The sequence below is a fragment of the Bacteroides salyersiae genome, assembly GCF_031172035.1.
In the GTDB taxonomy this organism is placed as follows: domain Bacteria; phylum Bacteroidota; class Bacteroidia; order Bacteroidales; family Bacteroidaceae; genus Bacteroides; species Bacteroides salyersiae.
This window is the reverse complement of sequence record NZ_CP133452.1, coordinates 2,768,230-2,825,900: the sequence shown is the minus strand read 5'-3', so window position 1 is coordinate 2,825,900 and position 57,671 is coordinate 2,768,230. Positions and strand designations below refer to the sequence as shown.

Here is a 57,671-nt window from a genome sequence, read left to right as displayed (position 1 = left end):
CCAAACTGACCGAAGATTATCCTCCGCTCAAAAAGTTTGTATCACTCAATCCATACGGTTCTCAAACGATTGATTTTTTTAATCCACAGGCAGTAAAGGCACTGAATAAAGCATTGCTGATCAGTTATTATGGCATTCGATATTGGGATATTCCGAAAAATTATCTGTGTCCGCCCATCCCGGGAAGGGCCGACTACATTCATTATATTGCCGAGTTGATCGGTACGGAAAATACGGCAACCGGAATATCCGGACGGAAATGTCTGGATATCGGCGTAGGAGCCAATTGCATTTACCCGATCATCGGGTGTACGGAGTACGGCTGGACTTTCGTGGGTTCGGACATCGACCCTGTTTCGATAGCAAATGCCAGAAAAATAGTAACCTGTAATCCGGTACTGGTGCATCGGATTGAACTGCGGCTTCAGAAAGACAGACGGAATATCTTTGAAGGAGTTATATTGCCCGACGATTTTTTCGATGTCACAATATGCAATCCTCCTTTTCACAGTTCAAAAGAGGAGGCGGAAGAGGGTACGTTACGCAAACTCAGCAGCCTGAAAGGAAAGAAGGTGTCGAAAGCTCAATTGAATTTCGGAGGGAATGCCAACGAATTATGGTGTGAAGGTGGAGAACTCCGGTTTTTGCTGAATATGATCACCGAAAGCCGGAAGTTCCGAAAAAACTGCAAATGGTTCACCAGCCTGGTATCTAAAGAGAAAAATCTGGATAAGCTATATGCCAAACTCAAATCAACCGGTGTTGCCGAATATCGAACGATACAAATGCAACAAGGCACAAAAAACAGCCGGATATTGGCTTGGCGGTTTTAGCCAACAAGCCTTTCTTTTTCAGAGCCGGATATCAATGACGACGCAACAGATGCAGAAATAAATGATTAATGTGCCCCACAACCGACTTCCCGACAACAATAAAAGTCACGGCAACCAGTATCATCAGTATTCCTAAGACAAGGCGGGGGGTAAGTCGTTCACCGAAAATCATCACACCGAAAAAGAGAGCGGTGACGGGTTCCAATGCTCCCAAAATGGCAGTAGGGGTAGAACCGATGCTATGTATCGAGATGGCCGTACAAATAAGTGAAATAACAGTAGGCAGAAAAGCCATTGCCAGTATATTGACCCATGCCGGAAAAGAAGGAACTGCCTGTAGATCGGTCATAAAATTCAGACGGACTACATAAATGGACAGCCCGAAAAGCAAGGCATAAAAAGTCAGTTTGGCTGTCGACATGGTTTTGAGTGTGGAATGGTTGACGCCGACAATATAGATGGCATAGGATAATGACGAAAGAATGACCAATAACATTCCTATCAGACTGAGCGTTTCTCCGCTATCCCCCTTATACAACATGCCGATACCCGAAAGTGCCATAAGAATACAAAATACGGTCAGCAATGATATCTTCTCATGAAAAAACAAAAACATAATGACCGCTACCATCACCGGATATACAAAAAGAATGGTAGATGCAATGCCCGCGTCCATATGCTTATAACTCATGAATAAAAGTAGTGAAGAGGCGGAAAAAAGCAATCCTCCTGCCAGTAGCGGAAGTACTTCGTTCTTTTTCAGAGCAAACGACTGCCCTTGTATTTTCATCAGAATACCTAAAATAAGCACAGCAAATGCATACCGGTAAAACAATACGGAATCCACACTCAACCCTTCTTTATACAAAGGAAGGGTAAACAACGGATTCATGCCATACGTGGCAGCAGCTACGGCTCCACATACAAATCCTTTCGCTTTATTGCTTATATTCATAACAAGGCTCTTAATTTCGGGGTGCAAATATACATCTTTTTAAAACAGGATGGTTATATTTGTACCTCCTAAAAAAATGAAAATTGAGCAAGAACCGTATAACCCGTGAAAAAAAGACAGTAGAACTGATGATCCGCCTCTACTGCCGTAAAAAAGAGAAAAACCAAACTCTCTGCCCGTCATGTGAAGAGCTGTTACATTATGCCCACGCACGACTGGACCGTTGCCCCTTCGGCGAAAAGAAAAGCTCCTGCAAGCAATGTACCGTACACTGTTACAAACCGGTCCTACGCAAGCAAATGCAAAAAGTGATGCGCTTTTCCGGCCCCCGTATGCTGATCTATGCCCCGTGGGCGGCAATAAGACATCTGTTCGGCCTATAAAAGATATTAGCATACTTACATTATTACTTTATAATAATTATCTTTGCGTAATTATCAAACAATAAAACCATGGTATATGCAAGAAGTGCTTCAGCCCTCTATTCTATGACACCCCAAAATAAAATTTGTACCATTGAAATGGTTAAAGAAGCCGTACATCAAATTATCGACTCATTCAAATATACATATTCCGAGAAACTTATTAATAATTATCCATATGAGCCTGAAACATAAAGATTACAAAGAAGCCAACATCCGTTTTCTGGAAGAAAATCTGGAAAAGGAGGGGGTTATGGAATTACCCTGTGGCATACAGTACAAGATTCTGCTAAAAGGTACCGGACCGGTACCCACTGCCAAAAACACGGTAAAGGTACACTACCGGGGGACATTAATAGATGGCAAAGTATTCGATGATTCATTTGCACGCAAACGCCCGGAAATTTTTAAAGTGAAAGAGGTTATCGAAGGATGGCAGGAAGCACTGAAAGCCATGCCGGTAGGTTCACGCTGGATCGTTTATATTCCTTACGAATTGGGATACGGCACACGGGCTTGCGGAAATATCCCCGCCTACTCCACACTTATTTTTGAAATCGAACTGCAAGGTATAAAATAAAGTAAATCAACTACTCACCCTTTTTTCGGAAGATTTAATTATCTTTGTCTCTGCCAATTAAAATACGAATCATATAAAAACAAATAATGAAGCGAGCAATCATCATAGGGGCTACTTCCGGAATAGGCAAAGAAGTTGCCAAAGGATTATTGTTGCAGGGATGGAAAATAGGAGTTGCCGGCAGGCGAAAAACCGCGTTAGACGCATTCCGTACGATTGCTCCTGACAATATAGAAGTGGAAACACTGGATGTGACACAGGAGGATGCTACGGAAAGACTACACAGCCTCATCAAGAAATTGGGTGGAATGGATCTGTTTCTCTTAAGTTCCGGTGTGGGACATCAGAATATGGAATTAAATGCAGATATCGAACTGAACACTGCACGTACCAATGTCGACGGATTCATACGAATGGTCACTGCCGCTTTTCAGTATTTCCGGCAACAAGGGAACGGACATCTGGCCGTTATCAGTTCCATTGCCGGTACCAAGGGCTTGGGTGTTGCTCCGGCATATTCGGCTACCAAACGGTTTCAGAACACCTATATCGATGCCCTCGAACAACTATCGAACATGCAAAAGTCAAACATCCGCTTCACGGATATCCGCCCGGGATTTGTATCAACCGAACTATTGAATGATGGAAAAAACTACCCGCTACTAATGAATGTAAATAAAGTAGGAATACACATTGTACGAGCCCTCAATCACAAACAACGGGTGGTAACTATCGATTGGAGATATGCTGTCATCGTCTTTTTCTGGCGAATGATTCCACGTTGGTTATGGAAACGGCTACCTGTAAAAACAAACTGACTTAGCAAGATCGGATAACGCTCTTTTATAAGTAACCGCCATATTTGCCGGCAGTGCAAAAAAAAGCTTATCACAAAAAATAATAACTAAAAAACAAATGATGGAACAGAAATTTTGCCAAAGTTGCGGAATGCCATTGAGCGATGCGACTGTATTAGGGACAGAAACGAATGGTAGCAAAAATGAAGAGTATTGTTGTTATTGCTATGCCGACGGGCACTTTACAGTGGACTGCACGATGGATGAAATGATCGATCACTGTGCACAATTCGTGGATGAGTTCAATAAAGATTCCGAAATGAAAATGACAAAAGAAGAGGCTGTTGCCAACATGAAGCAGTTCTTCCCTCTATTGAAACGTTGGAAAAAAGCCTGAGTATTCCCGATAAGACAAGGTATATCCGGTATTCATACATAGCCGGATGCACATTTTGTGTCGTACACTAAAGTCGTACACTAAATATGTATCCGGCATATTATATCATATGAAGAAAAGGTAATGCTCCTTTTTCTTATTTCTCTGCTCCTTCCAATACTTCCGGATGGCGTTTCAACCATGCTATGGCATATGTACAGGTAGCTTTCGGCTTTAATCCGTTAGCCATTGCATAGTCATATGCCGCTTTTACCAGAGCGGCGGCTATCCCCTGCCCTTCAATGGGGCGTGGAACAATGGTGTGAATAATATCGAGACTTCCGTTAAGTAAACGATATTGAACAAAGGCCGTGCGGCCATCTACTTCCGTTTCAAACAGCTTCTGTTCGGGCTGATGTCTAATTTCATAATCCATAATCTATCAGTTTTTTTTAAATGTATCTTGTCTGATCTATCCACAACAACCGGTTCGTATCATATCCCCGGCGTAATGCGGCGGTCAGTAATAATCTTTTCACATCTTCAGGCAATTGGGGAGTCCGGCTCAATATCCACAAATACTTATCGGAGCTACTGCCTATCAGTGCATAATTGTATCCCTCCCGATCCAATTCGAGTATATAATAATCGGAATAAAACCAAAGGAAGAAAGAGACTTTCAGACGTCCCGGCCTGGCGGTATCGGGAATCTTTGCACGGCCCACAGCTCGCCGGAATTTACTCCTGCCATGTGTATCCCGTTTATATCCGGCATTCAATACACTGATACTACCGTCAGGAGAAAGCTTGTAAGTAGCCGTAACCCCGGACATTCCCCGTTCGAAACGATGATCGTAACGGGCTATCTCATACCAACGTCCCATATACCGGGACACATCAAGACGATCGATCGTACTACGGTCTACTCCTCTGAAAAGCTGTCCGACTGTATTATCGGTAAAATGAAATCCTGCTTCCTCCAATCGCCTCGGGCGTACATATTGTCCGGTAGTAAGGAAAGCGGCACCTTCGCCATACATGATCCGGAAGATAAACCGGGGGACAATAATCGTGCCCCAGGCATGATAGGCTTTTGCCAGTGCACGGGTAAAAGCAGCCTGCGTAATTTGCTGTGGAGCAACAAGATTGAAAACGCCTTGCAACGTATCATCTTCTATAAAAAGAGCCATCGCACGGCAAAGATCATCTATACTGATCCACGGAAAAGGTTGTGTGCCGGGACCGATGGCGGCGGCAAACTTCATGTTCAAGGGCCGGAGCATCTGTTCCATTGCTCCGCCGTCCGGAGAAAGTACAAGTCCGAAACGTGCTATGACCAAACGGGTCTGTGGCGGACAACGGCGGGCCTCCTTCTCCCAGGCATAGCAAAGATCGGGCAGAAAGCCTTCTCCGCGTGTATTGGTATATTCATCAAAAGTTCCCGCAGAAGGATAATATCCCACGGCAGAAGCCGATAGCATCAATCGGGGTTTCTGACGGCCTGCTCCCAGAGCGCGAACAATACGCTGCGTTACCCGTATACGGCTATCATATAACTCATGTTTATATTCCGGCGTCCATCGCTTATTGACAGGAGCACCGGCCAGGTTGATAATGACATCACAATGCGACAATGCCTGTACCAGGTATCCAAGCATCCCTTCCCGGAACATAGGTCTCCCTAACGGAACGACCCGATGTCCCTGTTCAGTGAAAAATGCGGTGAGATGTCTGCCTATAAAGCCACTGGCTCCGGTAATTGCTATATTCATGTGACGTAAACTGTTGTTAATGTATAGTACAAAACGTATTAAAAGCACGAAAAGTTCTTTGAAGCTGCTAAAATGAGTTTATCTTTGCAGAGGAATGACTAACCCGTAACCCATAGCCATATGATTGAAGCGCCCGAAGCCTGCTGCCTGTCAGAACAACTGAACAGAACGGTCAGAGGAAAGAGAATTACCAACGTATTCGCACAGTATACCCCCCATAAATTCGCCTGGTTTTATGGTAATCCGAAAGAATACCCCGAACGGTTGACCGGAAAAACCATCGATAAGATAAATCCCTGCGGCGGTATGATTGAAATCGAAGCCGGTGATATGATGCTTATCCTTACCGATGGTATCAACCTGCGTTACTTTACTCCCGGTGAAAAATTACCGGCCAGGCATCAATTGCTTATCGGATTTGAGGATGAGAGTTGCCTTGTTGCTTCCGTACGGATGTATGGAGGTTTATGGTGTTTTCCGAAAGAAGGATTCAATGCGCCCATAGCGGCTTATTACGAGACAGCCAAGAATAAGCCGCAAGTAATGACGGATGAGTTCTGTGAGTCGTATTTCAGAAAATTAATTTATGCGGATGATGCACAAAAGAAAACAACAAAAGCTTTTCTGGCAACCGAACAGACCATCCCGGGATTGGGTAACGGAGTACTACAGGATATCCTGTACAATGCCCGCATCCATCCGAAAACGCGAATCCATTCCTTGTCTGCCGGACAAAAGGAGGAACTCTATCACCAGATAAAATCCACTCTTCAAGAGATGTATAACTTGGGAGGGCGCAGCACAGAGACCGATCTCTTTGGCAAAAGCGGAGGATATATACCGCATCTCTCTAAAAATACAGCCGGCACAATCTGTCCTCGTTGCGAAGATATGATAAAGAAAGAAAACTATCTGGGTGGCAGCATTTATTATTGTAGCGGTTGCCAACCGATTCAATAATACGCACACCGCATTGAACAATGATTTTATAGAATGAAAGAAAAACGTATTACTCTAATTTTAAGTATTGCTCTGGCAGTCTGCGCCGGAGCCACCATCCCGACCCTTATCAGCAGTATTCCACCTGTCGAACCGTATTCGGTAAAATCTGAAGTGCCCTATTGTGTCACCCCGCCAAGTGTTCCCGAGCAGGCTACTTTTGACGGCGAAACCATTGACTTGCGCCGGTATGACCGCCGTGAACGGATGGACCGGGAAATGATGTCCTTCACCTATATGCACTCTACTACCATGTTGATGTTGAAACGTGCCAACCGGTATTTTCCTATCGTGGAACCGATACTGAAAGCCAATGGCATCCCTGATGACTTCAAGTATCTGATGGTTATCGAGAGTAGCCTTAATCCGATTGCCCGCTCTCCGGCCGGAGCTGCCGGACTATGGCAATTCATGCCGGCTACCGGACGTGAATTCGGTCTGGAAGTGAACGACAATATAGATGAACGCTACAACGTGGAAAAAGCAACTGTTGCCGCCTGCAAATATTTCAAACAGGCTTACGAAAAGTATGGTAACTGGATGGCTGTATCTGCCGCATACAACGCAGGACAAGGACGTATCACCGCACAACTGGATAAACAATTGGCCGACCATGCCATGGATCTTTGGCTGGTAGAAGAAACATCACGCTACATGTTCCGTCTGTTGGCTGCCAAAGAGATATTCAACAATCCGCAACGTTTCGGTTTCCTGTTGAAACGCGAGCACCTCTATCCCCCTATTCCCTATAAAAAAGTGACGATCACCACCGCCATCGAGAATCTGGATGAGTATGCCAAACAAAACGGCATCACTTATGCACAATTGCGTGACGCTAATCCATGGCTGCGCGAACACTCATTAAAAAACAAAACACGCCGTACATACGTTTTACACATACCTACCCGGAAAGGAATGAACTATAACCCCAAGAAAACGATTCCACATAACCCGAAGTGGGTAATTGATTAATAATGGGGCAATGAATAATGTGCCAATTTGCCAATGAAAAGAATGATAGCACAGCACATTGGCATATTGGCCAATTGGTATATTATCACATTGTCTCATTGGCACATTGGCTAATTATTTTATTATTATGAATTTAAGAGAGCACCTCAAACATTTTCTACATAACAAAGAGTTAAAACATAAACTCTACATTATTATTTTCGAATCGGATACTCCGGCAGGAAAGTTGTTCGATGTGGCTCTTATCATCTGTATCACATTAAGTATTCTGCTTGCCATTCTGGAGAGCCTGCAGGGGCTTCCGTCCTACCTGACGTTGCCATTCATCATACTTGAATACTTGTTTACAGCTTTCTTTACCTTTGAATATGTAACCCGTATTTATTGCTCTCCACAACCGAAGAAGTATATTTTCAGTTTTTTCGGTATCATTGATTTACTGGCCACACTGCCGTTGTATCTGGCTTTCTTTTTACCGGGAGCAAGATATCTGCTGGTGATCCGGGCGTTCCGTATCATCCGGGTTTTCCGTATATTCAAACTTTTCACTTTCTGGATGGAAGGTGAACGGTTGCTTACTTCACTAAAGGAAAGCAGCAAGAAAATAGCCGTCTTTTTCCTGTTTGTAGTGATACTCGTTGTTTCTATCGGTACCTTAATGTATATGATTGAAGGTACACAGCCCGGCACACAATTCAGCAACATACCCAACAGCATTTATTGGGCTATTGTCACCATGACAACAGTAGGTTATGGCGATATTACACCCGCAACGGCTTTAGGGAAATTCCTCTCTGCCTGTGTAATGCTAATGGGTTATACCATTATAGCAGTGCCCACAGGCATCGTATCCGTATCGATGATGAAAGAATATAAAAAGCTGAAAGATATGCAATGCCCTAATTGCCATAAAGCGGGACATGATGAGAACGCAGCGTACTGTAAATATTGTGGTTTTCCGTTACATAAAGATAGCTTACCCAAAGATAAAAAGTAAATGTTTCTTTATACTTTGTGTGTAACGTTATCGTATTTTTCAAAGATACCAATGGGTCCGTTTTTTATAACCGATAAACGAGCGGGCTGCTTTTCTGCGTTGCACTATTTTACGTTCTGCATACTCCACCAACCCAAAAAGAGAGCACCCCACCGCGTAACATAAAATATCTTTCCAATCAAAAGTAGCCCCCAGAACAATCCGCGCAAATCCGTTATTTGACAATTCTAACCTATCGGCCAACTGAAAATACTGAAGCAGCTCAATGAAACAAGCAAATACAAAGACATAAACGGGTAACCGCCGCAAAGAACGAAGTATGAAAATCCTGATAAAACAACAGATAAGTATCACTACCAATACATCTCCTATATAAGGACGGATAAATGCATCATGAATGTATACGCCGATAATAATTTCGATTATCAATATCACAAAAAAGCAGGAAGCATAGATTATTCTTTTTTTCATAAATAAATCAAGTTAGTTAATGACCATACGCTTTAAAGCACGTTTCAATGTAGCCGGAACAATGATGGAATGAAACGGACGAATAAAGAAAAAGTACGTCCGCCCCCAATTATTATGAAACTGCACTAAAGTGGAAACGGTGACCTCTTTTACATTCGCCTCCATAGGACGCACGATTGCAGAAACATAGAACTGCAAATGTTTATCATCCGCCGTAAATACCGCTTCCTCCCTTGTCATATCCGGATGAGCAATTGCGAAATCTGATATTATCTTATGATATTCTGCCACTTCAGGGCCTTTCCCGCCTTTCAGTCCGAATGGTTCCACAAGACAATTACGAAGTTTCATCAAAGCCTCCACCCATTGCGGATAATTTGTAAACATAGTAATGAGTACATCGGCCGGACGGATATCTCTTTCAGCCGTTATCCTACAACAAAAGGTATCGACAAAGTCAACAGGGTCTATACGAGACAGAACAGATGTACTTATCATATTCCCGGCTTTCCGGATTTGTAGTGATTCATTCATAATAAAACTCGATACTTTTATGGAAAAAGAATGGGAGATGAACGTTCTCTGGCGAAGATACGGAATTTAGGCATACATCGGTTATCAAATACTCCAAAATCTACTCTAAACAGTTCCTTTACAATAAAAAGATGCCCGAACTATAAAATATCCCTAAATGGTAGAAAGAATTGAATAACCTCACTTCTGCTTTTCGGTAAGGTATTTCCAGTACCTCACAGGCATGTCTTGCTTATGTTTTCTCGGATTGAGCCTTTCCTTGATTGTAATGGATTTAAAATAGGTCTTCCAAAGCTGTTGAAACAATTTTTCATCTTTATCCATCAAACTTTCATCAAGCATTCCGGTTATCAGATGCGAGGCGTTGCTGTCATCATCAAAAGTAACTTCTTCTACGGTTTTCAAGTCATAATAAAAACCATAACGGCGTTTCATATCATAAATCAACCATTTCTGATCGGCAAAGCGGTCTTTAAAATGTTCGATAGTCAAAGGTAATGCGTTATGCTGCGGTTCAAAGGCTGCAAAGAAAGTACCATCCGCCGCTTTCTGAAAACGGACAAACTGAAACATCCGCAACCGTTCCCAATCCACGCGTTTCCATATTTTAGAGAGTTCCAATACATCCGGATCACCGAAATTCGTTTCAATGGAACGGGGAGCATCGATGGCCTTACGAATATAACGAAACAGTAACATACCGACTTCCGGAAGCTCGGAAAGCCAACACCAAGTAATGGCTGAAAGAGCGGAGGCCGAAAGTTTCTTCTGTAATCCGCGCCATACCCGTCCGGCCTTTTCTTCATCAGTGGTTACCGTAAAGAATTCATCGTAAAATAAAGGTAAAGCCTCCCCCTCCGATAATAGCATATCGGGAAAAGATTTGCGAAAGTAAGCATCAAAAACAGCCGTCAGCAAGCCTTCAAAGGTTTTATCATAAACAAATAGGACCATGGGATTGACGATTAGACGATTTACAATTAGACGATTGAAATTACTTATGAATCTCTATATGACCTCAATCGTAAATCGTCAATCGTCTAATCGTAAATATCTTCATTCTTTAAAATTTAATATTAGTTGGTTTTCATCTATTTTCTTTTTAGGCTTCGGAAGTAGCAAGCTGCGTACAGCCTGTGGAGTCATTTCGTTGACAGTTTTCATCGGGAGCTCGCTGCACGTGATGAAATACTGTGCTTTCTTCATTACTACTCCTATTTTTTTGAGTTGATAATACCCGAGCTTGGAATATCGGCGGGAAGCAATGATTAACTTTGCCGACTTTACACCGATGCCCGGCACACGAAGAATCAACTCATAATCCGCCCGGTTGATGTCGATCGGAAACTTTTCGGGATGCCGCAATGCCCACGACAATTTAGGATCTATCTCCAGATCGAGATCGGGATATGCATCATCTACAATCTCATCTACTTTAAACTGATAAAAACGCATCAACCAATCTGCCTGATAAAGACGGTTCTCGCGAACCAGAGGCGGTTGCTTCAAAGCCGGCAAACGGGTGTCATAGGTATTGACAGAAACATATCCGGAATAATAAACACGCTTCATCGTGGGGCGCTGGTACAGGGCAGAAGAAAGAAAAAGAATATCCTTATCCGTTTCGGCCGTGGCACCTACAATCATTTGCGTACTCTGTCCTGCCGGTGCAAACCGAGGTGCATGGCGGAATTTCTTCCTCTCTTCACTACTTTCCAATACCCCCTGCTGGATATACAGCATAGGAGCAAACACACTCTTATGATCTTTTTCGGGAGCTAACAGTTTTAGATTTTCTTCTTTGGGTATTTCGACATTTACACTCAGACGGTCGGCATATCGCCCGGCCTCATTCACCAGTTCACGACTGGCCCCGGGGATACTCTTCAAATGGATATACCCGTTGAACCGATGGACTTCACGCAAGTCCTTGGCAACCCTTACCAGACGCTCCATCGTATAATCGGGATTCCGAACGACTCCCGAACTCAGAAACAATCCCTCGATGTAATTCCGACGATAAAACTCAATCGTCAGATCCACCAATTCGGATACGGAAAGAGTGGCACGCGGCAAGTCATTACTACGCCGGTTGATACAATAGGCGCAATCATAAATGCAATAATTGGTAAGCATGATCTTCAGAAGCGAAATACACCGCCCGTCTTCCGCAAAACTATGGCAAATACCCCATCCGCCTACGGTGTTACCCAACGTCCCCGGCTTGTTGGCACGAACTGTACCACTGGAAGCACAAGATACATCGTATTTGGCAGATTCAGCCAGTATTTTAAGTTTCTCAAGTACGTTCGCATTCATAATCCATATAGTTTTTGCATTTTTTTTATCTCACTTCTCATCACATCACGCAAACTTTGAGGTTCCAATACTTCAATCGTTGCTCCCTTCGAGAACAGTTCTTGAATAAAATCATAAGTATGTGAGATATAAAGTTCAAAATCGGTATATTCCTCCGTCGTTGTTATCTCTTTCTGGCTGGAATGTAAAGGAAGATTACGCAGATAAGGCACCTGCCCGGCAGCAACCCTTAACACGGTACGCTGCGGCGGCAATGTTTCATCCTGAATAATACCGAAACAATCGCGGAAATAATCTTGCGGCGTAAATTTACGGGGAAAGCGGAAATTCTCTTCCCCGACAGACAAACTTTTGATACGATCTAATGAATAAGAGCGGAAAGCATCATAAGACCGGTTGATCCCTATCAGATACCAGCGATGACGGAACAGTTTGAGAAAATAAGGTTCCAAAACGACCTCTTTAGAATGTTCCCACGTATATGCCTGATATTCCAGACGAAGCACATGTCCGGTTCGCATGGCATCTATCACCACATCCATATGCTGTAACCCCAAAGGAGCCTCTTCAAACACGATCCGGTTCTTCATATCCATATTTTCCTGCAGGATACTGTTCAATGAGAAACTGTTGAGCAGCCACATTTTCAGCTTATTTCCCAACATTCCCTCCGCATCGGCTATATAATAGGTATTCGTACGCTTGTCACATTCTATATTAATGTCGAACATCTCTTCGATAGCCTGCCGGTGATTATGAAAAGTGCGCAAGGGAATATCGGTACGCATAGCGTCTCCCGTCCGCCAACGGCGATTGATCTCACTGAATGTGATACGCCCACTACGATAGATAGTATCTACCAACCAGATGAGTCTGTTGAATTGTTGCTTTGCCATACATCTTTTCTTTATTATGCTGCAAAGTAGCACATAGTTTGTGCCAAAAATAAGCATAATAAAAAGAATAAAGCAGTAACCAAACGTTTTTTAATGAATTCCCTTCAGAAACTGTTTTGATTTTTATTCAGAACTAAAAGCCTGTTTAAATTTTCCTCTTAAAAGTTTTTATCAGTTTATTTTGAGTTTATTCTCGGTCTGTCTTCCTTTTAGGAGCCGGTCTATATGACTAAAGACAAAGTTGCAAACGGGCAAAAAAGAAGGTTGAAGAAGCCCGAAACAAACAAAAAGAGAAATCCTATAAAAATCCAAACCGTTTCTCAGTCTGGCAGCGTGAAATAAATAAAAAAATTCCGTCGGCATTGTCAAAAAGAACAGTTATATTTGTTATATATCATATGAAAGAGATAAAAATAACCGTTATATTCATATTGCTCTTAACGAGCTATTTGCAAGTGATGAATGCACAAAATGTGCAGAGTAATAATCTTAAAAAACAGGAGAACCAAAAAATGAAAGATCAAAGTGAAATATACTTCGCCGGGGGATGCTTTTGGGGGACAGAGCATTTTCTGAAACAGATCGGAGGTGTTGAGAGCACCTTAGTGGGTTATGCCAACGGAAATATCGCAAATCCTACTTATGAACAAGTATGCAGTGGAAATACCAATTTTGCCGAAACGGTGAAAGTTACCTACGATCCCCGTAAGGTAAGACTTCCCCTGTTGATAGACCTCTATTTCAAAACCATAGACCCGACCAGCGTCAACCGTCAGGGAAATGACCACGGATCACAATACAGGACCGGTATTTACTATACAGACCCGGCGGATCTTCCGGTCATACAATCAGCGGTAAAGACCTTGGCCGAGAAGTATTCCAAACCTCTCGCCGTAGAAATCAAACCCCTCGCCAATTTCTATAAAGCGGAAGATTACCATCAGGATTATCTGGATAAACATCCGGGAGGATATTGTCACATCGACCCATCCCTGTTCGATCTGGCCAAAAAAGCAAACAGCCCTAAAACAACAGCTAACCCCATTTACAAAAAACAGGATGAAGCCACACTACGTTCTACCCTTACCAGCGAGCAATATGCCGTAACGCAAAAGAACGCCACCGAACCGGCTTTCCGTAATGAATACTGGAACGAAAAACGCCCGGGCATTTATGTAGACATCACAACCGGAGAACCTTTGTTCGCTTCTACCGATAAATTCGACTCGGGATGCGGCTGGCCCAGCTTCACCAAACCGATAGAGAAATCGCTGATCGAAGAAAACATAGACACTTCTCACGGTATGAGACGTGTGGAAGTCCGCAGTAAAACGGGAGACGCTCATTTAGGACATGTATTCATGGACGGTCCTGCGGACAAAGGCGGATTACGTTACTGCATCAACAGTGCTTCTCTCCGCTTCATCCCCAAAGAAAAAATGCAAGAAGAGGGATACGGTGAGTATTTGAAGCTATTGCCTTAAAGCAAGCCTTATTAAAAAAGAAAAAGCCAGTCCTCACATGGACCGGCTTTTGCATTTCTTCGTATACAGCTAATTATTTTTTAGACTCTTCCAAAGATACTTTACGGAATTCTTTCATTGCTTTTTCAATTTCCAATGAAGCTTTACGAGCACGGGTTCCTGCTGCTTTGTTACCGTTCTCGATTTGTGCATTTGCATCTTTGTTAAAGTCAGCTACAAGAGCTGCGATTTTTTCTACTAATTCTTTCATGATCCTTTTTATTTTCTTCGTTAATAATGATTGGCAAAAATACATTCTTTCCCGAAATAAACGCATAAAAACAATCTTTTTTTTGAATTAATCTGCTAAAATAACGCTAAAAAAGGCGGTTTATGCTTTTTTCTTTACCTTTGCAATCATGAAACCACTTACAGATACCGAATACATACATACTTTAATAGCTGAAGGCGAACATCAGCAACAGGATTTTAAATTTGAAATTTCGGATGCCCGCAAGATAGCCCGCACCTTGTCGGCCTTTTCCAATACCGATGGGGGCCGTTTGCTCATCGGCGTAAAAGACAATGGAAAAATAGCCGGTGTACGCTCGGAAGAAGAGAAATACATGATAGAAGCGGCCGCCCAACTCTATTGCCTGCCGGAGGTGCATTATACCATGCAAACATTTCATGTTGAAGGACGCAATGTATTAATCGTTCAAATAGATAAAAGTGATAAAAAGCCGGTGTATGCCAAAGATGAAACCGGGAAACCACTGGCTTATATCCGTATTAAGGATGAGAACATCCTGGCGACTCCCATACACCTCCGCGTGTGGCAACAGAGTGGCAGCCCGGCAGGAGAATTGATACAATATACCGAACGGGAGCAATTACTTCTCGACTTGCTTGAAAAGAATTGTTCGCTTTCATTGAACCGGTATTGCCGCCAAGCTAAAATTTCACGTCGAGCTGCCGAACATTTGCTGGCCAAGTTTATCCGGTTCGATATCGTGGAGCCGGTATTCGAAAATCATAAGTTCTATTTCAGGCTGAAATGAAGCCTCTCCCCAACCCTCTCCTCCGGAGAGGGGGCTGAGTTAGTCTTGTGACAATTTTACAGTAAGCTGTGTACCAAGTATACTATTGATTGGCTGAGTTAGTCTAAATAAGAGTATCTATCTGCCCCCTCTCCTCCGGAGAGGGCTGGGGAGAGGCCTCTTTTTTATCAGAAATGAATATAACATAAATTGCAGAATACGAATAGTTGGTGTAAATCAACTTATTTAGTACTTTTGCAACCGGAATACGAAATTCATAATTTATAATCTTAAAATTGTAATTCATACATATATGGGCATATTTGCTGACTTATTCAAGAAAAAAGCCGATGCCAACGGAAAGGCGGTAGGTAATGTAGAAGATTTCGTGTCACTGACACGCGTATATTTCCAATCGGTAATTGCCGTAAATCTCGGTATCACCAATATCCGCTTCCTGCCGGATGTAGCGCAATTCAAACGTCTGTTTAAGATACCTACCCAGGGCGGCAAACTGGGATTGGGCGAAAAAAGCGCTGCCCGCAAAATGTTGATGGAAGATTATGGTATCAATGAGTCATTCTTCAAAGAGATAGATGCTTCCATTAAGAAAAACTGCCGTACACAGAACGATATACAGGCATACCTGTTTATGTATCAGGGATTTTCCAACGATTTGATGATGCTGATGGGTAACCTCATGCAATGGAAATTCCGTATGCCGTCGATATTCAAAAAGACACTGCGCGGAATGACAGCAAAGACTGTGCACGATGTATGTACAAAAACCGTATGGAAAGCAGACGATGTACACAAAACCGCAATGGCCGTACGTCAATATAAAGAAAGGCTCGGCTATTCCGAAGAATGGATGACAGAATACGTTTATAACATCGTTTTGCTGGCCAAGAAAGAGCCTAAGCATAAAAATGAAGATACAAAAGCATAAATGTAACCCAGAGTGTTAGAAAATAAAAAATAACTGTAAAATAACGTGGTGACATAAAAGCGGAGGAGAAATTCCTCCGCTTTTTTTATTATATTTATAAGCAAATAACATGCCAATTTAACAATTGTAAAAAATAATAGCTTATGAAACAAAAGAAAATGCTAACTCTCACCCTTTCTCAACTTAAACAACTATACCAACAAGAGCTACCGGAACTTTACCAACTGGCTAATGAAACCACTAACGAAACGGACTTCAAAAACAACCTCGATAAATTCCTGTCTCTCCATCCACAAGCAGAAAGCAATACGGGTAAGCAAATTCGACTCCTTATCAATTACGACGGAAGAAGTATCCACGAACTTTCAACAGAACAAGACATGTCGGTGCAAACCTTTTCATTACTCCACCGATTCCTTACCGGAAATCTGGAAAACACCGACATGGCCACAGATTTATTCATCGACCTGTTCTACCTGTTCAAAAGACTTGAAATGACGGAAATCCCCCTCCCCTCTCCGCAACGGATAAAGAGCCGTACCGAACGCTGGCCTACGGGACTGAACGAGGAAGTGATGGAGATCCGTGCCCAAAACAAGGAACGGATACTGCACATACTGATCCAGAAGATTGAAAACAGAAAATCCGGTTCCACCCGTTTCCGGTTTGACGAAGGACTCAGTTATGACGAAAAATATCAGCTCGTCAGCCAATGGTGGAATGATTTTCGTTTTCACCTGTCGATGGCAGTAAAAAGCCCCACTGAACTGAATCGCTTTTTGGGGAATTCTCTTTCCAGCGAAACGATGTATTTGCTGTCGCGCGCACGCAAAAAGGGTATGCCTTTCTTCGCTACCCCCTACTACCTTTCACTGCTCGACATCACCGGTGACGGATATAATGACGATGCCATCCGCAGCTATATCCTCTATTCTCCCCGCTTGGTAGAGACATATGGCAACATTCGCGCCTGGGAACGGGAAGATATCGTAGAACCCGGAAAGCCGAATGCTGCCGGCTGGCTATTGCCGGACGGGCACAACATCCACCGCCGTTACCCGGAAGTGGCTATTTTGATACCAGACACGATGGGACGTGCCTGCGGCGGACTTTGTGCCTCCTGCCAACGTATGTACGACTTTCAAAGCGAACGTCTCAACTTCGAATTCGAAGCGTTGCGTCCCAAAGAGAGTTGGGACAAAAAATTACGCCGCCTGATGGGGTACTTTGAGGAAGACACCCAATTGCGTGACATACTGATTACCGGAGGGGATGCCCTGATGAGCCAAAACAAAACATTGCGAACGATACTGGAAGCCGTCTACCGAATGGCCGCCCGCAAGCGAAAAGCCAACCTCGAACGACCGGAAGGAGAAAAATATGCCGAATTGCAACGGGTACGTCTCGGCTCCCGCCTGCCAGCCTATCTGCCCATGCGCATCAATGACGAATTAGTAGAGATTCTCCGGGAGTTTAAAGAAAAAGCGTCTGCCATCGGAGTGAAGCAGTTCATCATCCAAACCCATTTCCAGACACCACTGGAAGTTACCCCCGAAGCACGGGATGCCATCAGCAAGATACTTTCTGCCGGCTGGCTGATTACAAACCAATTGGTCTATACCGTAGCAGCTTCCCGACGGGGGCATACGACCCGGTTGCGCCAAGTGCTCAATTCATTGGGAGTGGTGTGCTACTACACTTTCTCAGTAAAAGGTTTCAATGAAAACTATGCGGTGTTCACTCCCAACAGCCGTTCTCTGCAGGAACAACATGAAGAAAAGATATACGGACAACTCACCTCCGAGCAGGCTGCCGAGTTATATACCCTGCTCGAAAATGGAGAAGACACGGCTACCCGTATCCGCCGTTTTATGAGAAAGCACCACCTGCCATTCCTCGCTACCGACCGAAGCGTACTCAATCTGCCTGCCATTGGCAAAAGCATGACATTCAACCTGATAGGTATCACAGAAGACGGTAAGCGTATCCTTCGCTTCGATCATGACGGAACACGCCGCCACAGCCCCATTATCGATAAAATGGGACAGATCTATATCGTAGAAAATAAATCGCTCGCCGCTTATCTCCGGCAATTAGGAAAAATGGGAGAAGATCCGGAAGATTATGCCACTATCTGGACGTATACGGAAGGCAAAACGGAACCACGGTTCAGCTTATACGAATATCCGGAATTCGACTTCCGAATCACGGACAAGATGAGCAATCTGGAGATTGGATAATATACGATAATACTGCTTATGCATACCGGTGATCGTAAGCAGGGTACTTACCTCCGCTAAGCACCGTCCATACCGCCTGTATACACCGTGCTTAGCGCTCTTAAGTACCGTTCTGAGGAAAGCTTTGCACGGTGCACAAAAACCGGGGTGTTCCCTCACTCTATCCGCCCGTTTTCAACCACTTTTCACCAATTACGACCGGTATCCCACCAAAGTCTTGTTCCGGCATTATCTTCTCCTCCCAAAGCATCGACCAATGCACGGTATTGGCTTTCGTTTTCTGTGATCAACGAACCGGGAAAATTCAAGCGACGAATCATAGTCTCCGTATCGATACAACCGTTCTTGCTATTATTAAACCGCACCGGGAAAAGACGCGGATAGCCCGTACGACGCTGTTCGGCCCATGCTTCACAACCCTCGGGAAAGATAGCCAGCCACTTCTGAGTTATGATCTTCTCCAGTTTCACCTCGTCATCGGCCTCCTCTATCCAGCGTGGGGATACCAGACAACGGGCTTCTATATTATTCTCGGGATCATAGACATCTATAAAGTCAGAGGCTACTTTATCGCTGTTGAGATATTCATCCACTTGGGTAACATTGTGTTGCTGAAAAGAGACAGTTACCCCGTTCTCATAACAATCACTCTCCTCTTCCGAAGTCCAACCACGTAAAGCAGCTTCCGCACGGAGAAACCAGACTTCTGCCGCAGTCATCAGAACGGCATCCGTAGCCTGAGTGACAGTAAGCTTCGACAAGACATTGTAACGGTTGTGAGCAAAGCAAGTACCTTGACGAATCCCTCTGTATTCTTGTTTCAACTCATCAGCCGAACAGTGTGTAAAATAGGATTTCCTCCGGGGATCATCGTAACCATTCATGATAGATTCCATCGAAGCACTCATATACGTTTCTTTCCATATAAGGTTCAACTCGCCAAGCGGATTGCTATAACCGCCCTGAGTGGAGACAGCAGCCTGCTCATCAGGGGTTTCAAAAACACCGTACGAATTTTCGAATGCCTTCACAAATTCCATGCGCGCCTTATCAGGAGATATCACCGCCAAACGCATGGCAAGCCGCATTCGCAGAGAATTGGCAAACTTAATCCAGGAGGAATATTCGCCATCCAGCAAAATGTCGAAACGCGCAAATTCGGAAGCGTCCGGTTTCCGCTCTATATAATCGGCCAATGCCGTTACTGCCGTATCCAGTTCAAGAAAAAACTCATTGTATACTTTCTCCTGGCTATCCGGCAGATATTCCCCTTTAGGATCGGCAAAATTGGTGTACACAATCGGGCCGTAATAATCGGTCACACGGTGCATGACCGCCACCTTCAATATTTTCGTTATACCGAAAAAAGCCGGTTGCCCGGTACGGGTAAATTGTTCCGACTGGTAGATCTGAGGGAAAACATAAGCATACGTATGTCCCCACATCGCACTGTTCCAACCATCTTGCAGATTATAATCCGAGTTATGGCTACCCCCATTCAGTGGTTTGGCATCGTGCATATATCCGCTAAACATATCCGCGTTCAGATTTTGTATCAGTTGGAAAGGCCAGTTTTTCCCTTTACCGTAATCATAATTAAAATAAATGCCCTGCTGGATAATTCCCAAACGGATGCCATGATCGTTATTATCCACTTTCAGGTCTTCATCCGTAATGCCGGCCAAATCGGTATTGAACTCTCTAAAACCGGAAGTACAGGAAACAAAGAAACCGCCCAGCACTATAAATAAAAATACCATGTCCTTTTTCATCTATCCACCCTCCGTTTTAAAAGTCACACTTAATACTGAATCCCAAGCTACGCGTAGTGGGCATTCCATAAACATCGATCCCTTGATTGTCATTTCCGGTAGAGAGTACCAGATCCGGATCAAAAGGCGCTTTCTTATAGAAAAAGAAAAGATTGCGCCCCACAAAAGAGAGCTGTATTTCATGAAAGATCTTCATCTGTTGTATCCAGTTTGCCGGCAAGCGATAACTCAACGAAAGCTCCCGCAAACGAATATTCGTGGCATCATACATATAATATTCCGTCACACCGGCACGTCCGCCGACTACATTCTTATAAAACCTCTTCACATCCTCTATACGACGGCCTTCCAAAAGGACATATCCGGCATCCCGGGCATCGGCCGTGGCTTTGGATACCCCATACATATCCATATCCGCCTGTGTCTGCGAAAGAATATCTCCGCCATACCGCCAATCGATCAGACAGTAAAGACTGATTCCTTTATAAGAAAGAGTATGGCTCCACCCCATAGAGAAAACCGGATTGGCATTTCCCACTTTTACCGTATTCCCGTCACCCTCCACCCGCGGCAGGCCTTTGTTGTCTCCGTCGGTTTCATAAACGATATTTCCCTCTGCATCACGCACGAATGCCTTCCCGTAAATATCACCGATGGAACCACCTTCCACCAACTTCATGGCATAACTCGAGGAAAAGCTGGTAGGCCCGTACACAAACTCTTTCAATTTCTCATGCAATTCGATAATTTTATTCTTATTGGACGAAAAGTTCAATGTAGTTTTCCACATAAAATCCCTGTTCATCACCGGAGCAGCATCCAATGTCAACTCCCATCCTTCGTTCTGTATATTGCCGGCATTGACATAGCGGTATGCAAACCGATCACCGGAAAGAGCCGGCAACTTGAAGAACTGGTTACGGGTATTCGTGCGATAATAAGTGGCATTGATGCCTAAACGGCTTTGCAGAAAACGCCATTCCGTCCCCACTTCTACAGAATAAGTCATTTCCGGTCTCATCTCCTCAAAAGGAGCGGCATCATTTGCCTGTATTCCTCCACCGGCCACTACATGCGAAACAGAATTAGTGATAAACAAAGGAATATCATTCCCCACCTTACTGTATGCCCCACGCAATTTTCCAAAAGAGATCCATTCGGGTAAAGCCATCCATTTGTTGAAAATAAAAGAAGCACCGACCGAAGGATAAAAAAAGCCGCTCTTCTCATGTTTCGTAAAAGCAAGCGTCGAAGCCCAGTCATTACGGGCCGTCACGTCGATAAAGACGCTTTCCTTATATCCCAATTGTGCCGTGGCAAATACAGATTGCAGTTGTCTGTGTGCATCGATCCTCTGATCAAGCACAGCGGCACTGTTCATCAGAATATTGGCCAAAGTAAAGACATTGGGGTATTTCAATGAGGCCGTTTTTGAATCATAACGGGTGGAATTCACCACCTTATCATTGATGCTGCCACCGATAGCGGCATCCAACGAAAAATCATTCCATTGTTTCTTTACAGTGGCCATCACATCGCCATAAAGCAATACTTCCTGATAATCCATCTCAAGATACCGCCCGTTCACACCTGCCAAAGCCGGAGCGGTAGACGCATAAAACTTCTGCCGTAACTTATCACCTATATAATCCATATTACCGCGTGCCTGAATGTCCAGCCAATCGGTTACTTTCACCCGCGCCGATAAAGAGGCGATCACCCGTGCACGGGTATCCTTGCTCTGAATCCGGTTTACAATCCAGTAAGGATTCTGCTCGAAATCGTCAGAAGGCGCATGCCAGTTCTGCACATTCAACTTACGGTCTTCATCGTACACCTCAAAATTATCGCGATAATAAGAAAGGTCTTCACCACGCGGAAAACGATATAATCCCACAAGCGGATTCATATAAAATCCTCCCGGAACCGGTTTGTTTTCCACTACCTGCCGCATGATATTTACATTTCCATCGAGTTTCAAACGGCCGTTGAACAGTACGGAAGTCTCCCGCAAATTCAAATTATGCTTCGATAACCGGTTTTTATCTACAATACCCCGCCCGGTAGTATTGGCATAAGAAAAATAATTTTGCAGTTTCTCATTCCCATGACTCACAGAAAGGGAAGTAATAGAGGTAAAACCGGTACGAAAGAAATCATTCAGATGATCTTGTTCAGGCAATGCTTCCTGTGCTCCCCAACTATCCACACCATCACTAACGCCATAGCGATTCTGCATTTCGGGAAGACTGAAAGCCTTATCAATAGTCAGACTGGTAGAAAAAGAGATTTTATGTGCGCCCGTACTCCCCTTTTTGGTAGTTATCAGAATCACGCCATTGGCCGCTTGACTTCCATACAAAGCTGCTGCCGGTGCACCTTTCAATACAGTAATGCTCTCCACATCTTCCGGATTCAAGTTGGAAATGCCATCCCCCCCGTCACGATTGCCCGCATCAGCAGTCCCGCCAATAGCCGAATAGGCCTGTTCGGAAGTAGAATTCAGCATCGGCACTCCGTCTATCACATACAGTGGCTGATTATCACTGACCACCGAACGGATGCCACGAATACTGACCTTAGCCGAAGCCCCCGGACCGGAAGAGTTTTTACTTACCTGCATACCCGCCGCCTTTCCGGCCAAAGCGGTAATCATATTCGTCTCCTTTACCCGGTTCAGCTCATCACTCTTCAACTGCATGGCCGAATAAGACAAAGATGAAGCCTTCTTTTCAATGCCCAATGCAGTCACAATCACGTCATCAAGCATCACCGCATCTTCTTGCAATACGATCTTGAAATCCGTTTTTCCAGATACGGGAACCTCTACGCTTTCATATCCTAAAAAAGAGACCACCAAAGTAGCATCCGGATTTACGAGCAAAAGAAATTCACCGTTCACATTGGTCACTGTTCCTTCCGATTCTCCTTTTACCTTAATAGTAGCACCAACCAAAACATCACCTTTGGAGTCGTATACCGTCCCGCTTATCTTTTTTTTTGAAGAAAACTGATCATGATGGCCATCATGTTCTACATTAACGGCATAACCGACTGTTGTACAAACAGAAAAGAGGAATGTCAAAAAAAAACAGATAAGTATTCTCGCACTAATTAACATGTTCATTAATATCAATTTGTATATAGACAAATATACATAATAAAATCTAAAAAGAGGTTATCCCAATATCATTTTGATGAAAGAATTCGCCAAAACGCGTATTATCACTATTTTTGTTGCAAATAAAACGATGAAAATGGAAATAGAAATAGAGAATCATCCCTTGCAACCTTTTCTTCCGGTAAAAGCCCGGTTATTAATGCTTGGAAGTTTTCCACCGCAAAAAAAGCGGTGGTCTATGGATTTTTATTACCCAAATCTAAATAACGATATGTGGAGAATCACCGGAATCCTATTCTTTAACAACAAGGATTATTTCTTGAATGAATCGAAAAAAGCCTTTTGCAGAGAGCGCATCATCGACTTTCTTAATGAGAAAGGGATTGCACTTTTTGATACGGCTTCTGCCATACGCCGCCTGCAAGATAATGCTTCCGACAAATTCTTGGAAGTTGTGCAACCTACCGATATCCGCGCACTGCTCCTGCAACTTCCGGAATGCAAAGCGATCGTCACTACCGGCCAGAAAGCCACGGACACCCTCCGTACCCAATTCAGTATAGAAGAACCGAAAGTAGGTGATTTCTCCGAATTTTTATTCGAAAACCGCCCGATGCGTTTATACCGTATGCCATCTTCCTCACGTGCCTACCCTTTGGCACTGGACAAAAAAGCTGCCGCCTATCGCATCATGTATCAGGATTTACAAATGCTTTAATCAATTATATATAGGAAACCTATGAAACCGATCTTTTTGCAATACCCCGCATGCAGTACTTGCCAAAAGGCAAAAAAATGGCTGACAGAGAACAACATTGAGTATACCAACCGGCTCATTGTGGAAGATAATCCCACAATAGAAGAATTAAAAGCCTGGATTCCCCTTAGCGGATTGCCGGTAAGAAAGTTTTTCAATACCAGTGGATTGGTATATAAAGAGCTGAATCTCAAAGACAAGCTACCTACCATGAGCGAAGAAGAGCAAATCGCCTTATTGGCCACCAACGGTAAATTGGTGAAACGTCCGTTGGTAGTCACCAATAATTTTGTACTGGTAGGTTTCAAACCTGCCGAGTGGGAAAAGCTAAAATAGTTGAAAACTTCTTTGTAGAAGCGCTTGCAGATTCAAAAGTTTATTCTACCTTTGCACCCGCAAACACGGGAGTAGCTCAGTTGGTAGAGCACCGGTCTCCAAAACCGGGTGTCGGGAGTTCGAGCCTCTCCTCCCGTGCAAGATTTCAATAGCTGTGAGTTAATAACTTGCAGCTATTTTTCGTTTAAAGGTCGGACAATAGCTAAAACAGCCCATTCATTCTCCTAAAATTGAATCTCCAAAGTCACTTCTCCCCCTCCGACAGTCCATTGCGGACCTTCCTGTACAAGACGTATCGCTTCTTTATCAACGAAAGGACATAAACTTCCCTGTACCTTTATATCGATAGGACGCCCCTCGTCATTCACATAAAAAGTCAGTATCACTTTCCCCTTTACCCGCTCACATTCTTTATCTGTCGGGCGGTTCAGATTCTTTTTCAAATATCTCCGATAAGCCCTTTCCCCGATTACCGGACGAGGCATCGTCAATTGTTCTACGGTTACTGCCGCCCCAGTCAGATTCGCTTTCCGCTGAGTCCCGTACCCTACTACTACCACTTCATCCAATTCTCTACTGTCTTCATTCATGGCAATCAGCATCTCCTTACTTGTATCGGCTGGAAGAATAACCGGTTCATAGCCTATATAATTGACCGTAATCTCTTTTCCGTCATTCATCGGCAAAGTAAAATTACCATTCACATCCGATACAGTTCCATTATTAGTACCTCTTACAGTGACGGTGGCTCCCACAATAGGCTCTCCAACCTTATCAATGACACGCCCTTTCACTCCGTTTACTTTTATCCCGCTTACCATTCCGCTCAGTTGCTTTGCAATGCCATTATTGGTAACGTCAGACAGAGCGGTACTAACCGGTTTGGCAGCTACCGAATCCACTTCAACAACATCAGCCATTACACTCATCCCTACTTCATCGGCAATTTCTTCCCGCATCTTCGCAGGAGCTGCCTTTGATAGTTGCCGTTCCCGACTGGCAAACACCTTCACCGAATCTCCCCGGACAGTTCCAGCCAATTTTCCCTTTTCTTCCGGATGTGCCGATTTAGCTAAAGGTAACTGAGGTGTTTGAGACACAACCTGCAACACGGTATCCCGTTGCAAGGCTTCCAATGTCATAAAAACATCTTCCGGTAGCCTATTTTTCTGATATATGAAATAGCTGCTCAAACAAACACCTATCAATAAGCTCGCCGCTACACTCCACACAACAGCATGATTCCGTTTTCCCTTTGCTTTTCCCCTGATCCGGCGACGTAAAATCTCTATCTGATACTCCTGGTTCTCCCCTACGCTGTCATAACCATCCATAGCATCGGCAAGAAAAGGATCACGCATCGCCTCTTTCTGCAAGCGATGAACCTCTTTCCCCTTTCGAGTTCCTCGTATGTAGTCTAATAGCTTCATTGGATCTGATTCTTTATGCAAATCTTTAAATTTCTTTTCCCGTTCTGAATATAACTTTTCACATGGTTCAGTGTTAAACCTGCCTGCTCCGCAATATCGGCATATGACATCTCTTCCATAAAAAATTGCGTAATGCTGATACGTTGAGGTTCAGGCAGTTTTTCAAGACAATGCTTCAAGGCATTCAATTGTTCTTCCGAATGATCCTCCTCAGATAACAGATGCAAAAACTCATCGGATTCCATAATATTAATCATATAATCAAGCGGAATTTCCTTATTGTCTTTCCTTAATATCTGCAGACAATGATTTTTAGCTACCCGGTACAACCACGTTTTGAAAACTTTTATCTGATAATTGGATACTTTGGAAAGCAGTTCTTCAAAAAGTTGCATGACTGCGTCCTGTGCACGAGCCTCATCACTCAGATATTTAAGACAAAGTCCGTACAGCAACGGAATATAGCGGTTGTATAATTCACCGAAATATTCTGTTTTACCCGAATCGGTATACTGCTGTAACAGTTCTTCATCAGTCAACTTTGATATGTTTTTCTTGAAAAACAAAAATTCTTTTTAGGCAAAGTTAAAAAAAACAAGTAAACATCAAGCCATATCGGAAAATTAAAAATATACCCAAAGTATCCAAGTATAACCAATCGGTCTAACAAGAAAGCATTCACACACATAACACACTAATAATCAGTCATTATCAGAATATATACTTTTATGTAGCATGAATATATACTTTTACCCAACAAGAATATACATTCTTACATGACAAGAATATATCTTTTTGCAATCACATAAAAACGAAGCAACTCTCCGACATTACAAGAAAATACCCCCGTCAAGCTGAGAACATACAGCTTTTCGGGGGTATACTACCAAAGGCCTTCTATTTACCAGTTTGTTATCCTTTTACCAAACAATTACCTTTTTCGTTATCATCTCATCCGTCAACATTATTTTTACCAAATAGATTCCTTTCGACAATTCAATAACCATATCATTCAATAAAACCGACTCCGAATATACATTTCCTCCGTCCATTGAATAAACATTAACCACACCCTTCAAATCACACTTGCCGACAATACGTATCGCATTTTCTTCGCTTATTATTTTTACAGGAGCTACCGCCGGCTCTTTATCAATACCGGTTCCTGAGTCAAACATGGCAAACGGACCACCCACTTTTGCATTATCGACTGCCTGCACTCCCCATGTATAATCACTGGTCAATCCTGTCACTTTATATAACACCCTCTTACTGATCAATCCGGAAACTTCAGATACTTTCAAACGTCCGGTCGCAATATCGGCAGGAACCGTCATTCGGATAACGTCTCCTTGCTTGATATACAAATTATATTTCAAAGCATTGGCCGAAGTCTGATCATCTTCCGGAGCATCCCATGAAAACATGGCAATACCATTGGCACCCGGAGTCACTTTCAAATTCTTAGGTGCACCGGGAGCTTTATTAGACGCGACTCCTTCTCCCAAAACATTCTTCATCAAACGGGTATGCGATCCTCCTGCATCACCATAACCTACCAAACACGCATCCAAATTGCCATCATTATCAAAATCCACAAGATTGGCAGTCCCTCCTCTCTGTGCTGCCGCACCGGCATACACAAGTGGAGAAGCTATGAACATAGGAGCACCAAGCATACCTCCATTATTCAAATAAACAACATCATTCTCACCCGTCGCATTCATATAAAGAATATCACTAAAGCCGTCATTGTTAACATCACCGGCATCAATGGAAAGCTCCTGCCTGTTATTGGGTAATCCCGTCGTAGCAGCATCGTACTTAGTGAATCCTCCTGCTGAATTAAGATATAAATCGCCACGCCAGTTCCAGCTCACATTCTCATCCCATCTGACTCCGGGAACAACAAAATCAAGCTTTCCATCATTATTATAATCAAGCCAGGCCGGATTTCCTTCTTCTATACCCGCAAATTCAATAGGCTCGGCAAAAGTTCCGTCTCCATTATTTTTATAAACCGCCCCGTTATAACTGCCATGATAACCATAATCGGCATCGTATTTATCAGCATCTATTCCCTCACCCGAAACAATAAGATCCAAAAAACCATCACCGTCATAATCACCCCAAGCTGCACCACCGCCCGATAATTGTATAAACGGCTTAGCTTCACTACCCAGTTTGTTTTTCACCGGTTTATCGATACGTTCGAAGTTCTGTCCATTCACATTTCTGTACAAATATGCTATTCCTGTATTTTTATCTCCTCCATTTGTACGCCCTTGAATATACAGATCGGTCCAACCATCCCCATCATAGTCCGCAGCTACTACATATCGGGTAGAGCGATTCCCATCACCATTATTGATTAAAGGAAACAAGCCGGTAAATACCTCTTCAAAGCCGGCATCTCCTCCTTTATTTTTCCACAGACCCGAGTACAGTTCTCCATTACTTTTCTTCCCCGCCAAAAATAAATCCAGATTTCCATCATTATTATAGTCAAACCAAGTGGCATTGGATGTTCTCAGATCCGGAAAATTATGTTCCACTTTCTCAAATTGCCGGCCATTTTTATTTTTATAAAGCAGTGTCTTTTCTCCCTGTGAAGTCACACCAGACACGATCAAATCCAAAAAGCCATCATTGTCATAATCCCCCCATGCAGCAGCAGCTTCATAAATTAGAGGAATATTTTCTGTTCCGTCATCTACTACAACCGGATTCAATATCTCAGAGAAAGAGACATTTTTCACCTGAGCAAAAGCAGAAGTACAAACAAATCCGGCTAATACAAATGTATACTTAAAGATTTCTATATTTTTCATAATATATCCGATTTTCATTAATAGATAAAAGTCGTTGAAGCCAATGCAGGCGCCGTTTTCACGGAAACTACATATATTCCTTTATTAAAGTCTGATAAGTTTATTCGTTCGGAATAAACATCGTCATTATATTTCCGGGCAAATAATGTTTGCCCGGTGATATCATTTATCCTTACATCCTCTATCCTCTTTTCCGTCTTGATATGGAGCGTATCCGTCTCTTTCTCAACATAAACAATAAGAGGATTTTCTTGTTTCACTTCTGTAATTCCCGAACCGGAAGCATGAAGCAGCCGGATGGCAAATCCTCCTCCTTTAGCCATCGGAATGGAGAGTTTAGTATCTTTTGTGATTTCCATTCTTTCGCATACATATTGTTTAGGTTGCTCTCCCGATGCAGAAGTATCTTTAAAAATATCAGCCAGATAAGAAACGCCAGCTTCCAAGAAGCCGAAATCGACTTCCAGCGTTCTCGCAGTCCAGTCAGTCATGCCACCTACATACCAATCTTTTCCTTTCTGTTTCGCCACCAAAATATAATCTCCTAATTTAGCATCCAATGGAACTGTTTTGTCCCACACCACAGGTACAGTCGACAGAAAACTTAGTATATCCGGATATTTATTGTATTCGGTCGGAGAATCACACAAATAACCTATCCACTGATCATAAATCACATACATCGACAGTTCGTGTGCTCTGGTTCCCATACTCATCGGTGGAGTATCATCCTTATCAATCGGCTGGAATTCTTCTTGAGTTACATTTCTCATAGAACCTGGAGTATAATCTTCAGGACCGACCAACGAACGTATAAAAGGAAATTGTGTATGATATTCCGGTGTCAAAGTTTTTTCCCAGAAATTACATTCTGCACCACGAACAGCCTCAAAATTCAATATATTAGGAAAAGTACGATTTATTCCGGCAGGAACCGGACAACCATGAAACAATGCCACCATTTGGTGATTTGCCAAGCGTTGTGCAAAATCCCGTCCCCAACGCATAGCAATCTGATCATTACGTTCGAAAAAGTCAATCTTTGCCCCAGACACACCATAATCTTTCATCTTCTTAATCCAGTCTTCCGGATTTTCTCTAACACAACTCGCCCATGTCCAAACGATAATTTTCACATTCTTCTGTTTAGCATAAAGACACAAAGTACGTATGTAGCTCTCGGACCAACCCGCATCAAGTGTCATATATTCAATTCCATGTTGAGATGCCCAATCAACATAATACTTATATAACTGGAACGACAGATTATTATTTCCCGATGGGAAATCCACTCCCTCTAAAACAGCTTTATGCCACCATTCCCAAGCACTCTTACCAGGTTGAATCCACGAAGTATCGGTAAGACGGCACGGTTCCGCCAACATATACACCAATTCATTATTCAGTAAAGATTTATCATCATCAGAAACAATAATAACCCTCCAAGGGAAAGTACGGTTTCCTTCTGTTTTTGCAATATAATTTTCTCTTGAAATAACCAAATGGTTCGAATACCAATAATTAGGGTTCGAAGGATCTTCATCCATTACCTCTTTAGGATATTGGGCCCATTTTCCACGCATAGAATTCGGACCGTTTTGTTCCATATATAACCCCGGATAATCATATGTATCGGATTCTGTCACTACTATTTTATAAGAAGTGTCAGGATGAGAAAACAATACCGGAGAAACAGAGAAACGGTTATTGGTTATCTCTGTGGGAGCATTATAAATTTTATAGAGTCTTTCGAAGTTCCGGTATCCTTGATGAATCTGATGTACCTTTCCTTCTTGATCTTTTTCCCCAGAATAATTAGTATCACATTCCGGAAAATAAACTGTCGGAGTGAAAGTGAAATTAAATACGGCATCTTCGCTATTTATGATAATTTCTCCGCCCAACCGTGTGATAAACCGATAAGCTATGCCTTCATCGTAGGCCCTCACCAGAAGATCATAATCTTCCGTGAAAGAGATCAAAAGCTCGTTATAGGCCTCTCTCAGTGTTTTATTCTTTCCTGCTATAACTTCAATTGTCTGATCGACAACGTTCCTTGTAACATTTTTCACCGTTCCCCCTCCTATAATCATACCATTGGAAAGGTTGAGTCCGATAGGGGAAGATGCAATCAGTTGTTCGTTACCATGCCAAATTTCATAAGTAGTTCCTTTGTCTATCCGCAACTTTATTTTCAACATTCCATTAGGTGACATCGTTTCATATTCTTCAGCCTGTATATTCCATAGACAAAAGAAGATAAATAATGAAGATAAAATTAGTTTTCTATTCATATCATCTTATACATTAAATTGATTATTAATATAAAATTCAATACCCCGGATTCTGATCTTCCTCGCTTATGTCAGAATTATTCTTAATTTCTGTATCTGGAATAGGCCAACGCATATGGAACTCTTTTATCGTTCCCGATTTCTTAGCCCAAGGATTACGCTCTTTTATCAACTCAACAAATTTACCGGTACGAATCAAATCCATCCGTCTCCATCCCTCAAAACAAAGTTCACGAATACGTTCGTCCATTATCTGTACCCGAAATTCATCTTGTCCATAATTCCAAGCCATTTCATTAGGAAGAGTCCCGCCCCAAGCACGTGCACGTACTTGATTTACTACTGTATTCGCTTCTCCGGTTTCTCCAAGTTCATTCAAGCATTCGGCGTAACACAATAGCACATCCGCATAACGCAATACAATGAAATTTTTACCAGAATACCATTCGTTAGCCAAATTTCCGTTAAATTGGTCCGTACGTTCGTCTTCATACTTTTTAATATGCGGATCCAATTCATCAGCTCCCCAAGAAACCTCTGTAGGAGTAATGCCCAAATAAGTAAAATCATAGCGGATACTTTCATCTCTACGCAAATCTCCCTCTTCCCAAATACCTCCTTCAGACTTCGATTTATATGCATATTCCGTAGGTAACGCCACATCATATCCAGCAAAATAACAGCCCTCACCAAATGTAGCGACTACTGTACGGGATCCCATATCGAATTCCCAATGATTAATGCGGTTTACATTATCATAATCTAATTCGAAAATAGACTCAGGTGAATTAAACTCTAAATTTTCATCGAAAAGATTACTGTATTCAGAATCCAACTGATAACGGTCAAGCATTGCCTCAAAACTTTCCTTTGCCAATTTAAAATCTCTCATGCCGGTTTCCACTGGGACTGACATATAGGCTTTTCCCAACATAGCCAACGCCGCACCGGAAGTTGCACGCATCTTATCAGCAGATTCCGTATACCTATCTTTCAAAGACACAGATGCAAAAGTAAAGTCATCAATAATCTGTTTCCATACTTTCTCCAATGGCTGACGAGCCGAATTATTCATTGTAGCAATATCAACCACCGGAACCTCACCCCAATACATCGTAAGCTCCATCATTACCATAGCCCGTATAAAACAAGCTTCACCCTTCAACCGTTCTATTTCATCCAGCATTTCTTCTTCCTTAGTCGTCTCGGCAATTACGTCAAGTGCATAAATAGCATTCGCTGCAGAAATAACAATCGGCCACCTTCTTGACCACATTTTATCTACTTGTGTGGACATTGAATTCAATAAACCGTTGTAAAGATCGAGGCTGGCTTGAGTTGCATCGTCCATCTGTACTATGCCTTGTTTACTCTCGTCCAACCCCAACAGTGAGAAAGTCAATCCTTCCCGCCCCGATTTTGATTCACGAAACGCAGTGTACAGCCCATCAACTGTTGGTATAATATTCTTTAAATCAGAAAAAGCTTCCTGCTCCGTCAGTGATGTCTTAGGCTCTTGATTTAAAAAATCCGAACAAGAATATATGCTTAAAGAACCTGCTAACATGCAGGCCGCTATCAATCTGTTTATTTTTATCACGTTTTTCATAACTAACTATATTTAATATACCAATGAAGACTATTTACAATGAAACATTCAATCCGAAAACAAACATTCGTGTAGGTGGATACCAATCTCCCGTTTCCGGATCATATCCTTTATAAGGAGTCAAACAGAACACATTGGATACTGTAGAGTAAATCCGAAGATTTCCAATTCTCATTTTTTCCGATACTGACTTTGGAAACGTATATGACAAACTCAAAGTAGATAAGCGTAAAAACGAAGCATTCTGTACAGAAAAATCCATTTGACTGGCAGAAAAAGTATTGTAATACATCGTTTCGGTATCTGTAGGATCATTATAAATAGGACGTGGAAATTTAGCATCCGTATTTTCCGGTGTCCAACGATCAAGTAAATCAATGGAAGCAATTCCCGTCCCCCGACTCGTGATCAATGATTCATAGTAAGGACTCAACTTTTTACCTCCACATGAATAATTGAATACAGCATTCAACGTCACCCCTTTATATGAAAAATCTGTTGAAAAACCACCATAAAATTTAGGATCGGGAGAACCGACAATCACACGATCCTTATCATCGATCACTTTATCATCGTTTATATCCAATGGATAAAGATCTCCCGGATTAACCTGTCGTCCCGAAAAATCAATATTTTTTAAATGTTCCATATCTACCACTTGGGCAATGCCACCTGTTTTCCATATATAAATCGTATTACGTGACTCACCTAAAAACAAATTCCCTTCCTTTTGAAGATTACGATCAGCATCAATATTATAAACCGCATCATTATCACCGTAAAGTTGCGTAACCTTATTTCTATCGGCCGAAATATTGGCAGAAACATTCCACTGGATATTTCTTGTTGCAATCAGTTTGGCATTCAAGGCAAATTCGATACCTTTGTTTTCAATTGCACCGATATTTTCTATCGCTGAACTAAAACCGGATGTCAACGGTAAAGAACGCGTCATCAACAAATCCTTATTTTTTATAAAGAATGCATCCATTGTTGCAGTAATACGCCCATTCAAGAATCCCATATCCAAGCCGACATTGAATTGCCTCTGAGATTCCCAAGTAATATCTTTTGTACCTCTACTTCCTTTAGGTACATAAGTAACCTTTCCATCCTCAAGTTTGGCATCGTAAAGTGTATAAAATGCAAAATCATCAATACTCTGATTACCGACCAAGCCATATCCCAAACGTAATTTCAATTGGTTAAACACACGCTGTTCTTTCATGAAATTCTCCTCTGCAATGTTCCATGCAGCAGAAAAAGAAGGAAATAATCCCCATCGATGACCTTTGGCAAACTTAGAAGAACCATCATAACGCGCGGTAGCTGTCAAATAGTACTTACTTGCATAATTATAATCGGCACGTACTACATATGACATCAAGGTAGCCGTTACAAAATCAGAGCCGATAGACCGTTCATCCGTTTTGTAAGAAGCACCTATGTTATAATAAGAAAATCGATCCGTACCGTATCCTTTCCCTGTAGCATACGTATAATCCCGATCTGTCTGAGTAGCACTGGTACTAAACAAAGCATTTATTTTGTGTTTTCCAAATATCCGGTCATAAGAGATGGAATTATCCCATTGCCATACCATTCTTTGGTCACGGGTATGCTCTGCCTGTCCATCCTGAGAATAACGAATAGATTCCTGAATATCTTTCGGAGTGTATTTAAACCGATCTTCTTGAAAAAAATCAAGAGAAAACGAAGTACGGATATTCAATCCCTTTAGTGGATTTATATTCAAAAAATTGGTAGAAGACAAGCGATTGCGTCTGCGGTCATTCTCTATTTTTAAAGTGCGTATCGGATTAAAGTAATTATTATCCTCTATTCCACCATAATTCAAGGTGTAGATTTCCGAGTCAACCGGTAACATAGGATTAGCCCCACGTGCTTTATCATAAACACCATCATCCGAAAATATTTCAGATTCAGTATGAGAAAATGAGGTATTAGTACCGACTTTTAACCATGATTTGATGGAATAATCTGAGTTAATACGCCCATTATACCTCGTATCCCCAAGATTCTTGACCATTCCTTTTTTATTAGAATATCCGAAACTTAAATAATAGGCACCTTTTTCGGAAGCTCCACTAAAACTCAACGCATGATTTTGCTCTACACCAGTACGGGTCACTGCATCCAACCAGTCATAATTATCATTATTCTCATAGGCATCAAACTCATATTGTGCAAAGACATATCCTCCCGAGCCATCTTTAACATAAGGTGTCATCACCCGATTGGCCAAAAACGCATCAATTTCATCAACTGTTGCCTCCGGGTGACGCGCCGTAAACGAATTCATTGCCGCCTCTTTTCTCAATTCAAAAAGATCTCTTGTACCCATAGTTTCAGGAAGCTTCGCTTCCGTTTGAAAACCAACCCAACCATCATAGGTAATTCTGCCACTACCAATTTTACCTTTTTTAGTTGTAATCAAAACCACTCCATTAGAAGCACGCGAACCATAGAGAGCTGTAGCAGAGGCATCTTTCAATACCTCAATAGAAGCAACATCATTCAAATTGATAGAATTAAATCCACCTCCGAAGTTATCCATAACCAAACCATCCACTACATAAATAGGATCGGTAGTAGTATTAATGGTATTGATACCACGAATTTTAATAGTTGCATCATCACCCGGTTTGGCAGCATTAGAAATCAAGACTCCTGCAACACGCCCCTGTAAAGCTTGGTTTATACTGGTAACCGGTTTTTCTTCCAGCACTTTCGCACTAACACTTGATACAGCACCAGTCAAATCACTTTTTTTCAAAATAGTACCGACAACAACGACCTCTTCCAAATCTTGTGAACTGGTTTTCAGAGAAACGTTTATCAACGAGCGGTTCCTTACAGCAACTTCTTCCGTTTCATAACCCAAATAACTGAATACTAATATAGCATCAGACGGTACAGAAAGAGAATACTTCCCATCTATATCCGTAACAGTCCCCATTGTAGTACCTTTTACAGAAATACTTGCTCCTATCAATACTTCCGAATCAAGATTTCCCGTGACTGTACCCTCAACAGTTATGCTTTGAGCCGCCAATAAAGTACAACAAAATAATAGGGAGAAAAAACAAATTAATCTGTTTCTTTTCATAATACATCAAGATTAATAATTAAATGAATTTTATGTTATATATCCGGTTGTTAACTGCCCATTTAACAGATAATCAGAAAATGACAATAAGGTCCGGAAACTCTTTAAGCATATTATGCATATTACTGTTTCTTTTAATTATAAAATAAAATAGTAATTAATAATTTAATACATGCAAAATTAGGCAAAGACACATGAGCACACAATGGAGAAATATACTATAAACATGGACAATTCTATGGTTAAAAAAAAGATAAATATCCTTTCCTAAATTAATATGAAAAAAATAAGAACCCCTTTATGGAATCCTGTTCAAAACTGCATCTATAGAATAAAACATAGGATTTATGTATCACATTTAATTTAAATAAGGTATGAAAACAAATCGATTAAGAGCTACGATGTTCGGATTGCTGGTAGCAATTATTTCTTTGGGAAACGTGAATGCAGAAACATTCATAGTAAAAGGTAAAGTAACTGATGCCGCAGACGGTTCCGGTATTATAGGTTGCACAGTGCAGGTAAAGGGGACTACTCGCAGTACTATAACCAATGTGGACGGCGAATATACGATTCGCGCTGACAAAGGTGAAAAATTAGTATTTTCTTATATCGGTTACGAAAAGCAAGAAGCGGAGGTTAAGTCCGAGCGCCTGAATATTCGTTTAAAAACAAGTAGTCAGGTTTTGGAAGAATGTGTCGTAGTGGGCTATGGTACACAGAAAATGGTAAGCTTATGCGGTGCTGTAGGGCATGCTACTCCCGGCATCATGGCAAGCAGAATGGATGCCGACGGCATGAATGCAGAAGAGTATAAGGAGATTGCAGAAAATAATTTTAAGACCGTAAGCGAAAGCCCCCTGTCTACATTCTCAATTGACGTAGATGCCGCTTCTTACAGTAACATGCGCCGCTATATTAATAAAGGTGAACTTCCCCCTGCGGATGCGATCCGTACGGAAGAATTAATAAACTATTTCTCATACGACTACCCTCAACCTACCGGAAATGATCCAGTGAAAATCACTACTGAAGTAGGTGCCTGTCCATGGAATGTAAAACACCGGTTGGTCCGTATCGGATTGAAAGCAAAGGAAATTCCGACAGACAAGCTTCCGGTATCCAATTTAGTTTTTCTAATTGATGTTTCCGGTTCGATGTACGGTCCTCAACGTCTGGGATTGGTCCAGTCTTCTCTCAAATTGCTGGTAAACAATCTGCGTGATGAAGACAGAGTAGCGATTGTCGTATACTCCGGTTCGGCAGGAGAAAAATTGCCCTCCACCAGCGGAAGCGATAAGCAGAAAATCCGTGAAGCTATCGATGAGCTGACCGCAGGCGGTTCTACTGCCGGTGGTGCAGGTATCAAACTGGCTTATAAGATAGCAAAGCAGAACTTTGTAAAAGGAGGAAACAACCGTATCATCCTTTGTACGGATGGAGATTTCAATGTCGGAGTGTCTTCGGATGAGGGACTGGAAAAGCTCATCGAACAGGAGAGAAAGAGTGGTGTTTTTCTGACTGTATTAGGTTATGGAATGGGGAACTATAAAGACAGTAAAATGCAGGTCCTCGCAGAAAAGGGGAACGGGAACCACGCATACATTGACAATTTGCAGGAAGCCAACAGAGTATTAGTCAATGAATTCGGAGCTACGATGCACACAGTGGCCAAAGATGTAAAATTACAAATAGAATTTAATCCGTCGCAAGTACAGGCATATCGGCTCATCGGCTACGAAAGTCGTTTGCTGAAAGACGAAGATTTCAACAATGATGCCAAAGATGCAGGTGAAATGGGAGCAGGACACACAGTAACGGCTTTCTATGAGGTAGTACCCGCAGGAATCAAAAGCGATTTTACGGGTAAAGTGGACGATTTAAAATATCAAAAGACAAAACCGGCTCCTGCTGTGACAAACAATTCAAAAGAACTCCTCACTGTAAAACTGCGCTACAAAGCACCGGACGGAAATACCAGCAAGAAAATCGAACAACCCCTTATCGATGATAAAAAAGAAAAAGTATCTTCGGACTTCCGCTTTGCTTCTGCTGTTGCCATGTTCGGACAGCTATTGCGTGATTCTGACTTTAAAGGAGACGCCACTTATGATAAAGTAATATCCCTGGCTAAAACATCGCTTGACAATGACGAAAAGGGATACAGAAGAGAGTTTATCAGATTAGCAGAGACAGCCGAAGGATTAGCAAAGGATTAGCTGAATAAGAAAAGAAGAATAAAATGCCCCATGCCGCAGAAACTTGTGGCGTGGGTAAGAAACGAGAACCGTATCAAAATGTCAAAATGATATTCTTAAGTATGACTATCGGGCTTATTTGCAAACGGTAACAGTGACAATTACAAAAGCCGCCTTCATTCCCACTTTACGTTATTCAAATAGCTCATAATATAGTATATTTTGATGCAACATGCTTGCATCCTTTGCTTTTACCGGACAATTTATTCTTAAACATCCTATATTTACGTTTTTATTCTATTTACAAATGGTCAGAAGTCAAACAGCAATGAGTATAAAATCAAGAGTCTGATAGCGAATCTCTCGTTCTTCTAAGGTAATCTTTCGGTTCCTCTACGAGTCTTTTATCGTTCCTCTACGAGCAACAGAGAGAAACTCGTAGAGGAACCGAATCTATTTCGTAATGATAAACAGATTTACATGCAAAGACAAATACATATTTATCCGGATCAGGCTAAAATATGCGAAACGAAATGCATTTTATTACATCATTTTATGCATACGATTCTCTATATCTGACTTTTTCAACAGAATACCTGTCATTAAAAAGACTGATATAGAAACAAAAAGATTTATTTTCAAGAACAAATGCATCCCGGTAAAAAATAACTATGATCAGATAAGCTCATAACTGCTACTCTGAATAGGCATATCGAGATTATGCAGCACTTTCTCCAAAAGAATACCTTCACGGTTATCATACTCATAACCGAAAGTAGCGCGAATTCCTTGTAAAATAAACTGTGTAGCACGGTCAAGTGCAATAGGAAGGCTGTCACCTTGCAACAAAGCCCCGGTGATTACACTTGTAAAAGTATCCCCGGTTCCGGGATAATGAGCAGGCAGATAAGGACAAGTTACTTTCCAAAAGCGATTGCCGGTACGATTATAGGCGTATACAGATGTCTTATGAATGTCATTCAATACAGGAACACTGGTTATAATCACCACTTCCGGCCCTTTATCAGAAAGTTGACGAAGGTAGGATTTCAACTCTTCATCGGTATTTTGCTCTTTATAAGGCAGATCCAGCAAGTAAAATAGTTCGGTGAGATTGGGAGTGATCACATCGGCTTTCGTTACCAGTTGCCGCATCTCCTTGATCATCGAATCATGAAAATTGGCATATAGCTTGCCGTTGTCACCCAAAACCGGATCTACCACGACAAGGCTTTCCGACTGCCGGAAATCATCTATAAAATCAGTAACAATCTGTATCTGGAGTGGAGAACCAAGGTAGCCGGTATAGAACGCATCGAATTGTACACCAAGTTTCTTCCATTCGGAAATAATCTTTGGCATTTCATCGGTTAAATCCAAAAACGAAAAATTGGGATACTGTGTATGACTGGATAACACCGCCGTAGGCAACGGACAAACTTGAAAACCCATTGATGAAAGAATGGGAATAACTACCGTAAGCGAAACCCGGCCTACCCCTGAAAGATCATGAACTGCTACAACTTTCTTTACTTTATTTGCATACATAATATTAATAATTTGCCAATTAAATAATGTGTCAATGTGCCAATATGCCAATTGGCTGCGCTATTATTTAATTGGCATATTGGCCAATTGATGTATTATTTAATTGGCACATTGGCATATTGGCACATTGACACATTATTTATCATTTTAAAATTACCAGCACATCCCTCGCCCCGTGTGCTCCCATAACCAAAGCCTGTTCGATATCGGCAGTCTTTGACGGACCGGAGATAAACGTACCGAATTGATATTTCTCTTTTTTCACTTCCTCATAAGCTTCATGCATATTACTGACAATCCGGTTACGATCAAGAATAATCACTAATTTCTCTGCTATAAAATAGAGAGCTTTATACTTCACCGTTTGAGGAATCCAGACAGCACCATTCTCCGCAACACCGATTTCTCCGGCCACCACAGCTATCTCCGTACCGTCCAAATCCTGTGCACGGTCCAATTCATCCGGATTGAATGTAGCACATGTTATTTCATCCAGATTCGAAGCAATTCGACCGGCATCCGGATAAGTACGGCGAATGACCGCATTTATATCCTCCCCCTTACCCAATAGCACAGCCTCACCGCCTACCGCGCGACTTACCTCACAAAACTTCTCTATAACATCAGGATAGGTAGTCGTCTTTATCTCCCATTCCGGATAATCAAAACGCTTTTGCGTATTCTTACGGATATTAGCCAATATTTCTTCCCGACTACTCATTTCGTTTCCTCCTTTCCCTGTACCTTATTCTTCTTCCACATTTCATTGAACGATTCACCGGCAAACTTCGGCAATTCACGTCCCTTTCCCCAGGCATCCAGATCATTGTACTTGATAAAACGCGGCAAATGATTCACCAATGGTGCTACCCACAAAGCCGCATTGAACCAAACAGGATGATCCATCAATATTTCCATACCACCGGACATTATTTTTTTCCCGGTATCAGCTTTTCCTATCTTATCCAATACCTGACGCCATTTATAAATTTGCTCTGCCAGATCGACTTTCGCCGGACATACATCGGAACAAGACAGACAAAGCGAACAGGCAGAAAGATTATCGTAATACTTTTCCGGATCGTGCGCCATACCTAAATTTATACCGATAGGGCCGGGAATGAAATAAGTATATGAATAACCACCACTACGGCGATAGACCGGACAAGTATTCATACAGGCGCCACAGCGGATGCAATTCAAAGTCTTGATATGATCGGGATGGGCAAGTATCTCGCTCCGCCCGTTATCTACGATAATGATATGATATTCGCCCCCTTCACGCGGTTTGCGATAGTGGGAGGTATAAGTCGTAACAGGCTGTCCCGTAGCCGAACGGGCCAGTAGCCGGGTAAATACCCCCAATGCATCCATATCGGGAACAATCTTTTCAAGGCCGAAAGCGGCAATATTCAAGGTAGGACAGGAAGTTCCCATATCCGCATTCCCTTCGTTGGTACACACCACTATATCCCCGGTAGACGCTACGGCAAAGTTGGCTCCTGTCATGGCAGCTTCTGCATTCAGAAAGATATTTCTCAGATTCTTACGGGCGGCATGCGTCAGATAAGTAGGATCAGAATTCCCCTTCTCCGTACCCATCTCTTTTTCGAAAAGCTCTCCCACTTGCTCACGCTTAATATGAATGGCAGGCAGCACGATATGACTGGGCGGCAAGTGCATCAACTGCAAAATACGCTCACCTAAATCGGATTCCACCACATCGATCCCTCTTTCTATCAGAAACGGATTCAACCCGCACTCTTCGGCAAGCATAGACTTGCTTTTAACGAAACGCTTCACCCCGTGACTGTTCAGAATCTCATAGACAATGGCACAATATTCATCGGCATCCTTTGCCCAATGCACTATGGCGCCATTGGCAGTCGCATTCTTCTCAAACTCTACCAGAAGTTCATCGAGATGGCTATTGGAATAAAGTTTCAGTTCACATGCCTTCTCACGCAGATCCTCCCATTCGGGAACCTCCTTACTCATCTTATCTCTTTTGGCACGAACCATCCAAAGGGTTTCGTTGTGCCATGCCGCCATCACAGGGTTCTCTAAGAACTTCCCGGCAGCCTTTGCATGCTTGGTACTCATAATTGTGATGCTAAGATTTCTACTATATGAACAATTCTGATAGGCAGTTTCTCACGCTCGATGATGCCTTGCATATGCATCAGACAGGAACTGTCGGCTCCGGTGATATATTCGGCCCCGGTTTCCATATGATGCCTTATTTTATCACGGCCCATACAGACAGAGACCGCCTGCTCTTCGACGGCAAACATACCGCCGAAACCGCAACATTCGTCTATATGACTCGGTTCAAAAATTTCAATACCATCGACCAATTGAAGCAGGTCGCGCAGTTTATTAAAATAAGGGATATTCAGTTCGCTCGGAGCAGACAGGAAAAGTTCACGTACGCCATGACAGCTATTGTGGATGCTCACTTTATGCGGAAAACGGGCTTCCAGCCTTTCTGGCTTTATCACATCATGAATAAAATCGCAGAGATCATAAATCTTACCGGCACTTTCGCACAAATGTCCTTCTTTGGCAAGGATGCCCGGATGATTCAGTTTGACAAATGCCACACAACTACCCGAAGGCCCAACAATGTAATCATACTGCTTGAACAGATCATCGAACCGTAGAGCGAGTTTTAATGCTTCGCCTTCAAAACCGGCATTTGCCATAGGCTGTCCACAACAAGTTTGATCCAGGGGATAATCTACATCCACACCTAAACTTTTCAAAAGTTTATACGATGCCACCCCCACATTGGGATAGATGGCATTGATGTAGCAAGGAATAAATAAACCTACTTTCATAATCAATAATTATAAGCTACGAGTTACGAACTACGGGCATCCTTCCGAAAGAATACCATATAGCCGGCAGCAGCCCGTAACTATTACAAAATATTTATCAGTTTGTGCGTTTGCAGGCTTAGTCTCCATTTGGGGTGTCGCATCACGCAATCCACCGTTGCTGCGGTGTTATTACAAGAACAAGGCTGGAGGAAAAAATGTTCGGCGGGAAGTAACTCATAAACGTCAATATTTTGTCCTTCGTACACTACTTTCACTTCATCCATTCTGTTTAAACCCAATTTTACACCTTGCTTGGGCGAACAGGTTATCCAATCGATAGCCGCCGGCAGAGGGCGGGTACCATTCGTCTCGATACAAACATATTTCCCGGCCTGATGCAAAAGACCGATCAAGTGATCGTCAATCCACAAGGAAGGTTCGCCACCCGTAAGTATCACCATTACAGCCGGGTATTTCTTTACCTCGGCTATAATCTCCTCATCCGTCATCATCACTCCCTCTTCATGGCGGGTATCACAAAAGCCACACTTCAAGTTACATCCTGAAAAACGGACAAAAACAGCGGGAGTACCTGTGTGATACCCCTCTCCTTGTAAACTATAAAAAATTTCGTTAATCTTTCTCATAGACAGCCGTATTTGACTCGGATTCCTGCACTTCCACTTTGAAGCAATGAGGCACTTGTTCACAAACCCAACGGGCTATATTTTCGGCAGTAGGATTAAAAGGAAGTACTTCATTCAGATTACGGTGGTCCAATCTTTCTTTCACCGCTTTTTTGATCAGGCTGAAATCCACTACCATTCCGTCGGCATTGAGTTCTGCAGAACGGCAGTACACCGTGATAATCCAATTGTGACCGTGCAGATTCTCACATTTACTGCGATAAGAGAGGTTCAGACTATGCGCAGCCGATACCTCGAGGCGTTTTATTACTGTATACATCGTCATATATATTAAAAAAAGTCCCTGCATCTAATGTCACCTCGATGCAGGGGCAAAGTTAATACAAATTCAGATTTTCATTCTGCAAACCTCGTTATTTTTTCTACATTTGCAGCATGAAAACTATCTGTATCATTTTAGGAACCGTTTCGCTGGCATTAGGTATTTTAGGCATCTTTCTGCCATTATTGCCTACCACCCCTTTCCTGCTGCTGACGGCTGCGCTCTATTTCAAAGGGTCGCCCCGCTTGTATCAATGGTTACTGAATCAGAAACATCTCGGCCCTTATATCCGTAACTTTCGCGAAAATAAGGCGATCCCCTTGCGTGCCAAAATCATCTCGTTAGTGCTCATGTGGGGCACCATGCTCTATTGCATATTCTTTCTCGTCCCTTTAGTATGGGTCAAGATACTCCTTTTTCTGATTGCAGTAGGAGTCACTTATCATATACTTTCCTTCAAAACATTGAAAAAGTGAGACAACCCGGTACGGGCATCAGCCAATTTATCTTCCCAATGCTTCACAGAATTCTGACCGATCACATCAGAGACATATTTTACCGAAATAAAAGGAATCTCTTTAGAATTACATACGAAAGCCTGTGCATATGCTTCCATATCTACCACATCTCCCTCTATATCAGTCAACTCTGTAAGAAAACTATCTCCGGTATTACAGGTAGCCGACTCCGTCCAATGCTTACAGAACCCTTTCTGTTCAAGCAACGCAGAAGTATCCAACTGATAGCTTAATCCGAGTCCTGCCAACTTCTGCATATCACGGTCAATAAAATGACGGCAAACAAAAATATCGCCTACCTTATGATGAATCGTCCCTGCCGTCCCCATATTTATTACAATATCCGGTTCCACCTGACGGATAGCTTCCGCCAAATGAAAAGCTGCTTTTACTTTGCCGATGCCGGTACGTACATAATACACTTCTGCATCGGGCCACTTAATCTCTGCGAATTCGCCTTGTACAGCGTAGGTTACTAATATTTTCAACATAAAATCATTCTTTAAAAACCTGTTTTTTATACGCAAAGATAAAATAATAATCTCAAAAGCTAAAGTATATTCCTGATAGATAGCAAATAATCCTCGTCCATTCACCATTTATTTTATAATATAACTTTTCAGCGCTTCCACGTATTCTTCAAACGCATCCACTCCCTGTGGGGTAATCTTACAGATCGTACAAGGCATTTTTCCTTTAAATGTTTTCGTTATCTCCACATAACCGGCTTTGTTCAGTTTATCGATCTGTACACTCAAGTTTCCGGCTGTAGCCCCCGTCTGCTGACGAATATAGACAAAGTCCGCTTCCTCAACAGAAATAAGCAACGACATCACCGCCAGGCGAAGTTCGGAATGGAGTAACGGATTCAGTTCTTTAAACATTGCTTCTCTTTGCTTTACGATTAACCATATGTCCCGGAATAATCATTACGACTGTAATGGCAAGGGCAAAAGCAAAAACCTGTCGTAAAGGTCCTTCCACAATTGAATTGATATTGAAAAGCATCCCTAACGAAATAGCGATTCCAAAAGCGGAGCAGTTATAAAACGATTTCTCTTGGATAACAGATCCTGTTATTCCTGCACCCACGGATAACACCAACAGAAGCAACGGCAATATAGCAATATTATTTCCATAATTCAAGGCCAAAAGGGCAATGATAGCACAAGTCCCTCCTACTATTTGCCAAACATTCGAAATCACTTTATCGACATAACTCATCGTTTTCTTACCATTCCGCCGAGAAACCCAATAAGTATACAGACATCCTATCACCGGAATCACAATCCCCAACCAGAACCAGCTCTGATTTCCGGTAATATAAAGCAATAGGAAAATTGCTATGGAGACGGCAAGAGTCAAATATCCCCAAAATAGAAAACTATTACCGCTTCCTACAACCAACCCTTTTTTACTATTCTGAATCATCTGGGTAATCAATGCCAGACTTTCTTGTTCATTCAATTTCTTATTTTCCATGTTCTTATTATTATTTTAATTGTCTGCTACTCAACAATGCATACAAAGAGATCAGCAGCAAAGGTAAATGATATATTCCTAAATAAAATCCGGTGGGATTGGCAAACTGCCCCATATTATAGATACCGATAATTAACCCTACCATAGCAGTGACCCGGTAGGTTACCATGTTTATAGTGGGACGGCACAAGGTAAGCAATATCAGAAACACGGGTGTCATTGGGCAAAAAGCAAGTGATGCAAAACCGGAAAACAGATAAGCGGGATTGAAATCCGGTTTCGCATTCTGTAGATTCATCGGAAACCATAAACAGAAAAATGCAACGGGAACCAACCAAGCTGTTTTCCAGTTCAAATTCGAAAATGTGTACTTATTCTCTCCTTTCCAAGAATCACGAAACCAGACAAAGGCCACAAACAGCATCATCACCAGATTGACCGTCACTACGCTGACACCATATTTATTGGTTACAGCAATACTTTGGATGATTGCATACAGCAGATAGCAACATCCCACATAAGCGGAAAAGAACCGGCCGATCCTGTCACGAAAAAACAACAGGGCAACAATCAGCGCAAGCGCCATCCACTGAAAAACAAATGAATAAGGATAGAATCGGTTGATCAATGCATGCCCCAATGTAGTAAAGACAATCTGTCCGGCCTCTTCAAAACGGAAACCTTTCGTTGCCATCGGCATCAATACAAATTGCAAAGCTATCAGCACTAAAAAGAATTTCCAGGAAGTGCAAAAACGTCCGAAACGTGTTGAAGTCTCTTTCATAATTATTTGATTTTTATGTCCAGTCCGTTTTCAAATATGACACGATCCAAATAAGTCTTAATCAGTACTGGCTTTTCATGCCTGCCAAACAAAAACGTACCTATTCCTCCAAACACAGGTATCAAAAACCAACCATACATACTATAATACTGATGTGTCAACATCCAGCCTGCATAAACCAACAGAGAAGTTAAAACCGTAGCGTATCCCCAAATCAAAGCAGGGCCTCCGGCATTCTCCCTCACATTCCTTTTGCTGTTTCGAATCATCCGAGCAATGAGTTCCAGGCTCTCTTGCTCATTTAATTTTTTATCTTCCATGACACGTATTTATTTGTTGTTAAATGTATTATCAGAAATTCGAATCTGTGGCAAAGATAAGTAGTTTATTCTATAAACCAAATTATATTATAAATTATTTTATGCCGTCAGATAACCCGTTATGCTATACAGGCCCAATTATGGTAAATAATAAGAAATAAAAGTATATCTTTGGAACATAAAGATATATACATCAAAATCACTATATATCAAACAGATACATACATCCAATCAGAATTAGGCTATCAAAACATCCGGATGTTGCCCACCACTACATCCGGATGTTGTCCACCACTACACCCGGATGTTGTCCACCACTACATCCGGATGTTGTTACCTAAAACATCCGGATGTTGATGTGTACTGGATTTAGTTGACAACTTCGATTGTTATTACTGTATTCGTTCACTCAACAATTTTCAATACCTGAATAGGTTTACATTTCTGTTTGTTAGCCCTACTGTAGTTGTCCTATTTGGATTTCCAAATATAATGCTAATTATTCTATTTATTCCAATGTTGTTGAACTGATTTTTGTTATTATCTCGTTTGCCAAGAAATATCCTTGGTCGGGGATCGCCGTGCGGCAAGGGGCGTGACCACCCGTCCCGACGAGCACAACCTGAGTCGGGGCACTTTCATACCTTCTCCTCCTTTATAATTTCCATTGGTGTGCGCATTTTCAAAGCTTGGTGTGGCCGGATATTATTATATGTGTACACAGCCTGTTTAATACGTTCTTCCACCTGGTTAAAAGTCTCCTTCCCGCAGTCAAAGAGCCATCCGTTCTTAATAGTATTGTTCATCCGCTCGGCCAATGCATTATGCAGAGGATCACCACACTGTGTCATGCTTATGCTTATATGTTGTGCTTTTAACGTGTCAACGTATTGGTTTGAGCAGTATTGAACCCCACGGTCTGAATGATGTATCAACCCGCTGATGTCTATCCCGTTCTCTCTGTAAAACAGGAAAGCTGACTCCAAAGCTTTCATCGGGCCTTCCGTTGTCAATGAAGGACAGAACGAATAGCCTACTATTGCACGACTGTGGCTATCAGTAAGCAAGGACAGGTATGCCCAGCCATCCCTGGTGGAGACATAGGTAATATCTGCCACAACCATACTTCCGCTTGTGCTTGCTACGAACTTAGGTGTCGTGTTCAGCAAATCAGGATATATATAATAATTATGATTGGAGTTCGTTGTTTTGGGACGTACACGCTTCTTCCTCTGGACCAGACCATTAGAGCGGAATATCTCATAGCACTGGTCACGACCTATCACCATTTTCTCCTTAAAGTAACGAACACAGCATACATATAGCTCACGCATACCCGATTGGGGCATTAAAGTTCTTAATTCTTTGCAATACAGAACAATACTTGTCTTCAAAACATTAACTTCACACTGTCTGTCCACATGTTTATAGTAACCTTGTCTGGTTATGCCGAAGTAACCACAGAGTCTGTTCAGACCACCGCATTTACGGTTGACCGAGCCTCTCTGTGACAAGGTGTCGATTACTTGGCATCTGAGTTTTTTCGCACGGGGATATGATAGGTCTGCTCTGTCAGATCAATTAGCACCTCGCAGGCTTCATGAAGCATCTTTGTCGTATCCAAATCCCGTTGAAGTTGACGGTTAGACTTGTGTAACGTTTCATTTTCAGCACGAAGCTGAGCAATAAGGGCCGCTGAGTCTTCGTCTATCAGCTGTGGATCAATGATGGATTTTTGCATCTTAGGATCTTCTATCTCGTACATTTTCATCCAGCGGGACAATGTACCTAAACTTAATCCATTACGTCGTTCAAATGTTTTCCGACGGTCGGAGCTGGAAAGATACTCGCGAATATAAGACTTACTTTCCAATTCTGTAAACTTTCTGTGAGGTTTTCTTTTGGTTGACATACTTTTTTTGATTTAGAAAGTGTCAACTTATTCAGTACACTACATGTTTTCATCGCCAATTATAAGAGTGATCAACATAAAGAAATTAGAGGAATACAATTTAAAAGTATATCCTTCATTCCAGCTTAATAATGTTCTCATCTATTCCTTCAATAGCAATTTTCAAGTAAAACACGCAATTTCTGCTGCAAAGTTTTTGTAATACCAAACTTAATCGTATTTTTGTGTACAATTTTGGTGTAGTAATGACAGAAGAAGAAAAAAAGCTATTAAGTACCTTTGAAGCAAGACTACGGCATTTAATCTATCTTCACGATGAATTAAAGCGTGAAAATGCTGAACTTAAGGAACTTCTCAAAGCAGAGAAGGAACAAAACGAAAAGGTATTGGCTGAGTACAAAGAACTGGAAACAAGCTACACAAACCTAAAAACAGCAACGACAATCAGCCTTAACGGCAGCGATGTAAAAGAGACAAAGCTGCGATTGTCTAAATTAGTGCGTGAAGTCGATAAGTGCATCGCTTTATTAAATGAATAAATAATGGAGATGTATGGACGATAAATGGAAAATAAATCTGTCGATGGCCGATGCTACTTATCCGGTCTGGATCAAACCGGAGGATGAGGAGATAGTAAGAAAGGCCGCACAGCAGGTAAACGATATTTTAAAAGAATATAGGGAGAAGTGGCCTAACGTAGAGAAAGAAAGGATTATGACAATGATCGCTTATCGCTTTTCATTGGAAAGTTTGCTCGAAAAACAACGTAACGACACGACACCTTATACCGAAAAAATAACAGAACTGACGAAAACACTTGAAGAACACTTCAAAAAGGAGTAGAATCATTGCTTTTGTCGGTGGGGAATAGAAAATCCACGCACTGCAAAATATACGGAAGGAGGTTTTTCCGCATATTTGGCGGTGCGTTTTTATTTATACTTAAATTAAATTACAATGTTAGTAACAATAGTAGCATCCATTGCTTGCTTCATCGTAGGTGGCATATTGTCATACGTATTATTTAAATACGGACTGAAAGCCAGATACGACAATATCCTCAAAGAAGCGGAGACAGAAGCAGAAGTAATCAAGAAAAACAAATTGCTGGAGGTTAAGGAAAAATTCCTCAATAAGAAAGCAGATCTGGAAAAAGAGGTAGCCCAGCGTAACCAGAAAATTCAGCAAGCTGAAAACAAACTGAAACAACGCGAAATGGTATTAAGCCAGCGCCAGGAAGAGATTCAACGCAAAAAGGCGGAAGCTGATGCCGTAAGAGAAAATCTTGAAGCCCAATTGGGAATCGTTGACAGAAAGAAAGAAGAACTGGACAAACTGCAACAGCAGGAGATAGAAAAACTGGAAACAATCTCCGGTTTATCTGCCGAAGAAGCGAAAGAACGCCTGGTAGAATCATTGAAAGAGGAAGCCAAGACACAGGCACAGTCGTACATCAACGATATCATGGACGATGCGAAACTGACGGCCAGCAAAGAAGCCAAACGAATCGTAATACAATCGATCCAAAGAGTAGCGACAGAGACAGCTATTGAAAATTCCGTAACCGTATTCCATATTGAGTCCGATGAAATCAAAGGACGCATCATCGGTCGTGAAGGCCGTAATATCCGTGCTCTGGAAGCGGCTACCGGTGTAGAAATCGTTGTAGACGATACTCCGGAAGCAATCGTTCTTTCCGCATTCGATCCTGTACGTCGCGAAGTGGCTCGTCTGGCCCTGCATCAATTGGTAACGGACGGACGTATTCACCCGGCACGTATTGAGGAAGTGGTAGCCAAAGTGCGCAAACAAGTAGAAGAAGAAATCATAGAAACCGGTAAACGTACTACCATCGACTTGGGCATTCACGGATTGCATCCGGAACTGATTCGTATCATCGGTAAGATGAAATACCGCTCTTCCTATGGTCAGAACCTGTTGCAACATGCTCGCGAAACGGCCAATCTCTGTGCTGTGATGGCATCGGAATTAGGTTTGAATCCGAAAAAGGCAAAACGCGCCGGACTGTTGCACGATATTGGTAAAGTGCCCGATGAGGAACCGGAATTGCCGCACGCATTATTGGGTATGAAACTGGCAGAGAAATTCAAAGAAAAGCCGGATATCTGCAATGCCATCGGTGCCCACCATGACGAAACGGAAATGACAAGTCTTCTCGCTCCTATCGTACAGGTATGTGATGCTATCTCCGGAGCACGTCCGGGAGCACGCCGCGAAATCGTAGAAGCGTATATCAAGCGTCTGAACGATCTGGAGCAGTTGGCCATGTCTTATCCGGGCGTAACAAAAACTTATGCCATCCAAGCCGGACGTGAGTTGCGCGTTATCGTAGGTGCAGACAAGATAGATGATAAGCAAACGGAAAGCCTGTCGGGCGAAATCGCTCAAAAGATACAGGATGAAATGACTTATCCGGGCCAGGTGAAGATTACCGTAATCCGTGAAACACGTGCAGTAAGCTTTGCTAAATAATAAGATCAAGAAGAAAAATCATCAAGATAAGGGGCGAAGCAATTCGCCCTTTTTTAATACCGTTTTATAGGATGAGCAAATACCAGTTTGAGATATGTGCCAACTCAATAGAAAGTTGTCTTGCCGCACAAGCAGGGGGAGCCGACCGTGTAGAGCTATGTGCAGGCATACCGGAAGGAGGTACCACTCCATCTTATGGAGAAATAGCCGTTGCAAGAGAAGTTCTTGATATAAAACTCCATGTGATCATTCGCCCTCGGGGAGGTGACTTTTTATATTCACCTATCGAAATAAAAACAATGTCAGCAGACATAGAAATGGCTCGCAAAACGGGAGTTGACGGAGTTGTCTTGGGATGTCTCATGGCAACGGGAGACATAAACATGCCGGTAATGAAAGAGCTGATGAAAGCCGCCGAAGGATTGTCCGTAACTTTCCACCGTGCATTCGATGTCTGTCGCAATCCACAAAAAGCAATGGAAGAAATTATAGACTTAGGATGCGACCGGATATTGACTTCCGGCCAACAGGCAACAGCAGAAGCCGGTATCCCTTTACTAAAAGAACTCCATGCACAAGCTGACGGAAGGATCATTCTGCTGGCCGGTTGCGGAGTAAACGAAGAAAACATTGCTCATATCGCTTCGCAAACGGGTATCGAAGAATTCCATTTCTCGGCAAGAGAAAAAAGAATAAGCGAGATGCAATATCGTAACCCAGCCGTTTCTATGGGAGGAACCGTACAAATCGATGAATATTCCCGCCAGATAACAACAGCAGAAAGAGTCAGAAATACGATTGCAGAATTGGCGACAAGTGATTGGCGATAGGCGATAAGAGGGAATCACTCCATATAAAGAACTACACTTTATACCCTCACAAGCCATGCACAACTTTCATCAACTGTTCGCCCAGACCGATTGTATATCCTTGGGATACAAAAACCACCCTGTTGAAAGTATCGGCAATGATAAATACCGGAAGCGCTGCGGAACTTGATAATTTCATCGATTCCGTTATCTGCTTCTGAATATTGCCATCTGTATCTATGCCATAGATTATAGTGGAAGGCAATCCCGGAAATTCCGTCGGCTGAAACTTCTTGTATTGTTCTTCATCCGGGAAAAGCAATACTATCTTACGTCCCCATTTCTCAAAATCCTTGCCCAATGCTGCCATATCTTTTAAAGCATGATTGGTAGGTTCCTGTCCGGCAGACAGTATACCCACTACAAAATAGCCACGACCACAAGCTTGCAGAATACTTTGCATCTGATCGTGATCACCTACCGGACGAAAAAGTGACTCTGAATCAAAACTGCCAATTACCTGTACCTGGGTTTCACTCTCACGCATAACCAAATCCACCGTAGCATTATGATCTTTTTCTACATTAAAAAAGGAAAGATTGGCAAGTACACCCCCATTAGCCAGACGCGTTCCGGTGGTAAGCATATAATAACCGGTATCCAGCCGTGTACCATTTTTCAATAATTGCTCCCAGGAAGTAGTACCTTCATCATAATTCAATAAGCGGAAAGTCCCCTCTTCAAACCGGGACAACGTAAAATGAGAATAGTATTTAGGATTGTCGAGCGAACGGATAGGACGATAATTGGCCCTTACGATCGCCGAAGATGCCCAAAGTTGCTCTGTTGCTTCGAAATCCACATCGTATGTCTTGCCATTTTTCAACCGCCCGTCAGCAAAATCCTGATATTGAACCTTCCCTGTCACCTCATCTATCCAGGCAGGAATGCCCAAAGCACGTGCCAAAGCCACAAAAAAGATATCCCTGGATCTCTCGTCAGCAACGGAAGCTCTCCATACACCAACAGGAGACATGGGAATGCGTTGCGAGTTCAACTCATTGTCAATACCAATATTTTTTTTGCACCAGGCTACCAACAATTGCGGATTCTTACGATAGCTTTCTGCATCGGCAGCCGGCACTGCCTCTTGAAAAAACTGCTTATACGGAGTCAGCATCTCATTGCCCACGCGTGGATTGAGAACAGACGAATAGTAATAATCTCCACCAGAAGCAACTGTAGAATAATGAAAATGATCCAACAATACTTCCAGAGATATATCACGTAAATCTTTGTCAGAGATAACACCAAGCAGTCTAAGGGCAAGATCAGCCTTTCCCTCTTTGGCAGCAACTGTGAGGAAATCGGTCAAAGTCCGGTAATTGCCTCTCGACGCAAGCAACAACCGGATAACCGTCTGGGGATTCATGGCATATTCCCGGGCAAAAGCTCCGGCCTCTGCTTCAGTGATAAAAGTAGAAACGTAGGCATTGCGGATAGAGTCTTCCTGTGCCATACGACGATTGTTTTCGGCACGTTGCTCCGGAGTCACTTCGGGCAATCGGGTTTCTTCGGCAGGAGGAACAATATCCAAGTCCAACGAATACACATCGCCCGGTTTCTTATCCAATACAAGTGTCAGTTCTTTTTCTTTTCCAAAAGACAACTTGCCAAAACCGAAAACCTCTCCCTTAGAAGCCCACACCAGCATATCTCCCTTTCCAGCCGTCAATGAAGCCTGTCCGGAAATATCGGTATACTTCGTTGCTACGGAATAAAACTCGGCGTAGTTATACACTTTAAACTCCACTTTCGCCCCCTCCACAGGATTACCACCCGCATCGGCAACCGTGATAACCGCTTTCGCCGTAGGAGCATAGTTTTCTATGACATTGATTTCCGTATAATTGGGAGTTTCATACATGATTTCTTCCGCACCTTTATAACGTCCAAAGACTTTAGTATGCATCAACATACCACGACTCGCAGGAGCATTAAACCATCCTAAATTCAATACCGGCTCCGGCTCACAAGCTCCAAAGAAATACCATTTGCCATCTGCCCAAGCTTCTACCCAAGCATGATTGTCATCGGTATGTGCCCAACGGGGAGTATATACCTGACGGGCAGGAATACCTACAGAACGAAGGGCGGCAACGGTAAAGGTAGACTCCTCACCGCAACGGCCATAAGCCGTCTTAACGGAAGCAAGCGGCGAGCTGGTACGAGCATCGCTCGGACGGTAAACCACCTTTTCATGACACCAGTGATTTACCTCCAGAATGGCATCCCGCATGGAAAGATACTTGACACGTTCCTTCAATTCATTATAAAATACCCGGCGGGAATCATCCAGATTCTCATTATTCACCCGGATTGGAAGTACAAAATGCCGAAATACATCTTCGGGAATCGTTTTTCCCCAAGGCATCTCACGCTGTGCCTGTTCAGTCAGACGAATATTCTCCAAATAATAATCTCCCGAATAGTCGGTAATATCACCAATAGGCATATAGGCATAAAGGAACATCAATGCTTCACGCTCTACGGCAGTAAGCGTGGAATCCCGGAAAACACCGAACAGATCGCCGTATGGAAGTTGCAACTGCTTCATTGCAAAGTCAGCCTGTACTTGGTTACGATAAGCCTCGTCCTTCAAAAAATGCTCTTCCGTACACGAAAGAAACATAAAAAACAATAGTGAATATAGAAAATAACGACCCGATGTTTTCATACGATTCAATATAAATAAGGTATAATCAAAATCCATTCAAAGGGAACAGTACGGTAGGGATCAACAATACCAACCCCAATATAATAAACAGTAATAACAATTTCCAGAACCATTTCACCCATATTTCATAAGGTATGCGGGCTATTCCCAATGCCCCCATCAGCACGGCGGAAGTAGGTGTTATCATATTCGTAAAGCCATCTCCAAACTGATAGGCCATCACCGTAGCTTGCCGCGAAAGGCCGATTACATCGGAGAATGGCGCCATGATAGGCATGGTCAATGCCGCTTTGGCGGAACCGGAAGGTATAATCAGATTTATCAATGTCTGTATGAAATACATTACCCCCAACGAAACAAATCTCCCGGCCTCTCCCATCAACGAAGCGAGCGAATGAAGAATAGGATCGATAATACGACCGTCTTGTAATATTTGAATAATCCCACCGGCAAGGCCGACTACTATGGCAGCCGAAAGCATATCCTTTGCCCCGTCCAGAAACTGCTTGATAATCGTATCCGTCTGTTCGCTGTTGGCAAAACCGGAAAGTATCCCCATCGCCAAAAAGATAGCGGAAATCTCGGGCAGATACCAACCATGCCCCATTACACCGACAATCAAATACAGAATAGTAAAAGCAAGCAGGACAAGAATAAAAAAATGATTGGATTTACGCAACCCTAACCAACCGAAAACAGCATACAACACAGTAAGAAAAGGAACAGCATACCAACTGACGGACGATTCTCCTAACACAAACGTACTTTGAGGATAACAAACAGAAAATACAACCAATGCCATCAATACCAATACATAGACTATATACGCCGAACGTGTGGTAGCATAAGCAATCTGTTCCGACATCCCTTCTCCTCTTTTTCTCCAATAAGCATCGGCACGATACATCGGCGACTTCTCCGGATTCCTTTTAATGACAGAGGCATAACGGAGCACACAAGCTATAAGTAGGACAGTGAGCACCACCCAGCAAAACATACGATATTCAAAGCCCGAGAACAGGGGTAAATCGGAAAGTCCCTGAGCAATACCTATCGTAAAAGGATTGAGTACAGCACCGGAAAAACCTACATGGGCCGCCACATAAACCATACAAAGCCCCGTAATAGAATCATAACCCATAGAAATAGCCAACGGCACAATGATAATAACGAATGCCAGCGTTTCCTCACTCATACCGAACACTGCTCCAAAAAGGCTGAACAATATGATAATCAAAGAGATTACCACATTATTGACTCCCAGCATCTTAATAAACCGATACCTCTCGAGCCCTTTCGTGAATCCTAAAAAAGAGAATATTCCGGCATCAATGGCCCGGCTGCTATTCATAATCTGAAAAGCTCCTCCCATGATTAAAAGAAAAGCGATGATGCCGGCCTGGCGTTCAAAGCCATCCAGCAAAGCACTGAACACCTGCCAAGTCTGCGGAGCCTGTTCTACCGGATGAAAAGAGTGGTCGACAATCACGGTACGCGGCACTCCATTGATCTCCACCGTCTGACGCATATATTCTCCGGCAGGAATAATCCAAGACAATACAGCACAAAGTAATATCACAGAAGAGATGATCGTGTAGGTGTGAGGAATTCGTTTCAGCATATTTCAGGTAATTGATCTGCCACAAAGTTATGTAATATATTTGTAATATTCATCCGGACATACACACTCTTTCGAGAGAAAAGAGTCTCAAAAGCATATTTTTTATGTTGTAGAACATATTTTCGTGAACTTTTTGTATCTTTGCAACGTTATTAAAGAAAACAAGATGTAAAACCCGCTCTTCAAAACGTGGAGAGCAAAAAAAGATGAAGATTATGAAAAAGAATTCAAATGAAAAGATTATGATGTTGCAGTACCGTATCAAACGTTATCATGCAATGGGAAATGGAACCATGTGCCAAACCTTGAATGGCCAACTTCAAAAACTGCTTTCAAAGCAGACTGCCATGTAAAATACACTACCTTATTATATGAACAAAGCAGAGAATCATTTACCGGTTCTCTGCTTTTTTTATATGGTATTTTACAAAACACAATTCTCACTGATCATTTGTTTTACTGAAAAGTATTCTTACTTTTGCATCCAAACTAACGAAACTCTAAATAAAAAATGACAGACATCTCAGAATTTGAAACAATTTTCCGATGCCATTATCGTCCACTCACCATGTATGCTTTGCGTTATACGGAAAACATAGATGACGCAGAAGATATTGTACAACAATCATTTATAGATATATGGGAAAGATTGTCCGGCGGAATGGCTATTGATAATTTGAAAGCTTATTTGTATACAGTAGTTCGAAATGGCAGTCTGACCCGTGTTATCCATTCCCCTCAGAAAAGTACGATTCAAGAAAACGAAATGGAAGATATCAGCGAAGAAGAACGAATCATCCGTTCAGAACGGGATGCACAATTATGGACAGCCATTGACAGACTGCCTAAAGCTCGAAAACGTATTTTCTTGCTATCAAAACGTGACGGACTCACTTATAAAGAAATAGCCGATGAGTTGGGAATATCGATCAAAACCGTCGAACACCAGATCAGTAAGGCCATTAAAACCTTACGAAATACAGCAATCAAAGTTTATTTTTTCTTTTTCTCATAAAAAAACAAAGGAAATGATGGGGGGATTTTCCTAAAAACATGTCTTACTAATAAAAGACAAACTTTCAAAACATGGAAAAGAATCCTAAATACCCCACACCGGAAGAAGAGAGTATCCGGTTCATAAGTCGTTTCTACAGTGAAGGAAAGGCCGACACTTCAGCAGCATGGAAAAAGATTACCAGAGCCATCCACAAACAACCTTCCTCCAAACGCCGTATCCCGATATACCGCATCGGTATAGCAGCGGCTATCCTTACCGGAATTATTGCAGGGATAGGTTACCACCGGATGAAAACACAGGCAGACTGGATCATAATTGCTGCACAAGCTGAAAAGCAGGAAATCGTTTTACCGGATCATAGCGCCATAACTCTATCTCCGGGAAGTTCCATCCGATACGACCGTTTGTCTTTCGGTAAAAAGGAACGATATATAGAATTAGCCGGAAAAGCATTTTTTAATGTGAATCACCTCAAAAATGTCCCTTTTCATATCAATACCCCCTTAGCTGATATACAAGTATTAGGAACACAATTCCAAGTGGTT

At 42.4% G+C, this 57,671-nt stretch carries 55 protein-coding genes and 1 tRNA gene (2 of these 56 only partly in view); 24 read left to right on the top strand and 32 right to left on the bottom strand.

Going from position 1 to position 57,671, the window contains the following annotated elements:
- Positions 1-833, top strand: the 3' portion of a protein-coding gene (gene rlmF / locus RB604_RS10270) for a 23S rRNA (adenine(1618)-N(6))-methyltransferase RlmF (RefSeq protein WP_007478374.1). Its footprint begins 58 nt before the window's first position; only the last 833 of its 891 coding nucleotides appear in the window; its start codon lies beyond the left edge, outside the window; the stop codon is at positions 831-833.
- Between the two features lie 31 nt (positions 834-864).
- Here the strand turns inward: rlmF and RB604_RS10265 are convergent, their stop codons facing one another.
- Entirely contained in the window at positions 865-1,788 is a 924-nt protein-coding gene (locus RB604_RS10265) for a DMT family transporter (RefSeq protein ID WP_005924604.1), read from the bottom strand.
- 83 nt (positions 1,789-1,871) lie between these two features.
- Here RB604_RS10265 and RB604_RS10260 point away from each other — a divergent pair, with 83 nt between their 5' ends.
- The 4 genes from RB604_RS10260 (at position 1,872) to RB604_RS10240 (ending at position 3,984) form a co-directional block, all read left to right on the top strand.
- The gene (locus RB604_RS10260; protein WP_044093525.1) at positions 1,872-2,171 is read left to right on the top strand and encodes a nitrous oxide-stimulated promoter family protein; all 300 of its coding nucleotides are present in this window, start codon (positions 1,872-1,874) and stop codon (positions 2,169-2,171) included.
- A 217-nt stretch (positions 2,172-2,388) separates the two neighbouring features.
- The gene (bamJ, locus tag RB604_RS10250) at positions 2,389-2,790 is read left to right on the top strand and encodes a BamJ family beta-barrel-assembly machinery protein (protein WP_005924610.1); all 402 of its coding nucleotides are present in this window, start codon (positions 2,389-2,391) and stop codon (positions 2,788-2,790) included.
- 86 nt (positions 2,791-2,876) lie between these two features.
- Positions 2,877-3,608: an SDR family NAD(P)-dependent oxidoreductase gene (locus RB604_RS10245; protein WP_007478376.1), complete on the top strand. Its 732-nt coding sequence runs from the start codon at positions 2,877-2,879 to the stop codon at positions 3,606-3,608.
- A 100-nt stretch (positions 3,609-3,708) separates the two neighbouring features.
- Complete coding sequence (locus RB604_RS10240) at positions 3,709-3,984, top strand: zinc ribbon domain-containing protein (protein ID WP_005924616.1); 276 nt, start codon at positions 3,709-3,711, stop codon at positions 3,982-3,984.
- A gap of 136 nt (positions 3,985-4,120) precedes the next feature.
- On the opposite strand, the gene RB604_RS10235 is transcribed toward RB604_RS10240, so the two are convergent.
- Together RB604_RS10235 and RB604_RS10230 are read right to left on the bottom strand one after the other, a co-directional pair.
- Entirely contained in the window at positions 4,121-4,399 is a 279-nt protein-coding gene (locus tag RB604_RS10235) for a GNAT family N-acetyltransferase (RefSeq protein ID WP_005924619.1), read from the bottom strand.
- A gap of 16 nt (positions 4,400-4,415) precedes the next feature.
- Entirely contained in the window at positions 4,416-5,735 is a 1,320-nt protein-coding gene (locus RB604_RS10230) for a TIGR01777 family oxidoreductase (RefSeq protein ID WP_007478377.1), read from the bottom strand.
- A 120-nt stretch (positions 5,736-5,855) separates the two neighbouring features.
- On the opposite strand from RB604_RS10230, the gene RB604_RS10225 reads away from it, so the two are divergent.
- The 3 genes from RB604_RS10225 to RB604_RS10215 all read left to right on the top strand — a co-directional run bounded on the left by RB604_RS10225 (position 5,856) and on the right by RB604_RS10215 (position 8,703).
- Complete coding sequence (locus tag RB604_RS10225) at positions 5,856-6,695, top strand: formamidopyrimidine-DNA glycosylase (protein WP_007478378.1); 840 nt, start codon at positions 5,856-5,858, stop codon at positions 6,693-6,695.
- A gap of 33 nt (positions 6,696-6,728) precedes the next feature.
- On the top strand, positions 6,729-7,706 hold the full coding sequence (locus RB604_RS10220) for a lytic transglycosylase domain-containing protein (protein ID WP_007478379.1): 978 nt from the start codon (positions 6,729-6,731) through the stop codon (positions 7,704-7,706).
- A gap of 127 nt (positions 7,707-7,833) precedes the next feature.
- Positions 7,834-8,703 carry an ion transporter gene (locus tag RB604_RS10215; RefSeq protein WP_007478380.1) on the top strand — a complete coding sequence of 290 codons (870 nt, stop codon included), beginning with the start codon at positions 7,834-7,836 and terminating at the stop codon, positions 8,701-8,703.
- 39 nt (positions 8,704-8,742) lie between these two features.
- Here RB604_RS10215 and RB604_RS10210 read toward each other — a convergent pair whose 3' ends face one another.
- The 5 genes from RB604_RS10210 to RB604_RS10190 all read right to left on the bottom strand — a co-directional run bounded on the left by RB604_RS10210 (position 8,743) and on the right by RB604_RS10190 (position 12,923).
- Positions 8,743-9,174, bottom strand: coding sequence for a ribosomal maturation YjgA family protein (locus tag RB604_RS10210; protein ID WP_005924634.1), 432 nt, complete (start codon positions 9,172-9,174; stop codon positions 8,743-8,745).
- A gap of 12 nt (positions 9,175-9,186) precedes the next feature.
- Entirely contained in the window at positions 9,187-9,708 is a 522-nt protein-coding gene (locus RB604_RS10205) for a DUF2867 domain-containing protein (protein ID WP_007478381.1), read from the bottom strand.
- Positions 9,709-9,888: 180 nt separating this feature from the next.
- Positions 9,889-10,662, bottom strand: a complete 774-nt coding sequence (locus RB604_RS10200) for a TIGR03915 family putative DNA repair protein (protein WP_005924640.1) — start codon at positions 10,660-10,662, stop codon at positions 9,889-9,891.
- A 102-nt stretch (positions 10,663-10,764) separates the two neighbouring features.
- Positions 10,765-12,027 (bottom strand): putative DNA modification/repair radical SAM protein, encoded by a 1,263-nt coding sequence (locus RB604_RS10195; RefSeq protein WP_005924643.1) that lies wholly within the window; start codon positions 12,025-12,027, stop codon positions 10,765-10,767.
- The gene (locus RB604_RS10190; RefSeq protein WP_055295613.1) at positions 12,024-12,923 is read right to left on the bottom strand and encodes a helix-turn-helix transcriptional regulator; all 900 of its coding nucleotides are present in this window, start codon (positions 12,921-12,923) and stop codon (positions 12,024-12,026) included. Before RB604_RS10190 ends, RB604_RS10195 begins: the two co-directional genes overlap by 4 nt.
- A gap of 398 nt (positions 12,924-13,321) precedes the next feature.
- On the opposite strand from RB604_RS10190, the gene msrB reads away from it, so the two are divergent.
- A complete protein-coding gene (gene msrB, locus RB604_RS10185; protein ID WP_055295615.1) occupies positions 13,322-14,407 on the top strand; it encodes a peptide-methionine (R)-S-oxide reductase MsrB in 1,086 nt (361 codons plus the stop codon).
- Between the two features lie 73 nt (positions 14,408-14,480).
- Here msrB and RB604_RS10180 read toward each other — a convergent pair whose 3' ends face one another.
- On the bottom strand, positions 14,481-14,657 hold the full coding sequence (locus RB604_RS10180; RefSeq protein WP_002562150.1) for a BF3379 family histone-like protein: 177 nt from the start codon (positions 14,655-14,657) through the stop codon (positions 14,481-14,483).
- A gap of 148 nt (positions 14,658-14,805) precedes the next feature.
- On the opposite strand from RB604_RS10180, the gene RB604_RS10175 reads away from it, so the two are divergent.
- From RB604_RS10175 to RB604_RS10165, 3 genes are all read left to right on the top strand, one after another.
- Complete coding sequence (locus tag RB604_RS10175) at positions 14,806-15,447, top strand: AlbA family DNA-binding domain-containing protein (RefSeq protein WP_021936239.1); 642 nt, start codon at positions 14,806-14,808, stop codon at positions 15,445-15,447.
- Between the two features lie 292 nt (positions 15,448-15,739).
- Positions 15,740-16,375: a DUF8491 family protein gene (locus RB604_RS10170; RefSeq protein WP_005924660.1), complete on the top strand. Its 636-nt coding sequence runs from the start codon at positions 15,740-15,742 to the stop codon at positions 16,373-16,375.
- Positions 16,376-16,518: 143 nt separating this feature from the next.
- Positions 16,519-18,615, top strand: coding sequence for a KamA family radical SAM protein (locus tag RB604_RS10165; RefSeq protein ID WP_055295618.1), 2,097 nt, complete (start codon positions 16,519-16,521; stop codon positions 18,613-18,615).
- 185 nt (positions 18,616-18,800) lie between these two features.
- Here RB604_RS10165 and RB604_RS10160 read toward each other — a convergent pair whose 3' ends face one another.
- Positions 18,801-20,387 carry a SusD/RagB family nutrient-binding outer membrane lipoprotein gene (locus tag RB604_RS10160; protein ID WP_055295620.1) on the bottom strand — a complete coding sequence of 529 codons (1,587 nt, stop codon included), beginning with the start codon at positions 20,385-20,387 and terminating at the stop codon, positions 18,801-18,803.
- A 16-nt stretch (positions 20,388-20,403) separates the two neighbouring features.
- Positions 20,404-23,508 (bottom strand): SusC/RagA family TonB-linked outer membrane protein, encoded by a 3,105-nt coding sequence (locus tag RB604_RS10155; RefSeq protein WP_055295645.1) that lies wholly within the window; start codon positions 23,506-23,508, stop codon positions 20,404-20,406.
- A gap of 136 nt (positions 23,509-23,644) precedes the next feature.
- Here RB604_RS10155 and RB604_RS10150 point away from each other — a divergent pair, with 136 nt between their 5' ends.
- The 3 genes from RB604_RS10150 (at position 23,645) to RB604_RS10140 (ending at position 24,739) form a co-directional block, all read left to right on the top strand.
- Positions 23,645-24,226 (top strand): uracil-DNA glycosylase family protein, encoded by a 582-nt coding sequence (locus RB604_RS10150; RefSeq protein WP_007478389.1) that lies wholly within the window; start codon positions 23,645-23,647, stop codon positions 24,224-24,226.
- Between the two features lie 21 nt (positions 24,227-24,247).
- Positions 24,248-24,601: an arsenate reductase family protein gene (locus RB604_RS10145; RefSeq protein WP_007478390.1), complete on the top strand. Its 354-nt coding sequence runs from the start codon at positions 24,248-24,250 to the stop codon at positions 24,599-24,601.
- Positions 24,602-24,666: 65 nt separating this feature from the next.
- Positions 24,667-24,739, top strand: a tRNA-Trp gene (locus RB604_RS10140).
- An 86-nt stretch (positions 24,740-24,825) separates the two neighbouring features.
- Here RB604_RS10140 and RB604_RS10135 read toward each other — a convergent pair.
- From RB604_RS10135 to RB604_RS10110, 6 genes are all read right to left on the bottom strand, one after another.
- On the bottom strand, positions 24,826-26,031 hold the full coding sequence (locus tag RB604_RS10135) for an energy transducer TonB (protein WP_055295623.1): 1,206 nt from the start codon (positions 26,029-26,031) through the stop codon (positions 24,826-24,828).
- Positions 26,028-26,597, bottom strand: a complete 570-nt coding sequence (locus RB604_RS10130) for an RNA polymerase sigma factor (RefSeq protein WP_007478436.1) — start codon at positions 26,595-26,597, stop codon at positions 26,028-26,030. Before RB604_RS10130 ends, RB604_RS10135 begins: the two co-directional genes overlap by 4 nt.
- Before the next feature lie 354 nt (positions 26,598-26,951).
- Positions 26,952-28,862 carry an FG-GAP-like repeat-containing protein gene (locus RB604_RS10125; RefSeq protein WP_007478437.1) on the bottom strand — a complete coding sequence of 637 codons (1,911 nt, stop codon included), beginning with the start codon at positions 28,860-28,862 and terminating at the stop codon, positions 26,952-26,954.
- Between the two features lie 17 nt (positions 28,863-28,879).
- Complete coding sequence (locus RB604_RS10120) at positions 28,880-31,156, bottom strand: glycoside hydrolase family 97 protein (protein ID WP_007478438.1); 2,277 nt, start codon at positions 31,154-31,156, stop codon at positions 28,880-28,882.
- A 37-nt stretch (positions 31,157-31,193) separates the two neighbouring features.
- Positions 31,194-32,765 carry a RagB/SusD family nutrient uptake outer membrane protein gene (locus tag RB604_RS10115; protein WP_005924689.1) on the bottom strand — a complete coding sequence of 524 codons (1,572 nt, stop codon included), beginning with the start codon at positions 32,763-32,765 and terminating at the stop codon, positions 31,194-31,196.
- A gap of 34 nt (positions 32,766-32,799) precedes the next feature.
- Complete coding sequence (locus RB604_RS10110) at positions 32,800-35,895, bottom strand: SusC/RagA family TonB-linked outer membrane protein (protein ID WP_007478439.1); 3,096 nt, start codon at positions 35,893-35,895, stop codon at positions 32,800-32,802.
- A gap of 374 nt (positions 35,896-36,269) precedes the next feature.
- Between RB604_RS10110 and RB604_RS10105 the strand changes: the two genes are divergently transcribed.
- Positions 36,270-38,114 (top strand): vWA domain-containing protein, encoded by a 1,845-nt coding sequence (locus tag RB604_RS10105; RefSeq protein ID WP_007478440.1) that lies wholly within the window; start codon positions 36,270-36,272, stop codon positions 38,112-38,114.
- A gap of 654 nt (positions 38,115-38,768) precedes the next feature.
- Here RB604_RS10105 and RB604_RS10100 read toward each other — a convergent pair.
- The 6 genes from RB604_RS10100 to RB604_RS10075 form a co-directional block, all read right to left on the bottom strand.
- The gene (locus RB604_RS10100) at positions 38,769-39,641 is read right to left on the bottom strand and encodes a pyridoxamine kinase (protein WP_007478441.1); all 873 of its coding nucleotides are present in this window, start codon (positions 39,639-39,641) and stop codon (positions 38,769-38,771) included.
- 142 nt (positions 39,642-39,783) lie between these two features.
- Positions 39,784-40,362 carry a LutC/YkgG family protein gene (locus tag RB604_RS10095; RefSeq protein ID WP_007478442.1) on the bottom strand — a complete coding sequence of 193 codons (579 nt, stop codon included), beginning with the start codon at positions 40,360-40,362 and terminating at the stop codon, positions 39,784-39,786.
- Entirely contained in the window at positions 40,359-41,744 is a 1,386-nt protein-coding gene (locus RB604_RS10090; RefSeq protein ID WP_007478443.1) for a lactate utilization protein B, read from the bottom strand. The genes RB604_RS10095 and RB604_RS10090 overlap by 4 nt, the downstream gene beginning before the upstream one ends.
- The gene (locus RB604_RS10085) at positions 41,741-42,481 is read right to left on the bottom strand and encodes a (Fe-S)-binding protein (protein ID WP_005924719.1); all 741 of its coding nucleotides are present in this window, start codon (positions 42,479-42,481) and stop codon (positions 41,741-41,743) included. Before RB604_RS10085 ends, RB604_RS10090 begins: the two co-directional genes overlap by 4 nt.
- Before the next feature lie 83 nt (positions 42,482-42,564).
- Complete coding sequence (locus RB604_RS10080; protein WP_005924722.1) at positions 42,565-43,110, bottom strand: 7-carboxy-7-deazaguanine synthase QueE; 546 nt, start codon at positions 43,108-43,110, stop codon at positions 42,565-42,567.
- Positions 43,097-43,429: a 6-pyruvoyl trahydropterin synthase family protein gene (locus RB604_RS10075; RefSeq protein WP_005924724.1), complete on the bottom strand. Its 333-nt coding sequence runs from the start codon at positions 43,427-43,429 to the stop codon at positions 43,097-43,099. The genes RB604_RS10080 and RB604_RS10075 overlap by 14 nt, the downstream gene beginning before the upstream one ends.
- A gap of 116 nt (positions 43,430-43,545) precedes the next feature.
- Here RB604_RS10075 and RB604_RS10070 point away from each other — a divergent pair, with 116 nt between their 5' ends.
- Entirely contained in the window at positions 43,546-43,908 is a 363-nt protein-coding gene (locus tag RB604_RS10070) for a YbaN family protein (RefSeq protein ID WP_005924727.1), read from the top strand.
- On the opposite strand, the gene RB604_RS10065 is transcribed toward RB604_RS10070, so the two are convergent.
- The 7 genes from RB604_RS10065 to RB604_RS10035 form a co-directional block, all read right to left on the bottom strand.
- A complete protein-coding gene (locus tag RB604_RS10065) occupies positions 43,875-44,441 on the bottom strand; it encodes a 5'-methylthioadenosine/S-adenosylhomocysteine nucleosidase family protein (RefSeq protein ID WP_021936224.1) in 567 nt (188 codons plus the stop codon). The two genes, RB604_RS10070 and RB604_RS10065, sit on opposite strands and share 34 nt — an antisense overlap.
- A 108-nt stretch (positions 44,442-44,549) precedes the next feature.
- The gene (locus tag RB604_RS10060; protein ID WP_005924733.1) at positions 44,550-44,834 is read right to left on the bottom strand and encodes a winged helix-turn-helix domain-containing protein; all 285 of its coding nucleotides are present in this window, start codon (positions 44,832-44,834) and stop codon (positions 44,550-44,552) included.
- On the bottom strand, positions 44,827-45,432 hold the full coding sequence (locus RB604_RS10055) for a hypothetical protein (protein ID WP_007478445.1): 606 nt from the start codon (positions 45,430-45,432) through the stop codon (positions 44,827-44,829). Before RB604_RS10055 ends, RB604_RS10060 begins: the two co-directional genes overlap by 8 nt.
- 10 nt (positions 45,433-45,442) lie before the next feature.
- The gene (locus tag RB604_RS10050; protein ID WP_005924739.1) at positions 45,443-46,216 is read right to left on the bottom strand and encodes a hypothetical protein; all 774 of its coding nucleotides are present in this window, start codon (positions 46,214-46,216) and stop codon (positions 45,443-45,445) included.
- Positions 46,217-46,218: 2 nt separating this feature from the next.
- A complete protein-coding gene (locus RB604_RS10045; RefSeq protein WP_007478446.1) occupies positions 46,219-46,536 on the bottom strand; it encodes a hypothetical protein in 318 nt (105 codons plus the stop codon).
- A gap of 638 nt (positions 46,537-47,174) precedes the next feature.
- Entirely contained in the window at positions 47,175-48,050 is an 876-nt protein-coding gene (locus tag RB604_RS10040) for an IS3 family transposase (protein ID WP_129649191.1), read from the bottom strand.
- Between the two features lie 8 nt (positions 48,051-48,058).
- Complete coding sequence (locus RB604_RS10035) at positions 48,059-48,448, bottom strand: hypothetical protein (RefSeq protein WP_005924744.1); 390 nt, start codon at positions 48,446-48,448, stop codon at positions 48,059-48,061.
- 245 nt (positions 48,449-48,693) lie between these two features.
- On the opposite strand from RB604_RS10035, the gene RB604_RS10030 reads away from it, so the two are divergent.
- The 4 genes from RB604_RS10030 (at position 48,694) to RB604_RS10015 (ending at position 51,771) form a co-directional block, all read left to right on the top strand.
- Positions 48,694-48,987: a coiled-coil domain-containing protein gene (locus RB604_RS10030; protein WP_044093756.1), complete on the top strand. Its 294-nt coding sequence runs from the start codon at positions 48,694-48,696 to the stop codon at positions 48,985-48,987.
- A 13-nt stretch (positions 48,988-49,000) separates the two neighbouring features.
- On the top strand, positions 49,001-49,291 hold the full coding sequence (locus RB604_RS10025) for a cell division protein ZapA (RefSeq protein WP_005924751.1): 291 nt from the start codon (positions 49,001-49,003) through the stop codon (positions 49,289-49,291).
- 114 nt (positions 49,292-49,405) lie between these two features.
- Positions 49,406-50,941: a ribonuclease Y gene (gene rny / locus RB604_RS10020; protein WP_005924754.1), complete on the top strand. Its 1,536-nt coding sequence runs from the start codon at positions 49,406-49,408 to the stop codon at positions 50,939-50,941.
- Positions 50,942-51,012: 71 nt separating this feature from the next.
- The gene (locus RB604_RS10015; protein WP_055295222.1) at positions 51,013-51,771 is read left to right on the top strand and encodes a copper homeostasis protein CutC; all 759 of its coding nucleotides are present in this window, start codon (positions 51,013-51,015) and stop codon (positions 51,769-51,771) included.
- A gap of 46 nt (positions 51,772-51,817) precedes the next feature.
- Here RB604_RS10015 and RB604_RS10010 read toward each other — a convergent pair whose 3' ends face one another.
- Together RB604_RS10010 and RB604_RS10005 are read right to left on the bottom strand one after the other, a co-directional pair.
- Positions 51,818-54,487 carry a transglutaminase domain-containing protein gene (locus RB604_RS10010; RefSeq protein ID WP_044093757.1) on the bottom strand — a complete coding sequence of 890 codons (2,670 nt, stop codon included), beginning with the start codon at positions 54,485-54,487 and terminating at the stop codon, positions 51,818-51,820.
- 25 nt (positions 54,488-54,512) lie between these two features.
- Positions 54,513-56,108 (bottom strand): YfcC family protein, encoded by a 1,596-nt coding sequence (locus RB604_RS10005; RefSeq protein WP_007478450.1) that lies wholly within the window; start codon positions 56,106-56,108, stop codon positions 54,513-54,515.
- Positions 56,109-56,323: 215 nt separating this feature from the next.
- On the opposite strand from RB604_RS10005, the gene RB604_RS10000 reads away from it, so the two are divergent.
- The 3 genes from RB604_RS10000 to RB604_RS09990 all read left to right on the top strand — a co-directional run.
- Positions 56,324-56,461, top strand: coding sequence for a hypothetical protein (locus RB604_RS10000; protein ID WP_005924766.1), 138 nt, complete (start codon positions 56,324-56,326; stop codon positions 56,459-56,461).
- A gap of 158 nt (positions 56,462-56,619) precedes the next feature.
- Positions 56,620-57,123, top strand: a complete 504-nt coding sequence (locus RB604_RS09995; RefSeq protein WP_005924768.1) for an RNA polymerase sigma-70 factor — start codon at positions 56,620-56,622, stop codon at positions 57,121-57,123.
- A 71-nt stretch (positions 57,124-57,194) separates the two neighbouring features.
- Positions 57,195-57,671, top strand: partial view of a FecR family protein gene (locus tag RB604_RS09990; protein WP_021936518.1) — the 5' portion only. The gene runs 366 nt beyond the window's last position; only the first 477 of its 843 coding nucleotides appear in the window; the start codon lies at positions 57,195-57,197; its stop codon lies off the right edge, out of view.

Coding starts and splice junctions, on each gene's coding strand:
- RB604_RS10265 (WP_005924604.1), bottom strand. CDS start 1,788: ATGAATATAAGCAATAAAGCGAAAGGATTTGTATGTGGAGCCGTAGCT.
- bamJ (WP_005924610.1), top strand. CDS start 2,389: ATGAGCCTGAAACATAAAGATTACAAAGAAGCCAACATCCGTTTTCTG.
- RB604_RS10245 (WP_007478376.1), top strand. CDS start 2,877: ATGAAGCGAGCAATCATCATAGGGGCTACTTCCGGAATAGGCAAAGAA.
- RB604_RS10240 (WP_005924616.1), top strand. CDS start 3,709: ATGGAACAGAAATTTTGCCAAAGTTGCGGAATGCCATTGAGCGATGCG.
- RB604_RS10235 (WP_005924619.1), bottom strand. CDS start 4,399: ATGGATTATGAAATTAGACATCAGCCCGAACAGAAGCTGTTTGAAACG.
- RB604_RS10230 (WP_007478377.1), bottom strand. CDS start 5,735: ATGAATATAGCAATTACCGGAGCCAGTGGCTTTATAGGCAGACATCTC.
- RB604_RS10225 (WP_007478378.1), top strand. CDS start 5,856: ATGATTGAAGCGCCCGAAGCCTGCTGCCTGTCAGAACAACTGAACAGA.
- RB604_RS10220 (WP_007478379.1), top strand. CDS start 6,729: ATGAAAGAAAAACGTATTACTCTAATTTTAAGTATTGCTCTGGCAGTC.
- RB604_RS10215 (WP_007478380.1), top strand. CDS start 7,834: ATGAATTTAAGAGAGCACCTCAAACATTTTCTACATAACAAAGAGTTA.
- RB604_RS10210 (WP_005924634.1), bottom strand. CDS start 9,174: ATGAAAAAAAGAATAATCTATGCTTCCTGCTTTTTTGTGATATTGATA.
- RB604_RS10205 (WP_007478381.1), bottom strand. CDS start 9,708: ATGAATGAATCACTACAAATCCGGAAAGCCGGGAATATGATAAGTACA.
- RB604_RS10200 (WP_005924640.1), bottom strand. CDS start 10,662: ATGGTCCTATTTGTTTATGATAAAACCTTTGAAGGCTTGCTGACGGCT.
- RB604_RS10195 (WP_005924643.1), bottom strand. CDS start 12,027: ATGAATGCGAACGTACTTGAGAAACTTAAAATACTGGCTGAATCTGCC.
- RB604_RS10190 (WP_055295613.1), bottom strand. CDS start 12,923: ATGGCAAAGCAACAATTCAACAGACTCATCTGGTTGGTAGATACTATC.
- msrB (WP_055295615.1), top strand. CDS start 13,322: ATGAAAGAGATAAAAATAACCGTTATATTCATATTGCTCTTAACGAGC.
- RB604_RS10180 (WP_002562150.1), bottom strand. CDS start 14,657: ATGAAAGAATTAGTAGAAAAAATCGCAGCTCTTGTAGCTGACTTTAAC.
- RB604_RS10175 (WP_021936239.1), top strand. CDS start 14,806: ATGAAACCACTTACAGATACCGAATACATACATACTTTAATAGCTGAA.
- RB604_RS10170 (WP_005924660.1), top strand. CDS start 15,740: ATGGGCATATTTGCTGACTTATTCAAGAAAAAAGCCGATGCCAACGGA.
- RB604_RS10165 (WP_055295618.1), top strand. CDS start 16,519: ATGAAACAAAAGAAAATGCTAACTCTCACCCTTTCTCAACTTAAACAA.
- RB604_RS10160 (WP_055295620.1), bottom strand. CDS start 20,387: ATGAAAAAGGACATGGTATTTTTATTTATAGTGCTGGGCGGTTTCTTT.
- RB604_RS10155 (WP_055295645.1), bottom strand. CDS start 23,508: ATGTTAATTAGTGCGAGAATACTTATCTGTTTTTTTTTGACATTCCTC.
- RB604_RS10150 (WP_007478389.1), top strand. CDS start 23,645: ATGGAAATAGAAATAGAGAATCATCCCTTGCAACCTTTTCTTCCGGTA.
- RB604_RS10145 (WP_007478390.1), top strand. CDS start 24,248: ATGAAACCGATCTTTTTGCAATACCCCGCATGCAGTACTTGCCAAAAG.
- RB604_RS10135 (WP_055295623.1), bottom strand. CDS start 26,031: ATGAAGCTATTAGACTACATACGAGGAACTCGAAAGGGGAAAGAGGTT.
- RB604_RS10125 (WP_007478437.1), bottom strand. CDS start 28,862: ATGAAAAATATAGAAATCTTTAAGTATACATTTGTATTAGCCGGATTT.
- RB604_RS10120 (WP_007478438.1), bottom strand. CDS start 31,156: ATGAATAGAAAACTAATTTTATCTTCATTATTTATCTTCTTTTGTCTA.
- RB604_RS10115 (WP_005924689.1), bottom strand. CDS start 32,765: ATGAAAAACGTGATAAAAATAAACAGATTGATAGCGGCCTGCATGTTA.
- RB604_RS10110 (WP_007478439.1), bottom strand. CDS start 35,895: ATGAAAAGAAACAGATTAATTTGTTTTTTCTCCCTATTATTTTGTTGT.
- RB604_RS10105 (WP_007478440.1), top strand. CDS start 36,270: ATGAAAACAAATCGATTAAGAGCTACGATGTTCGGATTGCTGGTAGCA.
- RB604_RS10100 (WP_007478441.1), bottom strand. CDS start 39,641: ATGTATGCAAATAAAGTAAAGAAAGTTGTAGCAGTTCATGATCTTTCA.
- RB604_RS10095 (WP_007478442.1), bottom strand. CDS start 40,362: ATGAGTAGTCGGGAAGAAATATTGGCTAATATCCGTAAGAATACGCAA.
- RB604_RS10090 (WP_007478443.1), bottom strand. CDS start 41,744: ATGAGTACCAAGCATGCAAAGGCTGCCGGGAAGTTCTTAGAGAACCCT.
- RB604_RS10085 (WP_005924719.1), bottom strand. CDS start 42,481: ATGAAAGTAGGTTTATTTATTCCTTGCTACATCAATGCCATCTATCCC.
- RB604_RS10080 (WP_005924722.1), bottom strand. CDS start 43,110: ATGAGAAAGATTAACGAAATTTTTTATAGTTTACAAGGAGAGGGGTAT.
- RB604_RS10075 (WP_005924724.1), bottom strand. CDS start 43,429: ATGTATACAGTAATAAAACGCCTCGAGGTATCGGCTGCGCATAGTCTG.
- RB604_RS10070 (WP_005924727.1), top strand. CDS start 43,546: ATGAAAACTATCTGTATCATTTTAGGAACCGTTTCGCTGGCATTAGGT.
- RB604_RS10065 (WP_021936224.1), bottom strand. CDS start 44,441: ATGTTGAAAATATTAGTAACCTACGCTGTACAAGGCGAATTCGCAGAG.
- RB604_RS10060 (WP_005924733.1), bottom strand. CDS start 44,834: ATGTTTAAAGAACTGAATCCGTTACTCCATTCCGAACTTCGCCTGGCG.
- RB604_RS10055 (WP_007478445.1), bottom strand. CDS start 45,432: ATGGAAAATAAGAAATTGAATGAACAAGAAAGTCTGGCATTGATTACC.
- RB604_RS10050 (WP_005924739.1), bottom strand. CDS start 46,216: ATGAAAGAGACTTCAACACGTTTCGGACGTTTTTGCACTTCCTGGAAA.
- RB604_RS10045 (WP_007478446.1), bottom strand. CDS start 46,536: ATGGAAGATAAAAAATTAAATGAGCAAGAGAGCCTGGAACTCATTGCT.
- RB604_RS10035 (WP_005924744.1), bottom strand. CDS start 48,448: ATGTCAACCAAAAGAAAACCTCACAGAAAGTTTACAGAATTGGAAAGT.
- RB604_RS10030 (WP_044093756.1), top strand. CDS start 48,694: ATGACAGAAGAAGAAAAAAAGCTATTAAGTACCTTTGAAGCAAGACTA.
- RB604_RS10025 (WP_005924751.1), top strand. CDS start 49,001: ATGGACGATAAATGGAAAATAAATCTGTCGATGGCCGATGCTACTTAT.
- rny (WP_005924754.1), top strand. CDS start 49,406: ATGTTAGTAACAATAGTAGCATCCATTGCTTGCTTCATCGTAGGTGGC.
- RB604_RS10015 (WP_055295222.1), top strand. CDS start 51,013: ATGAGCAAATACCAGTTTGAGATATGTGCCAACTCAATAGAAAGTTGT.
- RB604_RS10010 (WP_044093757.1), bottom strand. CDS start 54,487: ATGAAAACATCGGGTCGTTATTTTCTATATTCACTATTGTTTTTTATG.
- RB604_RS10005 (WP_007478450.1), bottom strand. CDS start 56,108: ATGCTGAAACGAATTCCTCACACCTACACGATCATCTCTTCTGTGATA.
- RB604_RS10000 (WP_005924766.1), top strand. CDS start 56,324: ATGAAAAAGAATTCAAATGAAAAGATTATGATGTTGCAGTACCGTATC.
- RB604_RS09995 (WP_005924768.1), top strand. CDS start 56,620: ATGACAGACATCTCAGAATTTGAAACAATTTTCCGATGCCATTATCGT.